This window comes from Aequorivita antarctica (assembly GCF_007997155.1).
In the GTDB taxonomy this organism is placed as follows: Bacteria; Bacteroidota; Bacteroidia; order Flavobacteriales; family Flavobacteriaceae; genus Aequorivita; species Aequorivita antarctica.
In genome coordinates this window covers 1-56,437 of sequence record NZ_VORT01000015.1, presented here as the reverse complement: position 1 = coordinate 56,437, position 56,437 = coordinate 1, and the positions used below count along the sequence as shown (strand labels likewise).

The window sequence follows — 56,437 nt, the reverse complement described above, 5'->3', positions numbered from 1 at the left end:
CATTTGGTTTGGCATTCGGTTCAGCGTGTTAATTCCGCATTTTTAATTCCGTTCACAATTTCATTTTTCCGTCGTGTCCTTTGGGTTTTTCAATGTTTGCGGGATTTTTCTCAAATGGGTGGCAACGGTTGGGCTATGAGCAGTGCGCCAAAAATGAACTGATTTTCGAAGCTCGCACTAAGCCAAAACTTTATTTTTTACTTATTATTCTATTCGCCAAAATGAAGTTTTGGTGACTTTGTAAATATACAACTGCTTTTGAATTAAACACATACCCAGCATTGCTTATAGCCCGTGTTGTGGGGCGGTTTTCCCTTTTTCCGGAAACTTTGCTGATATGAACTGGCCTTCGAGGCTTGCCGAAAACACGGTTTTTGATTGTTAGTAAATATACACCTACTTCGATTGAGCGTACTGATTGGCTCAACTATCGCCCGCAAAAAGGAAATGGCCTCCATCGGAACCGCAAAATCCCAAGCTTTGATTTCGAAAATATACGACTGCCAAAAAAATCTTCATCCAAAGAATCATTCTACTATCCTCTGCAAATAAACGATTGCCTTTGTGGGGATTTTGCGGTTTCCCGCCCAAAAACCGTGTTTTCGTCCTGGCGGAAAAGTCCGAACCCTTTTTATGGATCCTTATGCGTTCTGCTTTTTTTTAGATCAACTGCCCCACAACGTTTATGTATATGAGCTGTGGCGTGATTTAGCACGAACCTCTCCAAATAAAAACTGGCTTTGGAAAATCCGCAGGATTTTCCAAGTGAGGACTGACCAAGCCATAGCTTATATACTGTGTTGTGCTTTCGTGCTTTATTTTGTCTTATAAACTTTTATATTTTCAGCTAAACCCTCCTTACTAAAATTTACTTCAAGATATATTAATTCATCGGGGTCAACATTCCATTTATACTTTTCCATTACAGGATAAAATTTTGTATCGGATTCTGAATAGGTGTTGACTGGTTCAGGATTCCCTAATAATTCGTAAATTTCTGTTTGATTCTTTCCAATGAGAATTTTACTATTAATTAAGTCTTCGGTCATATTCAATCTTATTTCCGTCAACAAATTTTCCCCTCCGCCTTGTTTCCATTTTCCGCTCTCAAATTTCTCTTGTTTTCCACAAGAAAAAGACAAGCAAACAATACTTAATATTAATATTCTTTTAATCCAAAATCTCATTTTTCGGTTTTTCTTGCATGAAGCACAACATGTATATATACAACATAGGAGTGACGTATATATCGCACATGTACCCCATGTCATTTTTGTTTGTCTTTTTCAAATATAGCCGTTTCATACAAGCTATCCAATGGGCTCTTCAATGTTTTGTTGCTAATCCCTATTACTCTGGTGTAAATTTCCGTGGTCTTGGTGCTTGCATGGCCAAGGGCACTCTGTATATAACGTATGTTTACCCCGTGTTCCATCAGGTGGGTAGCAAAACTGTGCCGCAAGGTATGAGGCGTACTCCATGGATTGCTGTTGGTTCCCTTAACGGCCTGGCGGTATATGCGCTGCACGCTCTGGGCAGTATACTGTCCGCCATCTTGGCCCTCGAAAAGCCAATAGCTCGGTTTGTATTCCTTAAAATAAGATCGCAATAGTTCTAATAGAAAGGGGCTCAAAACAGTATGGCGGTCCTTCTTGCCTTTGGCATCTTTTATAAAAATATAACCGTCGGCACTGCGTATATCTTTTACCCTCAGCCTTATTAACTCACCTACCCGCAAGCCTGCCCCGTATATGGTATGGAGTATGGCACGGTGCTTTGTATTCGTTGGAAAATTGATGATTGCCCTAACCTCACCCTCACTCAGTATGTTGGGCAGGTCTTTGCTCTTGGTGGGGCGCGTTATATTATAATATTCCCGTGGCATACCCAAGCTATGCTCATAATAGCACTTAATGGCATTTATGAGCTGGTTCTGCTTTTGCTCACTAATCTTGTATTTACTGATTAAATAATACACAAACCCCTCAATTTGCTCCTTAGTGATTTCCCGATACTCCGCGCCCTCAAAATATTTAAAGAACTGCGTTAGGTTACTCTGGTAATTGCGTATGGTAGCTTCACTAAATCCCTTTAAGTGCATCTTTTGGTGGTTGCGATCCAATTCCTCCTGCATTTTTTCAGAAACCTTAAATTGTGGTATTACGGAAGGAAGTACGGTTTCCTCTACAATCATTTTTTTTCCAAAAAGCGCATCTGCCTGTGCCATATTAGCAGGGGTATTGGGTAGGCTCCATAATCTCTGATTGTAGTGGTAAAAGGCCCCACCCAACTTTTTGAACGCCTCCCGTTCCGCTTTCATTTGGTAGGGAATACGAAATTTAATACGGCCCGCATTGGCAACGGGACGAAATAGTATTATAACAAGGTTTTCCGGCATGACGCTTATGGTTTACCCAAAATTAATCAAAGAAAAACCCATTATCCGTTGACAAACGACAATAAGCAGGTATAACCGTTAAGAACGGATAACCTATCTTTACAGTTACAAAAGCATAAATCATGGAACGAAAGTGCAAAATATGTTCCAGCCCCCTTAAAGGAAGGGCCGATAAAATATTCTGTTCCACAGACTGTAAAAACCATTACCACAAACACCTTCGCTATGAGGCGAAAAAGGCAGCAATTGAAATTAACAGCTATCTAAAACGCAACTATTCCATCCTTTCAGAATTGCTAGGTGAAAATAAAGCCCAGGTTAAGGTGTACAGAAATGTACTCGAAAAGAAAAGGTTTAGGTTTAAATACCATACCCATTTTCATATCAATTCACATAATAAGATGTTCCATTACCTCTACGACATTGCCTGGATGGAATTTTCGGATGATGAAATTTTGATTGTAAGGAAAAGATAAAATACTAAAAACCTAAATTATAAAATTCTCTATTTGCAAATATGGCTCTTATACTGGTGCAATTTTTTCGTTCGCGCGTATTGTAGGTGTAACCCTTTTTTCAAAGTAATTTGAGATAGTTTGGATTATTGCCGCAACATTATTTATAACCTTTTGATATTTGTGATTTAGACTGCAATGGGGCCGTTGCAGCTGGCAAATATTTTCTATATTGCAGTTCAAATAAGTATTAATCGAGTGAACACGAAACTGAACACGTTTTTGAACACAACCCATAATATATAGGTTCCGAAGCCCTCGTAAATTCATAAAAAGTGAATTGATTGAGAGCTCATAACCGCCTTGGCGGACATTGGTTCGAGTCCAATTCCCGCTACTAGATTTTCTCCAAAAAGGTCGACTTAAAAAGTCGACCTTTTTTATTAAGGCTAAATTATTCTTTAAACACAAGGTCTTAATTTTTTCTTGTGCAATAGCCTTCAAGATAATTTAAAAAGTGTCCTTTTTTGGGTTGATTTTTTTAGAATTTGCTTGGCAATGGGAGTGTTTTTTTTAAAAAAACATGAAAATTCTTACAGAGGTTTAAAAAAAAAAGAAAAAAAAGTGTATTTAACCGATAAACTCTAACCGTTTGGCTAATAGTGCATTTATTTTATTTTTAAAGAAACCACTTTTCTGTCTTTTTTCTATCTTTGGGGTGTCAATTAGTTGTTATTATTGTTTAATAATGGCGAAAGATAGCTTCTCCTCAAGATAGTTCATTTTTTATTTATCCCCTAAAATAAAAACATTGCTTGCCCCTAGCAATGAAAGATTTTAATTGTATCCCTACAGATTAAATTTAAAAACAACAAACCCACTAGTAATTCAATTTATCTTCTAATTCATAATGGTTTTAAAAACTTAATCTTATGGATTATTTATCTTATTTGTTTTCCGACATTTATTTATTGGGGATTTTCGCAGTGATAATTTCATTCATTTTAGCTATTAAAATGTTTCCTGCAATTATTTGCTTGGCAAATGAAAAGGATCTTATGGCAGTTCCTGAGACCCGGAGTATGCATACCAAAAAAACCCCTAACCTTGGAGGCGTGGGAATCTTTATTGCATTTTCCCTATCAATAATGATATTGGGAGGTTTAAAAAGTTTTGAGCAATTTCATATAGAACAGCTCTTGCTGCTATTGGCTGCTATTACTATAATGTTTTTTTTAGGTGTAAAAGATGACTTAATAGGAATTTCACCTAGGAAAAAATTTATAGGACAGGCTATGGCCTCAGCGCTTGTTATTTTACTTACTGATGTGAGAATACATAACTTGGATGGACTGTTTGGAATTTGGGAGCTTCCCTATATAATCTCAGTAGTGATTTCATTACTCGTTTTTGTTTTTATAATTAATGCCTTCAATCTTATAGATGGGATAGACGGTTTGGCTGGTACTATCGCAATTATAGCAAGCACCGTATTTGGTTTTTTCTTTATGTTTCAAGGAGACCACATTTTAATGTTGATATCTTTTATATTGGTAGGCGCCTTATTGGCATTTCTGAGGTTTAATTTTTCTGAAGAGAATAAATTATTTATGGGAGATTCTGGCTCTTTGTTCATAGGGTTTTTATTAACCTATCAAAGTATTAGCTTTTTGGGGATGAACACATCCGAATCTATTTGGTTCACTATACCAAACAAACCTGTTTTAATATTGGCAATTTTATCATTTCCAATTTTGGATACCCTTCGTGTTTTTATAATTAGAATTAGACAGAAACGCAGTCCGTTTAGTGCAGACAGAAACCATATACATCACCGTTTAATGGATTTGGGGCTATCCCACAAACAAGGCACTCTAATGGTAGGCTTAGCAAATTTATTTGTTATTGTGGTTGCTTTCTTAATTAGAAATTTTAACATTAACATACAATTTTTAATAATTGCTGTATTAATACCCGCATTGGGTCTGCTGCCATGCTTATTGGCGCGCGAACAAGGCAGGATAAAATTGCACGTACCTAAGCTAAGCAAAGCATAATATTTAAAACAATTATGGGCCAAACTTCTTTTTGGACCACACAATTCACTCCCTAAATTTAATTGTAAGATTACATTGGGCTATTTTTATAAGTAAAATTTAGTCTCTACATTTATGCATTAATTCTTAAGAAAACATTTTGAAAGATAAAGTAGCATTTATTACTGGAGTAACAGGACAGGATGGGGCTTATTTAAGTGAACTTCTATTGAAAAAGGGATATATTGTTCACGGCTTAAAACGACGATCATCATTGTTGAATACAGATAGGGTGGATCATTTATACCAAGATCCACATATAAAGCACCGTAATTTCATTTTGCATTATGGCGATATGACGGACAGTACAAACCTAATACGCCTTATTCAATCAATTCAACCAGACGAAATATACAATCTGGCTGCCATGAGCCACGTTCAGGTTTCTTTTGAGGTACCTGAATATACAGCAAATGCAGATGGCATTGGTACCTTACGAATTTTGGACGCAGTAAGATTGCTTGGGCTGGAGAAGAAAACACGTATCTATCAGGCCTCCACTTCCGAATTATATGGAAAGGTACAAGAGGTGCCACAGTCTGAAACCACTCCTTTCTATCCTCGTAGTCCATATGCCGTTGCAAAAATGTATGCATATTGGATTACGGTTAACTATCGTGAAGCCTATGGAATGTTTGCCTGCAACGGAATATTATTCAATCATGAGTCTCCAATTCGCGGAGAAACGTTTGTAACCCGTAAAATTACCAGGGCTGTCTCCAGAATTGCCTTAGGATTACAGGATATACTCTACTTAGGAAATCTTGACGCACAGCGGGATTGGGGCCATGCCAAGGATTACGTAAAAATGATGTGGATGATACTTCAAACAGACGAACCTGAAGATTGGGTAATCGCAACCGGAAAGACTACTGCGGTTCGGGATTTTGTACGTATGGCTTTTTCCGAAATTGAAATTGAATTGGAATTTAAAGGAGAAGGCGAAAATGAAAAAGCCTTTATTAAAGAATGTAAGCATCCAGATTATCAATTGCCTATAGGAAAACAAGTGCTTCAAGTGGATCCTAAATACTTTAGGCCCACAGAAGTGGATTTGCTAATTGGCGATCCCACAAAAGCCAAAACAAAATTAGGATGGGAAGCCACTTATGATCTACCTATGCTAATTAAAGAAATGATGGAAAGCGATTTAATGTTGATGAAAAAAGATCAATTCTTAAAGCAAGGAGGCTTTACCACTCTTAATTATTTCGAATAGCATGCAGAAGGATTTAAAAATATATGTAGCTGGACATCGTGGCATGGTAGGTGCTGCCGTATGGCGTGCGCTATTGGCGGAGGGCTTTAGTAATCTTATTGGAAAAAGCAGTAAAGAGCTCGATCTAAAAAATCAGGAATCGGTAAACTCATTTTTTCAAAACGAACAGCCCCAAGTGGTTATTGATGCGGCTGCCAGGGTTGGTGGTATTTTGGCTAACAACAACTTTCCGTATCCATTTTTGATGGAGAACCTTCAAATACAAAATAATCTTATAGACGCAGCACACCGCAACGAAGTACAAAAATTTATATTTCTGGGCAGTTCTTGTATATATCCAAAACTAGCTCCCCAACCTTTAAAGGAAGAATATTTATTAACGGGGCCATTGGAGCCCACCAACGAATGGTATGCGATTGCCAAAATTGCCGGCGTAAAAGCCTGTGAAGCTATTCGGAAACAATTCGGGAAGGACTTTGTGAGTTTAATGCCAACCAATCTTTATGGACCTTTCGATAATTTCGATTTGGAAACTTCGCATGTGCTTCCGGCAATGATCCGTAAGTTTCACGAAGCCAAAAAGAATAATCACACAGATGTGCTATTATGGGGTAGTGGTAAGCCCATGCGCGAGTTTTTGCATGTAGACGATCTTGCAAAAGCGGTTATTTTTTCAGTCAAAAATACATTGCCTGAACATTTGTACAATGTAGGTACAGGAACTGATGTTACCATAAAACAGTTGGCAGAAATTATACAAAAAACAGTTGGCCATAAAGGTGAAATAGTTTGGGATAGTTCAAAACCTGATGGTACACCGCGTAAATTAATGGACAGCGGTAAGTTGAATGCGCTTGGCTGGAAAGATTCCATAGAATTGTCCCATGGCATTGAAACTACGTATAAATGGTTTTTAAATAATCAAGAAAACTTTAAGCAAGTAAAGCTATAAATTGGAAAAAGGAATCTGTGGATTACAATCAAATTTATATGAAATAATTGAGAGAATTAATAAGTAAAATACAAGCTAATCTTGGTATTCAAAGCAATCGATCAAAAAACATATCAAAACATGTTTTTTGGTCTTTTGTTTACAAAGGAGGAAGTATTATTGCAAATTTTTTATTAGTGCCCTTGACGATAAAATTTTTGGATAACGAAAACTATGGAATTTGGCTTACTTTAAGTTCTTTCATTGCTTGGTTTACTTTTTTTGATATAGGATTAGGGCATGGCTTGCGAAATAAATTTGCGGAAGCAAAAGCCAATGAAGATACCGAATTGGCAAAAGGGTATGTAAGCACTGCTTATTATACAATAGGTGCGATCTGTCTGGTTTTTTTGGCGCTTTCCTTAATCGCAAGTTATAATATTGATTGGACCAAAGTTTTTAATACTTCAAATGCATTAAAAGATCAGCTGGAATTATTAATGCCCATTGTTTTTGGCTGTTTCGGCCTGCGACTCATCTTTACGCTTATCACATCTGTTTATACTGCAGATCAGCACCATTCCATGCAAGGGAAGGTAAGTTTTATAATTGCAGTGGGTTCGTTATTTTTAATTTGGCTTTTAACTAAAACTGCCGAAAGTTCGCTGTTGTTTTTTGGGGCAATATTTTCCTTGTTTCCAGTCTTGATTCTGCTTGGATTAAATCTGTATGCGTTTTCAACCAAATACAAGCAGTTTAAACCGCAATGGGCTTACGTTAAAAAAGAATATTTCAAAGATATATTTGGATTGGGTATAAACTTTTTTATAATCCAGATTTCGGTTATAATAATGTTTTCCACAGATAACTTAATTATAACTCAGCTATTCAGTCCAGAAGAAGTGGTGCCTTACAACATTGCTTATAAGTACATGGGTATTTCCTCGATGGTCTTTACTATGGTTTTGGTACCGTATTGGTCTAGCATTACCGTGGCGTATGTAAAAAAAGAATTTGATTGGATTAAAAATGCAATGAAAAATCTTATAAAATTTGCAATCATAGCAGTAATTTTAATTGTAATTATGGTTTTGATAGCTCCTTATGTATATAAAGTGTGGATTGGAAATTTGGTAATTATACCCACTGCCTTAACCATCTGCATGGCCGTATATTTTATCGTGACAGTACTCTATGCACCGTTTAATTATTTTATTAATGGTATTGGAAAAATAAAACTGCATATGTATTCCTTTGCTATTGGAGCCATAATAAACATTCCGCTTTCAATAGTTTTGGTTAAATACACTGCTTTAGGAGTTGAAGGAGTTATAATAGCAACAATTATTTGCATCTTGCCTAACCTAATACTCTTTCCTGTGCAATACATAAAGTTAATCAACAATACTGCCACGGGAATCTGGGATAAATAGAAAATATTGGAATTATGAAAGACTAGTATGACGCTACCCAAAAAAAAAATAACGGTTTATCTCTACACTTTTTTGTTTGTGGCAATGAGTGGAAATGCTTTATTCAGTTTATCCGGCGATTCTTCAAAGTATATTTTTATTGCTTTCGTTCTTCTCCTTGTAGCGAAACATCACACCTATTTCAATATCAATAAAGGAATTATTTATTATAGATTTTTTGCTTTTTACGCACTTATATTCCTATTTCAGAAATTGGTTTTGGGTTATGTTTCGTTCCCAAGTACCATTGCTTTTATGGCAAGAATTACGTTGGGTTACATTATAATTAGGTATGTAGGGCACAACTTTAAATACGCTTTCTTCCAAATAATATTTATTGTTAGCTTAGTAAGCCTCTTTGGATTTGCATGGAATTCGTTGGGCCAAAATATTCCCCCGTTATACTATACCCCACCCACTGATCCATATTTCGATAACTCCGGAAGAAATATAATTTTATATCATCAAAATGGACCTGGACACAGAAATTCAGGTATGTTTTGGGAGCCGGGCGCCTTTGCCTGCTATATTTGCTTAGCGTTCCTATTCTACATAGGGAATATAAGAACGCTGCTAAAACATCACAAATGGAAGGTTATTATCATTCTGATTGCTTTGATAACAACATATAGTACAACCGGATATATTGTGCTTTTTATAATTGGAATAGCAACAATCTATATAGAATATAAAAAAAAATATGGGGCCTTTGTATTGCCCATTTTAATAACCTTCGGGCTCATTGCTTATATAACTTATGAGAACACTGACTTTATGAAGGAAAAGATGAACGACCAAGTAGCTGCTGCATCTAAAAGGGATGAAGGGGAATTTGCCCCAGACCGTATGAGTGCGCTTCTGTTTGATCTCCATTATATCGGAAAACACCCTTTGGTAGGAAACGGTTATGATGTTTCAACTAGGTTTGCAGATCATCCTGCGCTCCAAAAAGAGGTGTTGGGGCATGGCAACGGTTTCAGTGATTTTCTTGCATCTATGGGAATTTTAAGCTTTTTGTTTTATCTGTTTTATATTGTTCGGTACAATAAAAACCACCCTGCTATATTTGTTATTTGTATCATTTTTTTACTACAGGGAGAGCCCTTGTTGAATTATCCTTTATTTCTATGTTTACCCTTTGTATTTATTTATGATGAAAACAATCGCCGTACTGATAACCTGCCACAATAGGAAAGAAAAAACTTTGCAGTGTCTTCAAACGCTGTTTAAGGCTAATTTACCGGAAAACCTGAAAATGGAATTCTTTCTGGTCGATGACGGCTGCACAGATGGCACGAGCAAAGCTGTAACCGATATTTATCCAGAAATAAATATTGTTTTAGGGAATGGCAATTTATTTTGGGCGGGCGGAATGCGGCTCGCTTTCAATGAAGCAAGAAAACATAGTGATTATGATGGGTATTTACTTCTTAATGATGATGTGGAATTAACCAGAGACTTTCTCTCAAAAATTATTGAGACCCAAGAATATTGTCTAAAAAAACACAAAAAAGGAGGTTTGTACTCTGGCTCCACCAAGGAAAAAAGATCCGGTAAAATTTCATACGGCGGCAATGTACTTACCAAAGGAATTGATTTTCCCGCGTATGCATTAGTGCAGCCTTCAGAAATACCACAGCCGTGTCATCTTACCAATGCAAACATACTATATGTGGAAAAAGAAGTGATAGACGAAATTGGTTTTTTCGATGAAAATTTCAGCCACGCATTCGCAGATTACGATTTTTCACTGCGGGCTTTTAAAGCCGGTTTTCCTATTTATATCACTGCGGGTATATGTGGCTATTGTAAAGATGACCATGGAAATAATTGGAGCAATTCAAAAAAACTCAAAAACAGAATCAAATACCTAAAAAGTCCGACAGGTTTGGCTTACAAAGAATATATGTATTACGGAAGAAGCCATTTTCCAAAGCAGGTTCCAAAAATGTTTTTGAAACTTTGGGCAAAAACGCTGTTTCCAAGTTTGTGGGATTTAAAAAACAAATAACGTTTTATGAAACTTATAGTCAATGCAGACGATTTTGGTTTTTCGGAAGAGGTGAACGAAAATATTGTAAAATGCCACCAAAAAGGGATTGTTACCAGCGCGACCATTCTTTCGGGCGGACAAAAATTTGAGGCTGCTATACAACTGGCGAAAGAAAACCCAAAGCTCGGGATCGGAGTGCATTTGGCTATTGACGGGCCCAATAATATTGGAAAGAAGTATGCTACTTTGCTAGACCCCCAAACTGGCGAATTTTATGAAGATGTAGTCGCAGTAAAGAAAATAAGGAATGGTGATTTTAATTTTGAAGAGTTAGTTTCAGAATATTCCCTACAGATTGAAAAGGTTAAAAACGAAGGAATAACTATCACACATTTGGACCATCACCATCACCTTCACCTTTATTTTCCTATTTTGAAAGCGGTGATTGAAGTGGGCAAAAAATATAAAATACCATACATCCGCCCACAGAAAATACTTTACGCGGCAAACAATCCATTTCCAAAAAATATTTATAGGCTTTACCATCAATTTTATTTATTGAACAAGTATGATACCGTGGATGGATACTCCAGCCTTATTGGATGTGATGAAAATGAGATGCAGACTAAGTTTCAATCTATTCTAAATTCCAATAAAAAAACAATCGAATTAGTGGTTCATCCCCTAAAGGAAAATGGGGAAATCGACTTTTTAACGAGTCCTGAAATTGTTGAAAAAGCCCAAAACCATTTAATCAATTACGCAGATTTGATATAAAAATGAAACCGAAGCAAACCATTTTAATGTTTCATCCCGCCTTGGCGCCTTATCGGGTTGACTTTTTTAATGAATTGCACCGAGCTTTCGACGCTCATTTTTATTTTAACTTGATGAATGTAAGCGATCAAAAATTTGATCAGGACGATTTAAAAAGCAATAGTGAATTTTCATCCAATTATCTACAGAAAGGATTTGAGTTTAGAGGAAAATCATTTCGCACAGGTGCTATTTCAGCAATAAAAAAACACAAGCCAGACATTATTTTGTGCAGTGAATACAGTCCGCTTACCTGTTTGGTTTTTGCATATGTAAAACTGTTTAAAAAAAACATTCGACTTTACACCATAAGTGACGACAGTATTGACAATTCCATAGAACGAAAAGGTGCGCGGAAATTGCTGCGAAATATAATTTCAAAAAATAGCAACGGCGTTCTTTTTACAAGTGAAGCAGTTTGCAGTTGGTACAAGGAAAACGTTTCGGAAAAAACAAAAACCCTTGAATTACCTATTATTCATGAAGATTCCGTTTTACGCGGAAGATATTTGGACAGTTTAAAGGAAGCCAAAGCAAACATTGAAAAATATAATTTGAAAGGAAAAAAAATCATCCTTTTTGTTGGGCGTTTGGTAGAGGTTAAAAACCTTCCTTTTCTTTTGAATTGTTTTTCAAAAGTCGAAAATAATGATTGCAAATTGGTACTTGTTGGGGACGGAGATCTTCGGGAAGAATTGGAAACACTTTCGGAAGAACTGAATATTTCAGACAAAGTTATTTTCACTGGAAGAAAGGAAGGGAAAGCGCTTAACAATTGGTATACTTTCTCTCAAACATTTGTCTTTCCCAGTACCTATGAGCGGTACGGAGCAGTGGTAAACGAAGCTTTACTCGGTGGTTGTTACACCTTATGTTCCACTGCGGCTGGAGCTTCGAGTTTAATCAATAGCAAAAACGGCCAACTCTTCGACCCAAAAAATGAAACGGATTTTATAGAAAAACTTCAAGCTGCGATTGATATTTCGAAACCGTTGGATTCTGATATAAAAACCCTTCGCGCCAACAAAATGCCTTTCTCTTTTGATGAAAAAATAGGCGCATTAATAAAACAGCTATGAAGAAAAAAGTCCTGTTTATTCTTCATCTTCCGCCACCGGTCCACGGCTCTTCCATGGTTGGTAAATACATAATGGATAGTTCGATTATTAACACCAGCATCACTTCCGAATATATCAATTTGGGAACATCAAAATCCTTGGATGAAATAGGTAAAAACCCTTTACAGAAAATTGGGCTGTATTTGAAAATTGTTTTTCAAACATTAAAGCAATTGATGGTTTTTAAACCTGATTTAGTTTACATAGCGTTAACTGCAAAAGGAAAGGCTTTTTATAAAGACGCCTTTATTGCAGTGTTAGCGAAACTTTTTGGGCGAAAAATTGTGTACCACCTTCATAACAGAAGTATGGTGGAAAGGCAGGAAAAATGGCTGGATGTGATGCTGTGCAAAATGCTTTTTAAAAATACTGACGTTATTTTGCTGTCAAAATATTTATATCCCGAAATACAAAAATACGTTCCTCAATCGCGCGTGCATTTCTGCCCGAACGGAATTCCAGAATTTTCAAGCACAATTATAGCTAGAGAAAAAGAAGATTCACAGGAAGTCCAGATTCTCTTTTTGTCAAATTTAATGAAAGCCAAAGGTGTATTTGTGTTGTTGGAAGCCTGTAAAATTTTAAAGGAAAAGCAACTTCCTTTTCATTGCACTTTTATTGGTGGCGAAAGTGATATTACTTCTGAAATGTTTCAGAAAAAAGTAACGGAACTTGGCTTATCTGAAAAAATCCATTACGCTGGAAAAAAGTACGGAGCGGAAAAAGAGTGGGCCTTTTCCGAGGCGGATATTTTCGCATTTCCCACTTTAAATGAAACGTTTGGACTGGTAAACCTTGAAGCTATGCAATTTTCATTACCCGTAGTTTCTACTTTAGAAGGCGGAATTCCGGATATAATTTTGGAAGGAAAAACAGGTTTTTTGGTGGAGAAAGACGACGCCCAAGCCTTCGCCGAAAAATTGGAAATGCTCATTGTTGATCCAGTATTACGTTTAAAAATGGGGCGGGAGGGAAGAAAAAGATATGAGGAAAATTTCACCTTGGAAGCTTTTGAAAATTGCTTTACAACAATATTAAATGAATTAATAAAATAGAGTAGATGCAACGTTATTACATTGACAAAATAGGAATTTCAAAAGTAAACCTGACCACGGCTTTTGATTTTTTAATTAATGCGATTACCAATAAAAAGTATGGATATGTGTGTGTAACCAATTCACGCACAGTTTATATTTCAAACCATGAAGAGGAATACTGTGCAATTCAAAATGGTTCGTTGCTTACTGTTCCTGATGGAATGCCTTTGGTTTGGATAGCGCACAACCAAGGGGTTGATGAGGTAGGGAAAACTTCAGGCAAGGATTTAATGGATGCAATATTCAGCGTTTCCAAAGAAAAAGGATATTCACATTATTTCTATGGAAGTTCACAAAACTCCTTAGACTCCCTTAAAAAAAACCTATTGGCAAAATACCCAGGTCTGGATATAAAAGCTTTGGTTTCGCCTCCATTTCAACCTTTGGAGGAGTTTGACATTGAAGGTTTAGCAAAGGGAGTCAATGCCTTGGCACCCACTTTTTTTTGGTGTGGACTTGGAGCTCCCAAACAGGAACGCATTATGGCACTGTTACAACCGCATCTTGAAAATACGATTTCAGTTGGTGTTGGCTTGGCCTTTGAATATTTTGCGGGAACCGTAAAAAGGGCTCCTGCTTGGATGCACAAAAATGGTTTTGAATGGGTTTATAGACTTTCTAAACAACCGGAACGCATTACCTATAAATCCATGAAAACCTTGTTCAGTATTTTAATTCCTCTGGCCAAATCTTATTTTCAACCTAAAAAGCACTAACTTTCTAAACCCTAATCCCTGAAATTACATTGAATAAAAATATTTTTCTTTGCGTCCATATGGTGGTCATTTTTCAATAAGGCTGTCACCACGTAAAATTTTGGAAACATATTAAAACAAGAAAAAATGATAAAAGTAGGATTGTTGGATGGGCAGACAATACAGGCAGTAATCTTTGCCAAACAACTTAAAAAGGCGGGATATGAAGTAGTGCTGTTTTGTGATACAAAATTGTCCTACGGCTACCATACACGCTATGCACATACCAAAATTATTTGTCCGTCTACCCAAAAGGAAACGGCGAAATTCCATGACTTTTTTTTGGATTACCTAGAGAAGGAAGGTTTGGATGTGGTCGTGCCTATGAACGATTATTCTGCAAAATATTTAAGCGAACATAAAACGGTACTACAGGAAAAAGTGAAATTTTCAATTCCGGACTATCCTATTTTTATGAAGGGATATGATAAAAACCAATTGATGCAGATCTGCGCCGAAAATAATTTACCACATCCAAAAAGCTTGGACATTTCAACTTTAAAAAAGGGGTTTGAACCGTCAGGTTTTAATTTTCCAGCACTTATAAAACCCAATGAAACAACAGGGGCGAGGGGTTTCAAAAAAGTAAACAGTTTTGAGGAACTTTGGGAACATTACGGAGCTATCTACGATGAGTTTGGGAACTGCCACCTTCAGGAATTTATTCCCCAAGGTGGGATTCAGTATAAGGTCCAGATTTTAATGAATGATAAAAAAGTGATTAATAGTACCGTAATCGAAAAACATAGATATTACCCAATAAATGGGGGCAGCAGTTGCTTTAATCGTACCATTGAAAAAGAGGAACTGGTAGAAATTTGTGCAAAGGTATTGCAGATAATAGGGTGGGAAGGCTTTGCAGATTTCGATTTGATTGAAGACCCACGAAACGGGAATATCCAAATTATGGAAATAAACCCGCGAGTGCCTGCTTGCATTAAAGCTTCTGTAATTTCAGGGGTGGATTTTCCGCGATCTATTGTGGCACTTTCGCTTAATAATCCCCTTGAAATCTATACTTATAAACCCGGTAAGTATTTACGCTATTTTAGCATGGATTTGCTCTGGCTTCTTTCTAACAAAGGTAAGTTCTCAGCGTTTAAGCAATGGACAAAACGGTTCTTTTCAGCAGAACATTTTTTGCAGGATGGTGAATTTACGGATCCCATGCCTTTTATAATGGGAACCTATTCAGGCTTGGCAAAACAGTTTAATCCAAAATTTAGAGAACAAAAAAAAGGGATGAATCAATGAATATTTTAACGTTCGACATAGAGGAGTGGTTTCATATTCTGGACAATGCTTCCACTAAAACGGAAAAGGAATGGTCCAATTATGAATCAAGGATTCATGAAAATATGGAAACCATTTTTGAAATATTGGATAAAACGGATGTGAAAGCCTCTTTTTTTGTTGTGGGGTGGATAGCGGAGCAATATCCTGAGGTGGTCAAGGAAATTGTGAACCGAGGTTACGAAATAGGCAGTCATACACATTTACACCAATTGGTTTTTGAACAAAAAAGAGAAGAATTCAAAGAAGATGTGGGCCGTTCCATAAAAACCTTGGAAGATATTTCAGGAAAAAAAGTGCGCATATTCCGTGCTCCCGGTTTTTCCATTACCGAAAAAAACAAATGGGCCTTTGAGGTTCTTTTTGAATTGGGAATTGAAACCGATTCTTCCGTATTTCCCACGGGAAGAGCACATGGCGGCATGCCTACTTATGGTATTGCGGAACCATCCATCTTGCGGTACAACGGGATTCAATTGCGGGAATTCCCCATAAACACACATACCGTATTAGGCCAGACATTTATTTATTCAGGAGGTGGCTATTTTCGTTTGGCACCCTATCCATTATTAAAGAAATGGACCGCCAAGCATCCCTATGTCATGAGCTATATCCATCCCCGGGACCTAGATCCTGGCCAACCCGTAATAAAGGAACTGTCTATTCCGCGAAAATTAAAAAGTTATGTAGGCTTAAAATCTTCAAAAAAGAAACTTGAGCAATGGCTTACAGATTTTGAGTTTATAGATATTGAAACCGCTGAAAAAAAAATAGACTGGAACTCAGTAAAAAAGATAGAATTATAGAAAAAAATGGATTAATTAAATATAATTTTGAAAACACATTCCTAATTTCTATTTCAAATATATTAAGTAAATTCGTTGTATTACTAATGTAGTAAACAGCAAACTAACCGTTGTAAATTTCATAGAGATAAAATGAAAAATAAAATCAAAATAATACTAATACTATTAACATTGGTATTACAATCGTGTGTTAGCAAAAAGGAAATTTTGTACCTACAGGACGCAGACCTCTATGCTTATCAAAACATAGAATATGAATCGTCAAAAATTCAACCCAACGATATTTTAAGCATTACTGTAAGTGCTTTAGTGCCAGAGACAACCATTCCATATAACGTTCAGACTGTCTCTTCCACATCAAGTCCCAGTTTGGATATTATCAAACTTCAAGGCTATTTGGTTTCAAAGGAAGGGACTATTGTTTTCCCCGTTTTGGGTAAAATTACAGTTAGTGGAAATACAACGGCAGAAGTAGAAAAGGGCATAGAAAAGCTTTTGAAGGATGGCGGACACCTTAAGGAACCCACAGTGAGCGTTCGACTGTTGAATGCCAAAGTTACCATCTTGGGAGAAGTAAAAACCCCAGGGACCTATACCTTTACTGAGCAAAACATTACCCTTCCCCAAGCGTTGGGATATGCAGGAGACTTAACCATAAATGGACAGAGAGACGACATTCTTTTAATAACCGAGGAAAACGGTATTCGTAAAGTGGTGCATATTGATTTAACTAGTGCAGAGTGGTTCAACACCCCCCATTATTATATAAAACCCAATGATTTTATTGTGGTAAACCCTAACAATGCCAAAGTAAAAAGTGCTGGTATTATTGGTGATGCAGGTATAGTATTAACCATTGTGTCTATTGCGCTTACGGCAGTTGTATTAATAGTAAAATAAAAAATGAAAGGATCACCTCCATATTCACTGGATATTCGAGAAGAAGAAGAACAATTTGATATCAAGAAAGCCTTGTCCAAATATTTGCGGTATTGGCCATGGTTCCTGGTAGCTATTTTAATCAGCCTCGTGATAGGGTTTTTTTACCTTCGCTATGCGCCCGTAATTTTTGAATCGGTGGCCAAAATAAAAGTATTGGACGATTCCAAACAACTGAACATTTCCATGGACCCCATGTCAATCTTGAACGGAAACTCCAAGATTAATATGGATAATGAAATAGAAGTTTTGGAGTCTTACCGAATCTTGAGCCATGTTGTCAACGAAATGGATTTAGATGTTACTTATGCAGTAGTGGGGAAACTTAAAACCACCGAAATTTGGGACGCGCCATTTATTGTCACCAAAGAATTTCCGAAAGATAGTTTGATTGATCCCCTTTCCTATACCGTATCTGTAAATGCTTCTGGGCTTTCGTTTGTCGATAAGCAAGATCATAAACTAACCGTTTTACCAAGTCAGGCGAGTATTCCCACAAAATATTTCCCCCTAAGTGTAACGCTTTTGAACAACATCAATCTGGAAGATTATAGTGATGCCACCTATGAAGTAGTTATAAGCCCTGTTAAAGAAGTGGTAATGTACCTAATTGAAGAGATGAAGGTGGAAGCTACCAACAAAACAAGTGAAATCCTCACCCTCTCGCTCCAAGGGGAAAACCCTGATAGGAATGAACGCATTTTAAACAAAATAATAGAAACTTTTAATGAGGATGGTGTTTTGGATAGGCAATTGGTTTCAAAACGCACGGTTGATTTTACGGATGAAAGAATTGTAAACCTTTCTGGCGAACTGAGCACAATAGAAGGTAAAAAGGAATCTTTTCAGAGAAATAACAACCTTTCCTATATCGAGGCGGATGCTGGAATGAGCATACAGAAAAAGTCTATTGCCGAAGATGAAGTAAACAAACTGGAAACGCAAATTGAACTTTCAAAATTATTGAGTGAGTCACTTTCAGATCAGGGCGACAATGGATTATTGCCAGCAGATATAGGCTTGGAGAGCAACGGAATCAATTCTTTGGTGTCTAGTTATAACAAAATAGCACTAGAACGTCAAAAATTGGCAGCCAGCGCAGGTGAGAACAATCCAACATTACAGGAATTGTCTAGCCAGTTGAGTCGCACAAAGCAGAATATTATAAATACTGTAAACGTTTACCAACAGCAACAAAACGTTTCACTTGCGCAACTTAGCCAACAAAAAAATCGGGCGGGTGCCCAATTTTCCAGAATTCCAGAAAAACAAAATATATTGCGTTCCATAGAAAGGCAACAAAGTATAAAAGAAAGCCTATATCTTCTACTTCTACAAAAAAGAGAGGAGGCCGCAATTAACTATGCGGTAACGGCCCCTTCGGTTAAAGTTGTTGATTACGGATTGAGCGATAGCAAACCAGTATCTCCAAAGAAAAAAGTAGTTTATGCTATTTCGCTGCTTATGGGGCTTTTGGTTCCTGTTGGAGTTCTTTATATGAAATTTACCATGGACACCAAGATCCATGAACGGGCGGATGTTGAGAAATTACATGCAGATATTCCCATAGCGGCAGAAATTCCATATTTTGAAAATATCAAAAGTTTTACGCAAGCCAACGATCGTTCTATTCTTGCTGAATCTTTTAGGATTCTGAGCACCAATGTTAATTATCTTTTAGGCAAAAAAGTAAAAGATGGCAAGGTTATTTATGTAACCTCTTCCGTAAAGGAAGAAGGAAAAACCATGATTGCCCTAAATCTGTCATTGGCCTATGCGAGTATAAAAAAGAAAGTTCTATTGGTTGGCGCCGATTTAAGAAACCCACAATTACACACCTATTTTAATATTGACAAAAATAATGTGGGTCTTTCAAATTATTTGCACGATCCAAAAATAGACTGGAAAGACTGCATTCATAAAGGTTTTGGCTTAAATGATTTCCATAAGGTGTGTTTTGCTGGTGCCATTCCTCCAAATGCTCCAGAACTTTTATCGAGTCCAGCTTTTGAAGATTTTATAAATGCCGTAAAAAAAGAGTTTGATTATATCATTGTGGATTGCGCTCCTACATTATTGGTAACCGATACTCTTTTAATATCCGAATATGCAGATTCCACTTTATTTGTTGTAAGAGCAGAGTTTACCGATAAACGCTTATTCGAATTTATTAAAGGGTTAAATAAAAACCATAGGCTAAAAAATATGGCATTCGTAATAAACGATGTAAAGATTGACAAGCTGAACGGTTATAATTATGGTTACGGTTATGGTTATAGCGAAAGTGTTATCTCAAGATCTTGGTACAAACGTTTTTTTGAAAAAAAGACCGATAAGCCTAAAAGCTAATTATGGAATCCTAAAAAAATGAAATAGATTTTTCAATCACTTCCCTTAACGTAAAGCAAACCTAAGCTTTTTAACAAGATTTTTACATCTGAATTATTACCTTCGCATTCTCTTCTTAATTATTAAATAAAATGACATATTCTAAAAGCAGCTTACTTTTCTCAATGCTCCTTTTTACTTTCTCCGCCCTAATTAACGCACAGGAAGTAATCCCAGACAACCAACATCTTTTCGATAATTTTACTTACAGACAGGGAGATGTTTACCGTACAGCATCGGGAAAACCCGGCCCGGAATATTGGCAGAATTCCGCCGATTACAATTTGGAAGCAACCTTGGACGATAAAAACCACACCGTTTCTGGAAATGTAACCATTCACTACACAAATAACAGTCCCGAAACTCTGGATTTTATATGGCTGTATTTGGAACAAGATCGTTTTACTGAAAACTCTCGTGGAACTTTAACAACGCCTGTGCAAGGTAACCGTTATAATGGTGATACAGAAGGTGGTTTTGAATTGGCAGATGTTTCAGCAAAAACAAAGACCGGTACTTCTACAAAATATTTAATCACAGATACCCGGATGCAGCTTTGGCTGGATAAGCCTTTGGCTGCGAAAGGTGGGGAGGTTGATATAAAAATGAATTTTAAATTTAAAGTTCCGGTTGAAGGTATGGACCGCATGGGTAGACTGGATGTAAAAGATGGAACCATTTACGCCATTGCGCAATGGTATCCACGTGTAGCAGTTTTTGATGATGTGGTAGGCTGGAACACCGATCCTTATTTAGGAGCAGGAGAGTTCTATTGCGAATATGGAAACTACGATGTGAAAATAACTGCTTCAGCAGACCAAACCGTGATTTGTTCCGGAAAACTAGTAAACCCCAACGAAGTATTGACCAAAACACAGCTGGAACGTTGGGCGCAAGCCGAAAAGAGTGATGAAACGGTATATATCATAAAACCCGATGAGGTTGGTAAACCTACCGCTCACGTCAAAACCAGTGGAATGGTTACTTGGCATTTTAAAATGGAAAACACTCGCGATGTAGCTTGGGCTGCTTCAAAAGCGTTTATCTGGGATGCCGCGAAAATTAACCTTCCGGAAGGAAAAATGGCATTGGCTCAATCGGTTTATCCGAAAGAAAGTGATGGAAAAACCGCTTGGTCCCGTTCCACGGAATTTACAAAAGCTTCGATAGAATTTTATTCAAAAACCTATTTTTCATTTCCTTATCCAAATGCTATAAATGTAGCTGCTAGCGTTGGCGGTATGGAATATCCAGGCGTTAGTTTTTGCGAATATAAAAATAGAGGAGCAGCGGATCTTTGGGACGTTACCGACCACGAATTTGGACACAACTGGTTCCCGATGATCGTTGGCAGCAACGAACGCCGCTACCCTTGGATGGACGAAGGTTTCAACACCTTTATAAATCATTACAGTACAAAAGATTTCAATAATGGCGAATTTACTTCCAACCAAGATTCTCCACGGAATTTAATACAATATCTTACCAATGAAAATAGAGAAGGTATTGATACATATCCCGATGTTGCTAATTCCAGAAATTTGGCTTACACTGCATATTATAAGCCCGCAGCGGGACTTTATTTGCTCCGCGAATACATTCTTGGAGCTGAACGTTTTGACAACGCCTTTAAAAGTTACATCCACACTTGGGCCTACAAACATCCGCAACCGAACGACTTTTTCAATCATATTGAAAATGTAGCTGGGGAAGATCTCGCTTGGTTTTGGAAAGGTTGGTTTTATGGCAACGGAAACATAGATTTGGGTATTACTGAAGTGAAACCATACCAAGGTAATTATCTGATTACGGTTGAAAACGATGGTCAAATCCCAATGCCGGTGCACCTTCAAATTATTTATACAGACAATACAAACGAAAACATTTCGCTTCCCGTTGAAATTTGGCAGCGTGGCAATAGCTGGGAACATCTTTTAAAAACCACAAAACAAGTGCAGCGTGTAGTTTTGGATCCCAACAAAATGTTGCCAGACGTAAATGTTTTAAACGATACCTGGAATAAGCTTTAAAAAATTCTAACAAAGAAAAAATGCTTCTAAACTTTAAAGTTTGGAAGCATTTTTTCTTTGTCCGTTTGAGCGTGGCACACTGAGCGCAGTCGAAGTGCAGTCGAGAACTAAGCACTTAAAGTTAACAACCACCCAAATGTACATCTGGGTATTTGCTTACATCAATGGTAGCTTCTTTACTTTTCCGCACCAATTCAATCGCCTCATCTGTACTGTATTTATGGGGGCCTATATAAAAAGTGGCTCCACGTTTCCCTAATTCCTTTATATATTCTACCGGGTCTGGATTTGGTGGTGGCGGAGCTTGAGCTGGCGTATATAAATTTCCATTTTCTGCTGAAGGTGCTTTAGGAGCTGGCGGCGGCGGAATGTCGCTTTTCTCGCCTTTCTTCACTTTTGGAGCTGACGGTGGCGGTGGAATGCACTCTGGAAAAGGTTCGGCATTTGCCTTTTGCTCATCGGTCATTTTTTTATAAATGATTTCCAGCCGTTCCAAATCATCCTTTTTAATGATTCGTTTTTCAATGTCCACTGCGTTGTATTTTTTTGCCAGTTTATTGTATTCGGCAATTTCGGCTTTGGTGGCTTTTTGTTGAACAATCTCTGATTGAATTTCCTTTTTTACAATTTCTTTCGTGCTAAACCCATAAATCAACAGGGATAATAATGGTAGTAACAAAAGACTTCGAAGCCAGATGGCTCTTTTTGAGGTGTGTTTTTTCATAACTGTGAATCGTTTTTTGATGGATGAATAATTGAGTGAATGTGCCAGTGAAGGCGTAACAGCATTTGATGAGAATGCCAATAATATTTTTTGATAGGCTGAAGTTTCTGCACCAGCGTTCAAAACAGCGCGGTCTGCTAGAAATTCATGGTTTAGTTTAACACTTCTTTTTAGAAAATAAACAAAGGGGTTGAACCAAAACAAGATCTGTAAAATTTCAATAAAAATTACATCCAAACTGTGCCTCTGGAGTGCATGAGCCTCTTCGTGAAGCATAACTTCCGCAGGAATTTCTTGGTTTTCAAATTGTGTCTTATTCAGAAATATATAATTGAAAAAAGTATGTGGAATTACAGTTTCCAATAAAAGAACATTTATAAAACTGCTGTTTCGGTATTTTTGGTTCTTTTGTATTTGTTGAATTAAACCGAAAAGATTCCTGAAAAATTTCAAACTGAAAAACAAAACTCCCAAACCGTAAACCGTCCATAAAACATAGGGCCAGTAATTGATGGTTTCTTCTGCTTCACTAAAAATCAGTTGTGGCGTTCCTTCTGTATAAGATGCAATAAATACCGAAGTTTCTACGTAAGTGGTAAACGTTATTAACGGAATTAAGAAGGATGCCAATAAGCTCCCAAATAAATAAAAACGCTTAAAAGTGTGTATGGAAGTGTTTTCCAAAAACAGTTTGTAAAATGCGAAGAACAGAGCGAGACAGGCAGCGGATTTTAAAATGTACATTTCCATAATCACTTCTTTTTAATTTCTAAATCTATTAATGTTTTCAGTGTTTCCAATTCTTTTTTGGAAAGATTGGTTTCTTCGGTAAAAAATGAAGCAAACTGCGAAGGACTGTTATTGAAGAAATTTTTAATCAACCCATTTACGTGTTTTGAAAAGTAATCTTTCTTTTTTACCAATGGAAAATATTCACGCGAACGCCCAAGTTGTTTGTAATCTATAAAATTCTTGTCCTGCATTCTTTTTAAAAGCGTTGCTACGGTAGTAGTTGCAGGCCTTGGCTCTGGATATGCTTCTATCAAATCTTTCATAAAGGCGCGTTCCTGTTTCCAGAGAAGTTGCATTAATTGTTCTTCGGAGTTTGAAAGGGTCATTGGCGTGAAATTAGAATTAACTCTACAAACGTAGAGTAAATATTTTAATTCTACAAATGTAGAGGGCTAAAAAAGCTAAAGGGATAAAATTTCTAATTCCAAAGGACCTTTTTAATTGAATCGGTTATCTTTGCGTCCTCATTCTCCAAAACCTTGGCGACAGAGTAAAAATTTTAAAAATGAATTCAGAAAAAAGTCTACAAGAACGGAGTGGTAATACATGTGAACTTTGCGGTTCTGAAGAAAATCTTAGTGTTTACGAACTGCCAGACTCTCCAAGAGATGTTGCTGAGATAAGCATTTTAATTTGCAATACCTGTAATGAACAAATTGAAGATCCTGAAAAAGTTATCCCTAACCATTGGCGATGCCTTAATGATAGTATGTGGAGTACAATACCCGCAGTTCAGGTTATGGCATGGCGCATGTTGAACCGTTTGAAAGCCGAAGGCTGGCCACAGGACTTACTGGATATGATGTATCTGGAAGATGAAACTAAAGAATGGGCAAAGGCTGGTGTTGCAGAAAGTCAAGCAGAAGCTGTTATTCATCGCGATAGTAACGGTGTTATTTTGGAAGCAGGAGATTCCGTAGTTCTTATAAAGGATTTAAAAGTGAAAGGCAGCAGTATGGTTGCCAAACAGGGAACAGCCGTGCGCAGAATTTCCCTCGATCACGAAAACGAAAAATATATTGAAGGCAAAGTTGATGGCCAACAGATTGTACTAATTACTGATTTTGTAAAGAAAATATAATGTCAGTTCGAGAGTGCCAAACTGAGGGCAGTCGAGAACTACTTGAAATTTATAAAACCCAAGGAAGCAGCGCTTTAGTTTTTTCCTTGTAATTTCTGTAGGTTTCTCCAAAATGTAATGTAAGCCACTGCTCTTCCAATTTCAATTTTCGCCAAAGGGAAAGAAATACAATGATTATGGCCAATATGCCGCGATAATCGCCCACAATAATTACATTACCCAAAAACAACAGTAAAATTGCAGTGTATATTGGATGTCGAATAATTTTATAAGGCCCTTTTTTTATGAGTTCATGGTCCTTTTTCAACTGTACGGAAACACTCCAGTTTTTTCCGAGTAGATAACGCGACCAACACGCGAGCAACGTTCCCAGCCAAGCTATACTTGCGCCAATAATCCCTACTAAGTCGGTATGCTCCACAAAATTTTCTCGGATCCACATACCCATAAACCATTCGGTAGGGCCTAAAAGTAAACCTGCAACAATTAGTGGAAGCCAATACCATAATAAGCGTTTTAAAAGCGGTTCTTGTTGGCTTGCTTTTTTAGTTTGAAATGCTCCTATTGTCCAAACAATAAGAAAAACTGCCCAGGCAAGGTGCAATGCTATTTTAGCTTGTTCCATAAAATTCAGTTTAATTTTCAGCAAACTTAGGGCTGAAAGTTGAGATTATAGAAGGCTTGGGATGAATAGCAAGCTTTAGGGACAAGCATCAAGAATGAGGGTTCAAAACCTTCATTTTTTCTTCAAAAAAAGAAATTTTATTGCGCGAAACCGGAATAACGCTTTCAAAATTTTTTAGTTTTAATTGATATCCTTGGGCATTTCCGGAGATGTTTTCAATCTTTTTTAAATTCAATAAATACGAACGGTGGGTTTTAGCCACAAAATAAACTGCTTTCAATTGGTTTTCCAGTTCAGACATGGTGATTCGTTTTACCAATTTCTGAATTTTATTTTCGCGTTCTAGATAGATTTCTACATAATTTTTTTCAGATTTGGCAAAGAGGAAGTGATTAATTTCCAATTCAAAATCATCAACTTTCAATTGCGTAATTATAGGAATTGTATTTTCATTTTCCGAAGATTTAAATAAAGGATGAAGAGGAATTAATCGTACTGACTTTTCTTGGTAACGATCGTGAAGACGTTTAAAATTGAAAGGAATAAAAATAAACATGAACAAAATGCCAGCTAGGAGCGTGTTTTTCAACTCCACCCAAAAATGGTGCACAGACCAATTATCTGGATTGTTATAAATTAAGTCGCGCACAAGGAAATTGAAAATCCCCACGAGAATTAAGTAGCCTAGAATTACTAAAACTTCTTCTTTTACTTGCCATTTTTCATCAATAGAATTGATTCGTTGGATCAATGAGAAGAGAAATAAAAATAAAAGGGAAGGGATTAAGGCGTGAACCACACAAATCCATTCATAGCCCATACGGTGCTCCGAAAGTGTTACCTGAAAAGGTTGAAAAAGATAATTGAAGAGAAAGGTAACGGCAAAAATAAGGAAGGAGATAACAGCTAAAGTCTTTCCCCGATAATAAAAAGGATAAGGCTGAGAAAGAAAGTGGGCCAGTTTTGTGGAGCTCATATTTCTCAGCCTTAAAATATACTATTTACTCATTTCTGTAAAGAAATGATAAAACTGCGGAATGGTTTCAATTCCTTTTAAATAGTTCCATATTCCAAAATGTTCATTGGGGGAGTGGATGGCATCGCTGTCCAATCCGAAACCCATCAAAATAGTTTTGCTTTTTAATTCTTTTTCAAATAGCGCTACAATCGGAATACTTCCACCACTTCGCTGTGGGATTGGTGTTTTTCCGAAGGTTTCTTCGTATGCTTTTTCAGCGGCTTTGTAGCCCAAGCTGTCAATTGGAGTTACATAGGCTTGTCCACCATGATGAGGTGTTACTTTTACAGTAACGCCTTTTGGAGCAATACTTTCGAAGTGATTTTTGAAAAGCTCCGTAATCTTTTTCCAATCTTGGTTTGGCACCAAACGCATACTTATTTTTGCAAAAGCGCTACTGGCAATCACAGTTTTGGCACCTTCGCCAATGTATCCGCCCCAAATTCCGTTTACGTCCAAAGTTGGTCTAATGGAATTACGTTCATTGGTTGAGTAGCCTTTTTCGCCGTAAACGGAATTAATACCTATTGACTTTTCATAATTTTCAAGGTTGAAAGGTGCCTCCGCCATTTTTGCGCGTTCTTCTTTTGAAAGGTTTTCTACATCGTCATAAAATCCTGGAATAGTAATATGATTATCTTCATCGTGAAGAGACGCAATCATCTTAGTTAAAACGTTTATCGGGTTTGCCACGGCACCTCCGTACAATCCACTGTGCAGATCGCGGTTAGGGCCAGTAACCTCTACTTCCACATAACTTAAACCACGTAAGCCCGTAGTTATTGAGGGTGTGTCGGGGGCTATCATTCCAGTGTCACTGATTAAAATAACATCGTTGGCTAGTTTTTCGCGGTTTTTGGATACAAACCATTCTAGACTACTACTTCCCACTTCTTCTTCGCCTTCAATCATAAATTTTACGTTGCAAGGTAGTTGGTCGGTTTCGGTCATATATTCCAAAGCCTTTACGTGCATATACATTTGGCCTTTATCATCACAACTTCCACGAGCAAAAATGGCACCTTCGGGATGTGTTTTTGTTTTTTTGATCGTAGGCTCAAAAGGTGGATTTACCCACAAATTTAACGGATCTGGCGGTTGCACGTCGTAATGACCATAAACCAAAATAGTTGGTAAATTTTTATCAATCAACTTTTCGCCATAAACGATAGGATAACCTGGTGTTTCGCAGATTTCTACTTTATCGCAGCCCGCTTTTTTAAGTTGGTCTTTCACAGCATCAGCAGTTTTTAGAACATCTTTTTTATAGGCTGAATCGGCGCTAATGGAAGGTATTTTTAGCAGTTCGATCAATTCATCTATAAATCGATCTTTGTTTTTTTCAATATAAGGTTTTGCGCTTTTCATATTATAAATCAATTTTTTCTAAAAGTACTAAAAATGGTGTAATTTGGGAGGCAAACCAATGCTTTCATTTTATGAAAACCGCCTTTTTGAAATTACCTTTTCACTTTTCGGAAGAAAAACTTTTGAACGATTTGGGAATTTGTAAAAATTACAATTTTACTTCCCACTTCAATAAAAATGATTATTCAGGAGAATGGACTTCGATTGCATTGCGTTCGCAAAACGGTGAAATGGATAATATTTTTGCGCTTCCGCAAGGTGAAAAAAAATATAAAGACACAGAACTGCTTGAAAAATGCGTTTATTTTAGAGAGATTGTTGACTCTTTTGAATGTGAAAAAGAATCAATCCGACTTTTAAACTTAAAACCAGGTAGTGTTATTAAAGAACACACCGATTATAATTTAGGTTATGAAGATGGTATTTTCAGAATTCATATTCCAATTACAACAAATGAAAACGTTCATTTTTTTATCAATTCCGAAGAAGTGAAAATGTTGCCTAGTGAATGTTGGTACGGGAATTTCAACTTGCCGCATAGCGTTAGAAATGCAGGACAAACCGATCGAATTCATTTGGTGATGGATTGTCTGCGCAATGATTGGTCCGATAATTTGTTTGCTGAATGTGGATATAACTTTGAAGCTGAAAACAAGCCCCCCGAATTTTCACGGGAAACCAAATTGCAAATGATTGAACATTTGAAATTGATGGATACAGAAACATCAAGAGAGATGATTTCTCGGTTAGAAAAAGACTTATAAAAAATTTCAATATTAATTGACAATCATTTAGAAGTATTATTTATATTTGCACTCCTTTTACAATATGTCCTAAGTGTTGTAAAGGATTTTGATGCAGGCGTGGTGGAATTGGTAGACACGCTAGACTTAGGATCTAGTGCCGTGAGGTGTGAGAGTTCGAGTCTCTCCGCCTGTACAAAAGTAGAAAGCCGACTTTAACGAGTCGGCTTTTTTATTTTATAAGAGTGAGTCTCGGAGTTTACCCTGAGCGCAGCCGAAGGGCCTGTACAAGTTAAAAGCTTCCCATAATAGGGAAGCTTTTTTGTTTTCACAAATTTGAGTCTCGGAGTTTACCCTGAGCGCAGCCGAAGGGCCTGTACAAGTTAAAAGCTTCAGTGAAAACTGAAACTTTTTTTGTTTTTTATAATTCAAGTGTGGGGGTTCGTCCCGCGATGCCTTGGTGTGAAAACTCATGCAGGCTGCGACGTCGTTCTTTTATAAACAAACCCTGCAACGAGGCCCATAATACCATAGAATACAATTGTTATCACTGCATTTGCCAAAGTTCCAGTAATGTCTATCACATTAGATGTTGCAAAATTTACAAGTCCTTCGCCCAAACCTATTAGGATGGCAATCCAAAATCCAAAGGCGAATCCGCTTCCGGTGCCATAGGCTGGCGTAGCCCATTTTCCATAAATAGTTGAAAAAGCAAAAGCAACAATAATACATCCTATAATAAGATGCACCATATCCGGAGGATTCCTCATCACCCCAGTTGCAGAACCTAAGTGTTCATTAAAAAAATCTACGGTTAGCAATCCCCATAGGAGATAACCACCAAAATAGGCCCACACTGCTGCGGCCAACGTACTTAAAAGATTGGTTTTTGAAAACATAAATTGGGTTTATTGATTAGTAATCAGAAAGTTAATAAAATAATCAATATATTTTTGTAATTTAAAACTTACAAGAAATTTTTAAACCTAGCCTTCACCTTTTTCAATTAAATTCTCAATCTCTTCTTTATCATCCCCGTTTAATTTTGGGTTGCGGGGAGTTGAGACTTGTTTTTTGTGATGGATTTCATAGTACATCGCAAAATGGTCACTGCCAAAATTCTTGGAACGAACCATTTTTTCTACATATAAATCCCGGGTGTGGAAAAGATGATCCAATGGAAACCGAAGGAAAAAGTATTTGGCATTATAGGTGGAAAAGAACCCACGACCCACACGCGGATCAATCATTCCCGTCATTTTTTTGAAGAGTCGCGTGGTTCTGCTCCATACCACATCGTTCATATCACCACAAACTACCGTGGGTTTGTCTAGCTTCCGGATTCTTTTTCCAGTCAGCATCAACTCTGCATCGCGTTCTTTGGAAGTTTCATTCTCAGTGGGACTGGGCGGTGCGGGATGAAGGCAACAGAAAAAGATAGGAGGGGCTCCTTCAATGGGAAAATCGAAAAAGATGGAGGGCTTATCGTCTTCAATTTGATACTTAACTTCTACGTTTAGCAATTCTATTTTAGAATAAACATGCATCCCATAAAAGTTTTCCAAAGGAATTTTTACTGTGTATGGATAGGTTTCTTCAATTTCTGAAAGACAGTTTTCCCAGTCTTTGTTTGATTCCATCGCAAGCACCAAATCTGGGTCGAAACGTTTTATTTCATTCAAAAAATCTGGAAAGCAGGAATTGGTCTGCAAAACGTTTCCTGCCAAAATGGAAACTTGCCCATCACTAACAGCATGCGATCTTCTTCGCGGAAAAAGGGAACTATATGGGAACACTTTATAAATCTGATACAAAATCGATGCAACCAAAGCTATGAGGAGTATCCAGCTAAAAACAGTGTAGTTTTCTTCGAAATATAGAAAAATCCCCAATAAAATTAATTGTATTAACAATGACTGAATCCTTACAAAATCTGCAGTTCTGAAAAACCAGTGCGGATTTCCAGTGGCTGGGAAAAAGGGGCTGATGATAAAGAAGATTATCAGGATGTATAGAACCATATTTCAAAGTTACTTCTTTTGGAAAAAATTTAAAACAACTAAAATAGCTTTTTTGACTAAACACATATTCCTATTTTTACGGCTTCAAAAAAAAACATACAAATGAAAAAAATTATCCTTACTACTTTTTTAACTCTTTTAACTTGCGCACTTGCTATTGCGCAGGATTACACCACCCCAAACACAGGTGTAACTTGGACGCTGGCCGATATTGCAGCGGCAAGCCCAACAACCATTACTATATCTGGAAGTGATTATACGCTTTTGGGTAATTTAACCATTGCGGAAAATGATGCGGTTGTTATTGATTCAGATATAACACTTTCCATTGATGCTGCTAAATTGATTACTGTTTTTGGAGCATTTACGGTAGATTCCAACGCGGTAACAATTACGGCATTAGATGTGAACACACCATATGAAGGCTTCCGTTTTGAAGAGTTTTCAGAAATTGACATCAATAATGCAACCATTGAATACGGTGGCGGACTTCGGGTGTTGACCGAAACTTTTTCAATTGATAATTGTACTATAACTAATAATGTTTCTGGTGCTACTACTAGTGCGGTTATTCAACTTTCGCGTGGTTTACCTCAAATTACGAATAATACAATTACGTTAAACGAAAATCCTGCCATTGGCTCTGCTGCAAATTCTGCAGTGTCGGCATATATTTTTAATAATACAATTGAGGGGAATAACCAATCCAATAGCAACCGTCCCCAAATAAATTTGGGCACAACCTTGGCTAATGAGCCATTACAAATTATTCAAAATACCATTATAGGGGATCCTTCTTTGGATCAGGCCGGTGGTATTGCCATTGCCAATTTTGTGGGCGGTAATGTGAATGTGATAATAGATAATAATACCATTCGCGGCAACCGCTACGGAATTACAATGCTTGGTATAAACGATTCGGCAGAAATTACGAATAATATCATTGAAGATAATAATATTCAGGGTGATCCTAACCTTGGTGGAAGTGGTATCAACCTAAACAGTTCAACGGCAAGTAATGCTGTTGTTGTTTCCGGAAACGAAATACGCAGAAACCTTTGGGGAATTACGATGCAAGGTTCGGCCTCAGTAAATCTTGGTGATGATACAAGCAATCCTGGCGGAAATGTATTTTCAGAAAACGGAAACGGTGGACAAGTTTATGCACTTTACAATAATACGGCCAATACAATTTCAGCTAAAAATAACTGCTGGATTGAGGGGCAACAGAGTACCCAGCAGCAAGTTGAAGACGTTATTTTTCATAGTGTGGACGATCCAACTTTGGGCGAAGTGACTTTTGATCCATTTCTATGTAGCATCTTAGGCATTTCAGATAATACAGTTGAAAACTTCAGTTTTTACCCAAACCCTGTGAAAAATGAAATCAATTTCAACAACATATTTTCATTTGAAAAAGTTGAAATTTATGGAATTCAGGGCAGTTTAATTTCTTCAGAAATCATTTCGGAAGGACAAAACACATTGCCAATAAAACTTACTTCGGGTTTGTATTTTGTGAATTTCAGTAAAGATGCGCAAACTGTTACAAAGAAAATGATCGTTGAATAATAACACTGTCCGTTCAATCAAACAACTTTTTAAAAATGCCTTGAAAATGTTCAAGGCATTTTTAATTGAAGGAAAGACAGCAAGTCCTTTGTTAAAACCGTAATTTTGCACTTTCAAAAAATTCAAAAAACAAACACGTGAAAATTCAGAATAAGGCAACATTGGAGTTGAGCAAAGAGGAAATGAAAACCTACGGATACGAAGTGGTTGACGCTATTGTTGAGCACTTTGCCACGCAGAATGAAAAACTACCGGTAGTTTCCGGATCGCGGGAAGAAATGGAAGATTCGTTTCTTGAAGATGCTCCCGAAAAACCAAGTGACCCTCGAAAAGTTTTGAATTTTGTTTTGGATGAAGTGATGACCAAAAGCAACATTGTTTCCCATCCAAAATCGTATTCTTTTGTACCCGGCCCCAGCAATTATATTAGTGCAATGGCAGATAGTTTGGCCTCTGGGTTCAATATATTTTCTGGTGGTTGGGCGGCTTCTCCGGCTGCTGCTGAAATAGAAATAGTTACTATGAATTGGCTATTGAAAATGTTCGGTTTTCCACAGAAAAAAGGCGGTGGAATTTTTACAAGTGGCGGTTCTATGGCGAATCTAACTGCTTTGGTAACTGCACGTGCAGTAAAATGTGGAGAGGACTTCAGCAAAGCTGTGATCTATCTTTCAGACCAAGCGCATTCTTCAAATATAAAAGCTATTCACGTTCTCGGTTTCAGAAAAGAACAGATTCGAATTATTCCAACCGATGGCGAGTTTAAATTTTCACTCAATAAATTAAAGAACGCTATTGCAAAAGACCGGTTGGAAGGTTTACAGCCGTTTTGTTTGATTGCAACTGCCGGAACAACAAATACGGGAACGGTTGATCCCCTTTCCGATATCGCGAAAATCTGTAAAAAGGAAGAAATTTGGTTTCACATTGACGGTGCTTACGGCGGATTTGCAATTCTTTCCGAAGACGGAAAACAACTTTTAAAAGGAATTGAAAAAGCAGATTCACTAACTATTGATCCGCACAAATGGTTTTTTCAGCCTTATGAAATCGGTTGTCTTTTAATAAAAAACCACAAATGGTTGAAAGGAACTTTCACTGAAAAACCTGAATATCTGCGCGATATTGAAGGCAATACTTCTGAAATAAACTTTTACGATCACGGTATTGAACTTACGCGACGTTTCCGTGCTTTGAAGTTTTATATGTCTGTAAAAACATTTGGAATGGGCGAATTCCGAAAAGCTATTTCATATAACGTGAAATTGGCCGAAGCCACAGAAAGTTTTCTTCGGAAAAGCTCCAATTGGGAAATCATTTCCCCGGCTACTTTGGCGGTAATCAATTTTCGATATAACCCCATTGGAAACAAACTTTCCGAAAAAGAACTGGATGCCTTGAACCAAAGAATTTCACGAAATGTCGTCGATTCCAAACAAGCTTTGCTTGTAACCACCGTGCTTAACAAACAAGTGGTTTTAAGAATGTGTTTGATAAATCCACGAACCACGCTTGATGACGTTAAAGAAACAATAGCCCTCTGCAAAAGTTTTGCGGAAGAAAAAGTATTGGCTTGAAACAAGCCGATGTCATAATAATTGGTGGCGGCGCTGCGGGATTTTTTACGGCAATCAACGCTGCGGAAAAGAATCCGGACCTTAAAATAATTATACTCGAACGCGGAAAGGAAGTACTCACCAAAGTAAAAGTTTCCGGTGGCGGACGTTGCAATGTGACCCACGCCGAATTTCTTCCAAAAGAATTGACCCAAAACTATCCGCGAGGCGAAAAAGAACTTTTAGGGCCTTTCCACACTTTTATGACGGGCGATACCATTGAATGGTTTGAAAAAAGAGGTGTAGCGATGAAAATTGAGGAAGATGGAAGAATGTTTCCGGTTTCGGATTCTTCGCAAACAATTATTAATTGCTTTCTCTCCGAAGTTAAACGATTTGGGGTAGAAGTTCTTCTCAATCAGTCTGTAAAGACAATTCAAAAAGATGCGGATCACTTCATAATAAATACAACCACTGATACTTTCTCCACTGCAAAAATTGTGGTTGCTACGGGTAGCAACCCAAAAATTTGGCAATTGCTGGAAGGTTTGGGACATACTGTCGTGCCAGCCGTACCTTCGCTTTTCACATTTAATATCAAGGACGGGCGGATTTTAGATTTACCTGGGTTAAGCACTGACGCTTCCGTAAAAGTTTTAGATGCAAAAGGGAAAGCAATGCTTGAAAGCAACGGACCGTTATTGATTACCCATTGGGGAATGAGCGGCCCCGCTATTTTAAAACTTTCTGCTTGGGGTGCACGGGTTTTGGAGCCTTTAAAATACCATTTCAACATTGAAGTGAATTGGCTGAATACGCTTTCTGAAGAAGATGCTTTGGACACTTTAAAAGATTTGAAAGCATTGCAGGGGAAGCAGACCATTTTTAAGTATGCTCAGTTTGAATTGCCGAAACGACTTTGGCAGAGTATTGTAAAAGCTTCGGGAATTGATGAGCGGCTCACTTGGGCCGATGCAACACGAGAAAATCTTCAAAATATAGCCAATCAATTGACGGCGGGTATTTTTGAAGTGACCGGAAAAAGTACTTTTAAGGAAGAATTTGTTACGGCTGGAGGCGTTGATTTAAAAGAAGTAAACTTCAAAACCTTTGAAAGCAAAATCTGCCAAAACTTATTTTTTGCTGGGGAAGTACTCAATATAGATGCCATTACTGGCGGCTTTAACTTCCAGAATGCGTGGACGGGTGGGTATATTGTTTCGCAAAATTTGTAACTGTTTTATTGATTTTTAATGGCTCATTATATATATTTGATATATACAATCTATATATAATGGGAAAGACAAAAAAATTGATCGAGCTGGATGATAAAACGATTGCTATTTTAGAAGGCCAAGCCAAGTTGAACAAACGCTCTCTTAAAAATTTTATTGAATGGTCTTTGGAAGAAACCGCTTTACGTTTGGCTGAACCAAGTGAGGAATATAAGGCTATGATAGATGTATTAAAGAAACGTGATGCAGAAGGGAAACTAAAATGGTATAGCTCTGAAGAAATAAAAAAGAGCTATGGCAGATAAAACATTCTTTTCGGAGGATGCCAAGCGTGATATTTATACGGCGAAATGCCAATATGATCTTGCTCAAAAGGGAGATTTGTTCTTAGATGATATCTTTAATACATTAGAAGTTATTAAATTGATGCCAGAAGCATTTCAGATTCGGTACGATTCTGTGCGTATTGTTGCTTTAGAACATTTCAATTTTACTTTGCATTTCGAAATAAAGAATGATGAAATAAAAATTTGGAGAGTTTTACACCAAAGCCAAAACTATTAAAATGCAAACCCACATCGCTCTACTTCGCGGCATTAACGTTGGCGGACATAAGAAACTGAAAATGGCGGATCTTAAACTTCTTTTTGAGGATTTGGGGTTTCAAGATGTGGTTACTTATATACAAAGTGGAAATGTGGTTTTTGATGCTGAGGAAGGTGAGGATCTTTCGGGTAAAATCTCAAAAGAAATTGAAAATCGGTTTGGCTGGGAGTTACCGGTGCTTGTGAAAACCGTCAACGAGATTGCTATAATTTTAACGGATTGCCCTTTCAAGGAAGAAAAGAAAGTTGAAGCATACTTTATGCTGCTTGCCTCGCCACCCAAAGAAGAATTTATGAAAGCAGTAAGCGAAATTAGTTATCCGAATGAAGAATTTGTACTAAGCCCAGAATGTGTTTATATCTATTTTGGGAATGGATATGGCAATGCGAAGTTGAATAACAACTTCTTTGAGAAAAAACTGAAGGTTGCCGCTACTACACGTAACTACCGGACGCTTGCCAAGCTGGTGGAATTGGCGGAAAAAAATATTTTAAAGTAACACCCTTCCTCTTTTTGAGAACACCTTTCTATGGGTGAAGTTATACTTTTTAATAATGACGAGAATATTGATAGAGAGCATAAAAGAAAAGAACAATCAAAATTAGTTGAAACAAATAGCCTACTAGGGCATTTTTCTTAAGTTGTTTTTGGTTGTAAAAGGTGTTGAACTTGCGTTTGCCAAAATAGAAGCCATACCTGAGTATAGCTCCAAACCATTCTGAGGTGTTTAGAGCATTGTCGGCTTCATTCGCCCAGTCCATTTCGTTTTCTGAACGGGATTTAAATACTTTAAAATTATTGTCATAGGGGTATTCTGTATATTCCTTTCCTATGTATTTTTTGTTTTCTGAATCTGTGAGTATGGAGGTGCAGCGCAAGCGGTTTTCTTCTTCAAATAATTTAATGTAAAATTTTGCGTCTTTTATAAATTCGGGAGGAACCCTTCTATTTCCAATGTTTTCTTTATCGTTTCTTTTAGTTTGGGAAGAAAAATGACAAGGGGTTTTATTTGTAATTCTTTGGGGTGGATTTTATAGTTTATAATGTCTATAGTCAATTCGTTTATACCTTTTTCTGTGGCAGCGTTCCATATCCAATCTGCCATATATCCTTTTCCATAATAAAAAAGAGTGCTGAAATATTGTTGGCTAATGGAGTTGGGGATGCCGTTTAAGTTTTTTCTTTTCACTTTAAAATAGGGTGTAATTGTGTAAAGCTAAGAAAATGGTTTTAATCTATTTTTGAATACAATCAGATTGTAGTTCTTTGCTTTTCCACTGTATCCAATATTCTTGCAAACCTTCGGGGGTTGTTTTTAATTCGCTTATCTCAAGACTTTCGCCTTCCAAAAGAAGTGTGGTAAGTTGGGCTTTTCTTGATGCCAGTGCTGGGGTGTGGTTCCAGCCGCCCACGTGGTCAAAAGAGGTATATGCTTTGCAAGGTTCCTCCACAGATTTAAAGGGAATGTAAAGCGAATATTCAACCATCCCAGAACCCATACCTTTTGTACTCATTTTGATGTTTTGGAAATCTACTTTTGAATATTTTTCTTCGTTGTAGAGTTGCTTTAATTGCTCGCCAACTTTCTCGGACATTTTGTTTGAGAATTGGTGCGCTACATCTGAACCGTTTGTGAATTCAGGGCCGGTGTAGGTTTCTTGGCAAGTGATATCTGTGCACGTTATTTGGTTGTTTTTTTGTGAAGAGATTGTTTTATTCTCGGTGGAATTTTTACAAGCGAGCCATAGGGCGATGGAGAGGATCGTGAGTGAATATTTAAATGTTGAAAGCATTGTTTTTTAATTTATAAATTCATTCTTCTCTGTCAATTTTCCTTTTACTTTTCCAGAACTGAAGGTTAAAGCCCCAAACAATAAATGAAATGGTCAATATTGAAATTATAATTTCAATGATTCCCATTCCCTCTCTTAAAATGAAGTTGATGCCAACATAAACGATTGCTATTATAAATACAGTGCTGATTGTACCATTTTTTTTAAGAAGCTTGTGAATTTATCCATACTTGTGTTTCATTGAAGTTATTAAAACTACAAAATTTCTTTCCAAACCTTGATGACCTTTTTAAGACTTCTTCGATATGTGGGTATAATCCTTTAAAAAATTTTAAACATGAAAAAAATTACTCTTCTTTTTTATTGCTTTTTTATTGCAAACACTGCCCATTCACAGGATTTCGGAAATGCCGCGACCGATGTTTATGTTATGGAGTATTTTACTAACCCAGGTCAATTTGGCACTATTCCACTTGCGGGGCCTTATTACCCCATTCCGAATGTAATCACCAATAATGCATTCACGATGTTGGGGGGCGATTTTAATGCTTCAGGAACACTTTATACCGTAGTGTATCAAAATCCAGATTATATTTTGGGAACTGTGGATCTTTCTACAGGAGCGGTAAATTATGCCGCAACCATCACGGGTGTGCATGCTCCTGAATTTTTATCGCAATTGAGCTATAATGTTACAAATGATACTTTCTATGCCTTAAGCCATGACCCGAATAATTCCACTGGAACCCAGTTCTATTCTTTAAATGTTACTACAGGTCAATTAACAGAAATTGGTACTGGTACTGGAATTGGCAACGGCGTGGCAATGGAAATTGACAATAATGGTGTTGTGTATGCAGCAGATGCTAACAATGGTAATCTGTACACTATTGATATAAATACAGGTGTAGGCACTGTGGTAGGAAATATGAACCCAAATGGTTTTTATCCTGTAGGCCAAGGTTTTTCTATAGATAAAAGCACAAATACAATGTATGCAGTTTTAACAAATAGTAATGGACTTATACGTAGTGCATTTTATACTGTAAATGTTACTACTGGAGCTTTAACATTACTTGGAGATGGGAGTTCTAGACAATATAGTTTGTTTGTAATTGCAGATCAAACTCTTGGAGTGGCAGATGTTAATTTAGATTCGTTTAAGGTTTATCCAAATCCCGCATCGAACAAAATTAATATTGAAAACCCACAAAGACTTCTACTTAAAAATGTGAAGTTATTTGATATGCTTGGACGAGATACAGGTTCTGTATTTGCAAATGACGAGATAAATATTGAAAATCTTGCCAAAGGAATGTATATACTTCAGCTAGAAACTGAAAATGGAACTACAACTAAAAAGATAGTGAAGAAATAGTTTTAGGTTTATAAATGTGAGGGAAAAAGCTTCTGGGATGTTGTGACTCGGGGGCTTTTTTTATTCAAAAAACAAATACATTCCCCGCTCATCATTATGAATTACAGGCTCTAACCGATACGCAGTTTTCATGTTTTCTGCATTAAGCACTTCTTCTTTGCTTCCTGACGCCAGAAGTTCGCCATTGTTCAGCAAGATTAAATGGTCTGCAAACATAGCCGCGAGGTTGAGGTCGTGAACCACACCAACAATCACTAGGTCTTTTTGTTTTAAAAGTTCTCGCAGCTTGTGCATAAACTGAAATTGGTAATGCACATCCAAAAAGGTGAGGGGTTCGTCCAAAACCAAATACCTGCAACCATTTTCCGAAGGATACCAAATTTGTGAAACCACGCGCGCAAAGTGAACCCGTTGTTTTTCACCGCCACTTAACGTTAAGTAATCTCGATCTGCCATTTCAGATACATCAAAGAATTCCATCGCTTCCCTTACTGCTTGGTCGTCTTTTGAGGTTGGATTTACAGAGAAATGTGGGTAGCGGCCCATCGTTACCACTTCTTTTACTTTTAATGGAAAAGCGAGTTCGGTGTTTTGTGATAGCACGGCGCGTACTTTTGCCAGTTCACCTACTGAAGTATTTCGGATATCAATCCCTTCATAAAAAACACTTCCTTTCTGTGGCTTTAATTGATTGCAAATAACCTTTACAAGTGTGGACTTTCCAGCGCCATTTGGCCCAAGGATGAGGTTTATTTTACCAGCTTCAAAGCATACGGAAATGTCTTTGAGAATGGTTTTGTTTCCAATTCGATAGGTTATGTTCTTTGTCTCTATCATTTTCAAAAGAAATAATTTTTCCGTTGCAGCAAAAAGATAAAAATAGGAACCCCAACTATCGAAGTTACAATACCGATGGGTAGTTCCGCCGGCCGCAATACCATTCTTGAAATTAAATCTGCAACACACAAAAGTATTCCACCGAGTAAGGCGCTATTCCGAATTAGAAAACGATTATCACTTCCATTAATAATGCGTAAAAGATGTGGCACAATCAATCCCACAAAACTGATCACACCTACAAATGCCGTTGCAACTGCAACCATAATCACATTAATGAGCAATATTTTCCACTTTAGTCTTTTGATATTTACGCCGAGAAATTGGGCTTCTTCTTCGCCAATCATTAGCGCGTTTAAATGTTTTGCGTAGCGAAGGGAAATTAAGATGGTGCCCACTGTTGAAATTCCAACTATTAAAACGGAAGTCCAGTTTGCACCACTTAAAGTTCCGAGATTCCAAAAAACGATTGACCGTGCCTGTGGGTCGCGGGCTATATAACTTAAAAAGCCAACACCGCTTAAAAACAAGGCGTTTATTGCAATGCCTGTAAGTAATAGTGCCACAATGGAGCTTTTACCGTTATTGCGAGATTGCGAAAGAAAGAAAACCATTCCAGTAGATAACATTGCACCTAAACAAGCTGCCAATGGAAGTGTCCATTTGCCTACACTAAATCCAAATGTTGCGCCCAAAGTGAAATACAAAGCTGCTCCAAAAGCCGCCCCGCAGGAAGTGCCGATGAGTCCGGGTTCAACAATAGGATTTCGAAAAAGTGCTTGTAATAAAGTTCCGCCAACTGCTAAACTTGCACCTACAAAAATGCAGAGGATAGCCCGCGGCAAACGTATTTCCATAAAAATACGTTCGGTGAGGTTCATTGAATCGGGGGCGGTAAAGAATTTTTTCAATGAAGAAATTATTTCTTCCATAGAAATAGAAACCGCCCCATACCTAATGGAGAAGAAAGTAATTACTACTAAAAGAAGTAGTAAAATTGGAAATGTTCCTTTATACCTATTATTCTTCATCAATTTTAAATATTCAACCTACTTAAAGTGCAGGCGAAGTGTTACAAATAGTAATTTTACTCACTACTCACTACTCACTACTCACTACTCACTACCGTGTAACAATTTTTGCAGTTCAATAATATTTTCACCCGTTCTTGGTCCTAAATAAACCATATCGTGCTCTTCCACACGGAACACTTTTCCTTCTTTAAAAGCTCTGGTGCTGGAGATTCCTGGAAGCGTTCCCACTTCTTCAGTTGAGCCTAAACGATCATATCCAAAATCGGTCAGCAGAATTACATCTGGGTCGCTCTGTGCAACAACTTCAGGAGAAAATTGTGTCATACCGCGCTCGCCATCAACGGCCATTTCGCCACCTGCCCAATCAATCAGTTTTCCAGCAGTGCTGTTTTTGGTCATTACCAAATAAATATTGTTTGCCTGCCCAAAATGAATTACCAATACCTTCGGTTTCTTTTCATACCAAAGGGCTTGTTGTTTTGCATAATTCATGTCGGCATTCAGTTTTTTGGTGAGCTCTTCGGCTTTTTCTTCTTTGTGAAAATAGCTGCCCATTTCGCGAATCAAAGAATCAGTTCCTGAAATGGTATTTTCATATTGCCCGAATTGTTTCATCGGTATTTTTAAATCTTTCAGTTGTGTAACCACGTGTTCGGGACCAATGTTATTGTCTTCCAGAATTAAGGTTGGTTTCATTGAAAGAATTGGTTCTACCGCAAGGGCGCGATGATAGCCAATTGTTGGCAAATCTTTTATTTCGGGAGGATAGGTGCTGGAAACATCTAACGCAACTATATCCTCTTCCGCGCCAAGCGCATAAATTATCTCACTGTATTGTTTTGAAATGCATACGATGCGCTCCTCGTGGTCTTTCTTTTTGTCTTCATTACCAAACCTTCCGCAAGAGGAAAGACTGAAAGCCGCCAAAAGTATTATAAATGTTCTTCGCATAATTTTTATGTTTTAAAAATATTGCCCAAGCAAGTACAGCTGAAAATATTTTCAACTGTACTCTTTTGAACAAATTCAACACTAAACAATCGTTATTAAAAGTTGTATTTCAAATTAAGTCCGCCATAAAAAACGGCATCCAAAGGCGCTGGAATGTAGGCGTCATCCAGTTGGTTCAAGAAAAGCATGATGTAATATTTCTCGCCAATGATGTTATCTGCGCCTGCATAGGCATCAAGGTCAAAGTGGCCAAAACTCATTCTATAACCTAGTTTTGCATTCAATAAACTATAGCTGTCTGCTACGTTCAAGCCATCTGATGTAAAAGGAACAGGATCGTGATATGCATAGTTAACCGTACCATAAAGGCCTAAGTTTGTATTGAAATCTATCCCTGCATTTATTACCCAAGGAGCTACCCCAGCCACGTCGTTTCCGCTGTAATCTTCTGTTACTGCATTGCCGTCAACGATTCTTTGATATTGAAAATTATCATATTTAAAGTCTGAATACGCAACATTTAAGTAAGGACTCACATTGCCAAAGAAACCAGTTGCAGATTCATAAGCCGTATATTTTACCAAAGCTTCTACGCCTTTATTGTTCAATTCGCCGCCGTTGGCTATATAGGAATAAAGGGTAGTGCCATCTCCCGCTGGCACAGCTACGGACGTGAATTTATTTTTGAATTTAGCTTGAAACAGAGCCAATTCATAATGCAATTTGTTGCTCATTAAGTTTCCTTTTGAACCAATTTCAAACAGGTTTCCTTCTTCTGGTTCAAGACCGGTATTCAATTCGCCTGTCGCTCCAATAATCACATTCCCACTCACTGGAGCTTTGTACCCTTTGCTGTAGGAAGCATATACAGAAACCATATCGTTAAAAATTTTGTTCACCGCAAAATGTGGCGAAAACAAATCTTCATAATTTGCTGAAACTACTTGCGGCTTACCACTTGTAGGGTCAAATGCCCGGTCTTTCAAATCAAGGTTCATAGAACTTTTTCCAACACCTGCAGTAAAGGAAATATCATAAGGCATTTTCAAGATCCATTCTGTAAAAATCGAATTGTTTTTCGATTTTGAATATTGATTGCTCCGCAAAGCGCCAATGATATTATAACCTTCTGGATCGTTCGGATTTTCAATCATTCCATAGCTAATGGATTGCGAGCGTTGCTCCTGAAATTCAAGTCCGGCAACTCCCGAAAGACTGAAATCTTCGCTTAAATCAAAATTAAGGTCAAAAGTAATTCGTGTTCCGTAATTTATTGGGTCTTTGTCTGTCCAACCACCAGCAGAACTTGCGTTTGTGTTTAATCCAGAACCATAGACTGTTGTTGTGTTTGATAGCCATTTGGTAAAATCGTATTTATGGCTTAAACCTGTACGAAAGCTAATCACTTCGCTGTGTGCGTTGTTTTTTATGTAACGTGCATTTCCGCTGTAATCCAAAGTGTCGTATTGGCCAATGGTAAGCTCGCCGCCGCGTTCGTCGTAACTATTGCTAAAACCGAAATAGGTACTTACGGTTTGTTTTTCACTTGGGTGGAAATCCAAAACAGCGTTTAAGAAATCTTTTCGAGAAGCATTATGGTCTAAATACCCATCAGAAATTTGATGGCCGTAGTTCAATAAAACCGATGATTTTTCAAGACCCATTTGCAATTGAGTAGTGAAACGCGCCAAACCATAGCTTCCAACGGTTACTTTTTCGCTAAGGGAAGATTGCCCTTTTTCGGGACGAATAGTGGTTAAATTCACAACTCCAGCAATGGCAAAACCATATAGTGAACCTGCTGGCCCTTTAATAACATCTACACTACTGACAGAACCAAAATCAATATCATCAAGCATCGTGATGCCTTCCGCATCGGTAAGCGGAATGTTGTTGTAGTATACTTTGTAGCCTTGCCCATCAAAGTTGTTAGTAGCGCCTCTAAAGCCCACACCATTTCCATAACCGCGTATGTTGAACTGTTGCCCTGAAGAAACCGCCCTTCGGTTCATGGTTACCCCGGGAACGTTTGCGTTTATGGCGTCCTGTAAATAAAGCCCTGTGCCACGGTTCAGTTCTTTTTTTTCAAGATGGATTACGGAAAGTGGTTTTTCAAGCACTTTTTTATTGTTGTCCAGCGTGCCGCTAAGTTGCACTTCATCTAATGCATTAACGGAGGTTCTTAATGAAATATTTAGGGGGTCTGAACAGTTTTTGACTTTAACAACAGAGGTTTCGTAACCAATATAGCTTACGGTTAGGGTTTGGTTTCCAGAACAAGGCACAGAAAAATTTCCTTCTGAATCTGTACTGGAAATCTCCGTTCCGTTCATTTCTATTTTGGCTCCAACCAAAGGAGTATTGTTTGCTGCATCATATGTTTTTCCAGAAAGTTTTTCCTGGCCAAACACAGATACAGTTATAAGCAGTCCCAAGAGGGACAGATAAAGTTTTGTCATTTTTAAAAAGTTTTATAATTGAGAAATATGCAAATCGGTACGCAATGGTTCCGAATGCATTCTTAAGGGAAGCAGCGTTGCTTCAAAATAAATTATAAAACCTGCTTGGGTGGAGGACTCGATATTTCGAGCGAAAGTGATGCGTAATTATTCTCATAAACAAAATTGGGGCAAATTGTTTTTTGAGAAAAAGCCAACCCATCTTTCTGGGGAAGTGGGTTTATTTTCTGAACATATTTTATGGTCTTTGCTGGGTTAGACCGGTGGTTTCTATCCTTGCGTTTCTTTTTAAACTCCTTGTTGTATTTTGCAATCAATTTGGTTTCTTGAGGTCTGAGATACAGTGATAAACTTTTGTGTTGTTATCCAAAACCTCAATGCGAACAATATCATACATTGTTCCTTTATAGCTGAATTCTTCGTGATCCTTCCAAATAAGTTGATTTTCGTTTTCAGAAGATACGGTAATACTTGTCAAATCCTTTTCAGAAATACCTTGCTTTATTTGATGGACTATTTCACGTCTTATTTGATGCTGTTGAATTCTCAAAATAATATAGGCACCTCCAAGATTGAAGCCAAAAACTAAGAGTAGAAAAAAGACAGTTGCATTTTTCAATGCGGTTGATTTTTTATTAATGACGGCTAATTTAATTAAAAATTGCAAACAAGTATCTATTAGCCATATTTAATTGGGAAGTTCTCTTTTCTGAATGAATTTATAATACCCTTCATTGCATTTTCTACATTTTGGAAATAGCATAATTTCCATAAAGCTGTTAACAGGCTGTTAAACCAAAGTTGTTGTGCTTCAGCACCATAATTATTGAGTAAATTTATGTTCAAATTTAAATCGTCATGCAACAAGATATTTTCAACCTCAAAAAAACACTCGAAACTTCCAAAGAAAAACTTACTTACTATAGCCTTCCCGAACTGGAAAAGCAAGGACACAACATAAAAAAGATGCCTTTTTCAATTCGAATTCTTCTCGAAAACGCACTTCGCAATTACGACGATTTTTCTGTTACAAAAGACCATTTGGAAACCATACTAAATTGGACCCCAAAACAAAGCGATGACGATATTGCTTTCAAACCTGCCCGGGTTTTGATGCAGGATTTTACGGGTGTTCCAGCGGTTGTGGACATAGCCTCCCTAAGAGCCGAAATGGCACGAAAAGGAGGGGATGCTTCCAAAATAAATCCATTGATTCCAGTAGATTTGGTGATAGACCATAGCGTACAGGTAGATTATTTTGCCGCACAGTATGCCTATCAACAAAACATGGAAGAAGAATACAAACGCAACAGAGAACGTTACACTTTTTTGAAATGGGCGCAGAAATCGTTTGATAATTTCAGCGTGGTGCCACCCGGAATGGGCATTTGTCATCAAGTTAACTTAGAATACTTTTCCAAAGGCGTAATTGCGAGGGATGGAATGGCTTTTCCAGACACGCTCGTAGGAACAGATAGCCACACGCCAATGGTAAACGGAATTGGCGTAGTAGCTTGGGGTGTTGGGGGTATAGAGGCCGAAGCCGCAATCCTGGGCCAACCCATCTATTTCATAAGTCCCGAAGTGATCGGACTAAAACTAACAGGAAAACTTCCTGTGGGTTCCACCGCAACTGACTTGGTACTTACCATCGCCAATATGCTTCGCAAATACGGTGTGGTTGGTAAATTTGTTGAGGTTTTCGGCCCAGGAGTAGATCATCTTTCGGTCCCAGACAGAGCTACTATTGGTAATATGTCGCCCGAGTTTGGCTGCACCATTACCTATTTCCCAATAGACCACAAAACTTTGGAATATATGCGTAGCAGTAACCGGAGTGAAGAGCAGATCCAACTGGTTGAAGATTACTGCAAAGCGAACTTGCTATGGCGACAAGATGAAGACGAAATAAACTACACAGATATTTTGGAACTGGATATTTCTACCGTAAAACCTAGTGTTGCAGGACCCAAACGCCCTCAGGATAAAATTCTTCTTACTGATTTGAAAGATAAATTTATTGAATTGGAACATACTTCCTTCGGTAGAAAATACATAAAACATTCCGAAAGGGAAGAGGCCATTACTCGTTGGAAAGAAGAGGGTGGAAGCCAACCTGTAAAACAGACGGTCGAACCTTCCCCAGATGTAGAAATTGAGACTAAAATTAAAGATGGTCTCAAAACCGTTTGGATTTCACACGGCAATGAAAAATATATGCTTTCCGATGGCGCGGTAGCTATTGCCGCCATAACCTCCTGTACAAATACCTCTAACCCATTCGTGATGATTGGAGCGGGACTGGTAGCCAAAAAAGCTCGGGAACACGGCATCGACGTAAAACCTTGGGTAAAAACATCCTTGGCTCCAGGTTCAAAAGTAGTTACAGATTATCTTGAAAAAGCAGATCTGCTTAAAGATCTCGAGGCACTTCAGTTCCATTTAGTGGGCTATGGATGTACTTCCTGTATTGGCAACTCTGGGCCTTTACCACCAGAGATTTCCAAAGCGGTGGACGAACACGATTTAATAGTGACTTCCGTGCTTTCGGGGAACCGTAACTTTGAGGCTCGTATCCATCCACAGGTAAAAATGAACTTTTTGATGTCGCCAATGTTGGTGGTGGCTTTTGCGATTGCCGGAAGGGTAGATATTGATCTTACCACCGAACCATTGAGTTGCGACCGCAACGGTAAGCCAGTCTATTTAAAAGATATTTGGCCTACAGATGATGAAATTCACGAGGTGATGAAAAACGTATTGACGCCAAAGGATTTCAAAAAGAATTATGACGAAATATTTGACGGTAACGAAATATGGAGAAATCTTGAAGTGCCAGATGATAAATTGTATCAATGGGAAGACGATTCCACCTATATAAAAGAAGTTCCATTTTTTCACAATCTTTCCGATGATCCGAAACCGTTGAAAAACATAGAAGGTGCGCGTGCGCTTTTGGTTTTGGGCGATAGTATAACTACAGATCATATTTCGCCAGCCGGAGCTTTTTCCGAGGATTCCGCTGCCGGAAAATATTTGATTTCACGAGGAGTGGAAAAGAAAAACTTCAACAGTTACGGTTCTCGACGCGGGAACGATGAGGTTATGGTGCGCGGTACTTTTGCCAATGTGCGAATCAAAAACCAATTGGCAAATACAGAAGGTGGTTACACCACTTATCTTCCTTCTGGGGAAGAAATGACAGTTTTTGAAGCCTCTGAAAAATACATTAAAGACAAAACCCCACTCATTGTGCTTACTGGCAAAGAATACGGAAGTGGCTCCTCCCGAGATTGGGCTGCCAAGGGAACTATTCTGCTGGGCATTAAAGCCGTTTTGGCAGAAAGCTACGAGCGTATTCACAGAAGCAACCTGATTATGATGGGCGTTCTGCCAATGCAATATTTGGAAAGTGAAAGTGCTAATTTCCACGGACTTACAGGGAAAGAGTTTTTCAGCATCACAGGAATTGAAAACGATTTAACTCCTTCAAAAAAAGTAACTGTGACTGCCAAAAAAGAAGATGGCAAGGAAATTGAATTTAAAGTTATTGCAAGACTGGATTCTCCCATAGAGGTGGCATATTACCAAAATGAAGGAATTCTTCAATATGTGTTGCGTCAATTTTTGAAACAATAAACGTTTGATTCTTCTCGTAAGCCCAAAACTTCTCCGTAAAAATTTCAACGGAATGACCTTATGGCCCTTTGTGGTTTTGAAACATCATTCTTTAAAAGAGGATGCAGTTTTTTTGAACCACGAGAAAATTCACCTTCGCCAACAAGTAGAATTGTTGGTTGCTTTTTTCTATCTCTGGTATGCTGTTGAGTTTTTGGGTCGATGGCTTCACTATGGAAATCGCCATAAAGCATACAGAAATATTTCCTTTGAGCGGGAAGCATATCAAAATGAAAACAATTTCGATTATATAAATAGAAGAAGATTTTATGGATTTTTAAAATTTGTTTAAGAGAAATACACACGGCATCGCCCCATCGGAACAAAATATCGGTAAGGTACTAACCAAAAATAATGTCCCTTAGAGGCAGCATATAATAACTATCGTATAATAAATAATAGCAATAAAAAAAATAATGAACTTACTCTTTTCCCCTCTAAAAATAAAAACCAAAACCTTCAAAAACCGAATGGTCGTTTCGCCTATGTGCATGTATAGCAGCGAAGACGGCTTTGCGAACGATTTTCATCTCGTGCACCTAGGAAGCCGTGCTGTTGGTGGTTCGGCATTGATAATTCAGGAAGCGACCGCCGTTTCTCCAGAAGGGAGAATAACTCACGGCGATATGGGACTTTGGAAAGATGAACACATCGAAAAGTCAAAACAAATCGTAGATTTTGTCCATTCCCAAAATGCTTTAATAGGAATTCAACTTGCCCACGCTGGCAGAAAAGCAAGTTATCAATTGCCAAAAGACGGAGCTCGGAAAATTGCACCCGAACTTGAAAATGGATGGCAAACTGTTTCTGCTTCGGCATTGCCTTTTCGCGAAGGTGAACCAATTCCAGTGGCTTTGGATGCTGAAGGAATTGAAAAAGTAAAAATCGATTATGCTGAAGCCACGCGTCGTGCAGAAAAGGCAGGTTATGATGTAGTTGAAATCCACGCTGCCCATGGCTATTTGTTCCATCAATTCTATTCGCCATTGGCAAATAAACGGAGTGATGAATACGGCGGAAGTTTTGAAAATAGAATTCGTTTTTTATTGGAAGTAACAAAAGTTGTCCGAAAAGAGTGGTCCGATGAAAAACCACTTTTTGTGAGAATTTCTGCTACAGATTGGACCGAAGGTGGCTGGACAATTGAAGATTCCGTAAAACTTTCAGTTAAACTGAAAGAGTTGGGTGTTGATTTAATTGATACTTCCTCTGGCGGCAATGTTCCACATGCAACCATTCCAAGCGAGCCCGGCTATCAGGTTCCATTTGCGGCACAGATTAAAAAAGAAGCGCACATTTTAACGGGAGCCGTAGGGCAAATTACAACTGCAGCACAATCTGAAGAAATCCTAAAAGAAGGGAAAGCTGACTTGATTCTCTATGCGCGCGAAAGCCTAAGACAGCCTTATTTTCCATTACACGCAGCCCACGAATTAGGCGTAGATGTCGATTGGCCCTTGCAATACGAAAGAGCTAAAATTTAATAAAAATGTCATGCTGAGTTTGTCGAAGCAAGGGCGAATAAGATTATCAAAATATTAAAATGAATAAAGAAGAAATATTAAAAAACATCCCTTTTTCAGTCTTAGATTTGGTTCCAGTAATTCAAGGAAGCACACATAAAACTGCCATGGAAAATAGCCTTGCTTTGGCGCAACATGCGGAAAAACTGGGATACAAACGCTTTTGGATTTCCGAGCATCACAATGCCGAAAGTCTTGTTAGTTCTGCTACCCCACTGCTTATTGGCTATGTGGCACAGGGAACAAAAACCATTCGCGTAGGTTCTGGCGGAGTAATGTTGCCCAATCACGCCCCCTTGGTAGTGGCCGAACAATTCGGAACACTCGCCACGCTCTATCCAAACCGAATAGATTTAGGCCTTGGTCGAGCCCCTGGAACAGACCAGCAAACGGCACGAGCTTTACGACGCGAACGTGTGGAAAGCGTAAACGATTTCCCCGAGGATATACAGGAACTTGAAAAATATTTTTCAAAAACCAATACCCACAGTCCCGTAAGGGCAATTCCAGGGGAAGGGCTCGAAGTGCCATTGTATCTTTTGGGCTCGAGTACGTATAGCGCACAACTTGCAGGTACATTGGGTTTACCCTATGCCTTTGCCAGCCATTTTGCGCCAACCCATTTGCACGATGCCCTGCGTTTGTACCATTCACATTTTGAGCCATCAAAGCAATTGGACGAGCCTTATGCCATGGCTTGTGTAAATGTAGTTATTGCAGATACGGACGAAGAAGCCGAATATTTGGCAACGAGCATGAAACTCTTTATGCTGAATGTGATTCGGAACACACGCCAGCCTCTTCAGCCACCTGTTAAAAGCATGGAGGAGCTTTGGAATCCAATGGAAGAAGCGCATATTTCGCAAATGATGCAATACACTTTTGTGGGCAGTAAAGAAACAGTACGTGAAAAGCTAACAAAATTTGTGGCCGAAACGCGGATAAACGAAATTATTGCCGTAGCTCATATTTATGACCAAGTAGCGCGTTTGCGTTCTTTTGAACTTTTATCACAGATTAATAAAGACATTAAATGATATACCCACAATTGGGAAGAAAACCATCGGGAAAACGTTTGCAGCGCATTCAAAATTCGCCCAACTTCCACAACGGTACCTTTCAAAATATAAACCACACCCCCCAAATGGCTGAAGGGTATAACTTCGGAAAAGTAATGTTCGATTTCTTTTTCAGAAAACCGAAAGACATAAAACCGCCCCGATCCATTCCCTTTGTAAAAACCAATTTAAAAGAATTGCCTTTGCAAACCGATTTAATGCTATGGTTCGGACATTCCTCTTATTACCTGCAACTGAATGGCAAACGATTTTTGATAGATCCGGTTTTTAGTGATAGCGCATCGCCCATTCCGCGGACTAATAAACCCTTCAAGGGCAGCAATGATTATGATGCTGAAGACTTGCCCGAAATTGATTATTTGCTAATTTCACACGACCATTATGATCATTTGGATTATAAAACCATTAAAGCGTTAAAACCGAAAGTGAAACAAGTAATTACAGGCTTGGGCGTGGGCGAACATTTTGAATCCTGGGGATATACCTCAGAAATTATTCAAGAGTTGGACTGGAACGAAAGTTTGAATCTAGACAATGGTATCTTGTTGAATACTACTTCAGCACGTCATTTTTCAGGAAGAGGTTTTAAAAGAAACAACACGCTATGGCTTTCCTTTATTTTAAAAACGGAGAGCCACAATCTGTTCCTTGGCGGCGATAGTGGTTACGACACCCATTTTAAGGAAATCGGCGAAAAATTTGGTCCATTCGATTTGGCTATTTTGGAAAACGGACAGTACAATTTGGCGTGGCATTACATTCACATGTTACCTGAAGAGGTTTTACAAGCTGCGCAGGATTTACAGACGAAAAGTCTCTTTCCTGTTCATTCCAGTAAGTTTGCTTTGGCATTGCACGCCTGGGATGAACCTTTAAACAAAATTACCGAATTGACTAACGAATCAAAAATTCCTTTACTCACTCCGCAAATTGGAGAAGTTATTTACCTGAAAGATGATGAACAGCTTTATTCAAAATGGTGGAAAGAAATCTAATATTCCAACAATCTAATAATCTATCCTACCTTTGCAAAAAAAATAGAGAAATGCTAAAAGCCGTACTTTTTGATATGGATGGGGTAATCGTGGACACCGAACCCTTGCACCGCAAAGCCTACTTCAAAATGTTTGAAGATGTAAGTATCAATGTGAGTGAAGCAATGTATGATTCCTTTACAGGGCAGGCAACCTTGCCTATTTGCAGAACGCTTTGCCAACATTTCAGTCTTTCAGAAAGCCCAGAACATCTAGTTTCAACCAAAAGAAAACACTTTAAATACCTTTTTGAAAACGATAACGACCTCGCGCTTTTGGATGGCGTTCACGAACTTATAAAAGATTATCACGCCAACGGACTTACCTTGATTTTGGCGTCTTCTGCATCCATGCCAAACATCAATCGTATTTTTGAGCGGTTCGATCTCGATAAATATTTTAAGGCTAAAATAAGTGGCGCCGATTTAAAGGCATCAAAACCACATCCCGAAATTTTTATAAAAGCTGCTGAACTTGCAGGAGAGCATACAGATTATTGTATGGTAATTGAAGATTCTACTAATGGAATCGCAGCAGCCAAAGCTGCAAATATTTATTGCGTAGGCTTCAAAAGCCCACATTCTGTCAATCAGGATTATAGTAAAGCGGATAGGGTAATCAGAAGTTTCGAAGAGATATTGTTTTCCAATCTAAAAGGTCTCTAACACTTATTAGATTTTACACGCTAAAATAAATTCCCTAAAAGTCTTAACGAACGCGCCCTCCCCTTCGAAGGGGAGACTGGGAAGGGGATGTGCATCCAAACTTCATCACATATTCCAATCCGAAAATATATCTTCTCGCCTTTTTTCAAGGGGAGATGCCGAGAGGCGGAGGGGTTCAAAATAAACCAAATTCCGCTCCCCGTGCTTTTTAAGATGACTGCGTATAATAGCGTGGGTGTGGTAACTGGCAGGCTGCAATTTTAAAAAAGGCTCGTAGTCCTCAATATTGCAGATGGCTTCGCTGCGGTCAAAAAAACCAAAACCTTTATATTGCCCTTCGACAACCAAGGCAAAAGCAATTTCGTCCTGCGTTCTTCCTTTTCCCTGAATAGCAAACGTAGGTTTGTTTTCCTTTAAGGCTTGAATGGCCGCTTCTACTTTTAAATTATAAGATTCAACAGTTTCAGTTTCCTCGCAGATGCCTTCACAGTTTTTAATGCGGTAGTGCGAACATTTTTCAACATTGCTCTGCAAAGTGCAAAACCGCGGACACAGTTTAAAAGCCTCGCATAGCGCTTCCAATTTTTCGATGGCTTCGGTTTTATTGTAAAAAGTGCTCACCGAATCGTGCAACGCCTTGGTTTTTCCCAAAGCGAGTTGGATAATGCCACGCTGGTTCGTATAACTGATGATTTGATAGGTTGTGGCTGGCCATTTCTGGGCGCGGTTAAATTTTGGATAATGCTTCCGTATGTGTTCTGATTCAACTAACAAGGCCAGCAATTCATTCCCGGTAAGTTCATAATCTATAAAATGTGTTTCCTGTCCCAAGTGGTATTCCTTTGTTTTTTTATCGTAGAAATGGGAGAGTACCCTTTTCTTTATATTCTTCGCCTTGCCAGCATAAATTACTTGGTGCTTTTGGTTTTTGAAAAGATAGATACCGGGTTCCTCGGGCAGTTCGTTTATCTGTTCTGCAGGAAGGTGAGGCGGAAGCGTGGCCTGTTTAGAACGTGCATTCAAAAAGGAATTGATTGTGCTGAAGTCTTCATCTAACGAAAGCAATCGTTGAAATAGAATCACGGTCGCATCCACATCCCCTTCTGCACGGTGGCGGTTGCCATGAGGAATGTTTATAGTATCACAAAGCCTTCCCAGGCTATAAGACAACAATCCAGGAATCAACTTACGTGAAAGCCTTACGGTACAAAGTTTTTTACGGTTGTAATGTTGCCCCAAAAGTCGAAACTCGCCTCGGATTACATTGTAGTCAAAGCTTACGTTATGGGCCACAAATATGGCGTCCTTTGTAAATTCTTCTATTTTTTCAGCTACTTCAAAAAAGCGGGGGGCATCGGCTACCATTTCATTGTCAATCCCGGTAAGCGCAGTAATGTATGGGGGAATCTCACGCTCTGGGTTTACGAGGGTGGTATATTTAGCTACTTCCTCGCCATCCTTTAAAAGGGCAATGCAAATTTCGGTGATGCGATTACCTGAAATACCACCCCCGGTGGTTTCTACGTCTATGATTGCGAAAAGTTGTGAATGCATTTTTTTTTGCTGGGAAAACAAATGTAGGGAAAGATATTTAATTAATTGGATTATTTCCTGTTAAATGGAAATAATCCAATTTAGTTTGTTGAAATTGTAAATTACCCATCCTCTAAATTTTGATTTTTAGTCTTATTTCGTGCGATTATGACTACAATCCATTTTTGTTTTAAGTACTTAAATCTGATGGTTAGCTATTTAAGTTTTATAAGAAAAAAATAAATAGCGCATACGTGCTACTACGTACATGTCCTTTAACATAATATTATACTTTTGCCGCCTTTAACCAAAACCCCAAATCGATGAAAAAAATTACTAAGCGTGTAATTATTATATGCGCTATTTTTGGCTTTACATTTTCGGCGATTGCACAGAACACTTCTGCTCAGTTTCCCAATAATGTAAACGGTTCCTTAGAAATACAGGCTCAAATACAAGAGGCCTTGAGCAGGCAGACGATAACTAATTCGCAGTCTTCTAATAGAGCTCCACTGGCAGCTACCTATGTTGGCTCTTTTAAAACCAGTGACGGCCCAAGTTGGGGTGGTAACCCAGCAGCAATTAGTGCGGTGGAAGCTGCTGCTCTAATCTTTGGAGGTAGTCCATCAGACTACGCTATTTCTACAAACCCAAATACCACAGACCCTTTAACAATAACCCATACCGCATGGGCAACAATTTATGCTGTTGCTGATTGCCAAGAAGTAGCTGAAGATTATTTTCTTGATCTTGGAGCACCTGGTTATAGTGATCCAGCTGTAGCTGGTAGTGGGGTATCAGCTTATGTTAATGATAACTGCACTTTTGGAAATACAAATTACGTTTGGTTGGTTGATCCGGCACCATCTATCACTTGCCCTGGAGACATTACCGTTTCTAACGACCCAGGTATCTGTGGCGCGATAGTAAATTATACGGTAACCGCTACAAGCGGCTCTTCCACAATTCCACCGCTAAATGGGTTTAGCGACTTCACAAAATTGGGTACCTATAACGGACATACCTATTACATGTCTAATAACCCTATGAATGCTACGGCAGCTTTTGCTGATGCCCTTAGTAAAGGTGGGTATGTTGCAACTATCAATGATGCAGCAGAAAATACTTATATAAATGATGTAGTTTTTGCTTCGAATCCTGCTTATAACGTTTATATAGGATTAAATGATGTTTCCATCGAAGGGAGTTACGAATGGCAAAATGGTGCCCCAGCAACTTACACCAATTGGGCGCCAGGTGAACCTAATGATTCTGGTGGAGAAGACTATGTAATTATGTATTCTGGAGGACTTTGGAATGATGTGCAAGAAGTTCACAATGATCGTTACATTTTAGAAATAGATGCAACTTTTGAGCAAACAGCAGGTCTTCCTTCTGGTTCAACTTTCCCAGTAGGTACCACAACCAATACTTTTGAAGTTACGGATAGTAATGGAACTTCTAGCTGTAGTTTTGATGTTACTGTAAATGATACCGAAGCTCCTGTATTTGCAGATATTTACGGGTATGGAACTTTAGCTAATCCTTTTACTTCCCTACTCCCAGAGATAGTTGGAAGTGTTGCATCTGGAACGTATTACTTTAGTTTTAACGGAAATACTTTTCAAGGGGTATTGGACAACGATACCGATGGTGGCGGCTGGTTAATGATCCTTAACTATGTGCATCAAGCAGGAGACAATTCAGATTTGCAGGTTAGAAATACAGATCTTCCTCTTTTAGGGGCGTCTATTTTGGGATCTAGCGAAGCGGCTTCATCTACTTGGGGCCACTTCGGAAATGCATTGGCTGCCGATTTAGATTTTGAGGAAGTGCGTTTCTTTGCGCAAACCTCAAGAGATATAAATAATATAATTGATTTCACTACAGACTTTTCTTCAGTACTAGATTATGTAAAAACCGGTAATGGTAGTTTTTCAGGAATTAATAATCCTACAAACTATACCTTAGGTGCAAATCACAACGCTTCAATCCCGCAAAATGCTCCAGATTTCTTTTCAAATGAAGGTGATTTTGCCTTGACCAATTTCCCTTTTTGGAGAGGCGGACAGGCACACTGGGGAATTAGAGGTTTAGGAAATCGTTGGGAAGTTGATGATTTTACAAACAATAGCTTTAGTACGATTCATCGTGTGTGGGTAAGAGGAGATCTTTCTCCTTCTTCCAATATTGAAAATACTACAATCACAGCACAACTTGATGCTTCAGGAAGCGTAACGATAGCAGCTGCAGATTTTGGATTAATGCCTATCGATAATTGTAGTGCTGTAACCCAAACATTGAGTATGGATACTTTCGACTGTTCAAATATTGGCAGTAATACCATTCAATTAACAGCAACAGATGCTGTGGGGAATGAAACAACAATTGATGTTTTTGTTAACGTTGAAGATACTTTAGCTCCTGTTGTTGTTTGCCAAAACATAACAGTTCAGCTTGATGCAAATGGAGACGCAACTATAACCCCAGCCAATGTGGACGGTGGCAGTATAGATAATTGTGGCATTGCAAGCCTTCAGTTTGCCGACTCAATTACAGCCTTTGCTGAGGTAGGGGAGAACCAAACACTTAACATTACCTTGCCAGCAGGCCGTGTGATAACTTCTGTAGATTTTGCAAGCTACGGTACTCCTAACGGGAGCAATGGTAATTATACTATAGGCTCTTGTCACGAACCTACTTCTATAGCTATTCTAGAAAGTTATGCCCTAGGCAATAACTCTTTCTCTATTCCCGCAACTAACGCCGTCTTTGGAGATCCCTGTGGAGGTACTCAGAAAAGGCTATATGTTACAGTGAGCTCTACATTAGACAGTGCCAGTTTATCCTTTAACTGTTCAAACGTAGGTGATAATGACGTAACTCTTTTGGTTACTGATGTAAACGGAAATACCGCTACATGTACTGCTACGGTAACTGTAGAAGATAATATTGCGCCAGTGGCCAATTGCGCCGCTCCATTCACCATCCAACTGGATGCCAATGGAGATGCAAGTATTACCGTTGCAAATATTGAAAACGGTAGCACTGATGCCTGTGGTATCGCAAGCACCTCAATAGACGTTACTTCTTTTAATTGTAGTAATGTGGGCCCCAATACTGTAACACTTACGGTAACCGATGTAAATGGCAACGGTTCAACCTGTACTACTGTAGTAACGGTTGAGGATAATGTTGCTCCAGTTGCAAACTGTGCCGCCCCATTCACCATCCAATTGGATGCCAACGGAGAGGCGAGCATCACGGTAGCCGATATCGAGAACGGAAGCACCGATGCCTGTGGTATCGCGAGTACTTCAATAGAC

Annotated in this window: 50 protein-coding genes and 1 tRNA gene; 33 read left to right on the top strand and 18 right to left on the bottom strand. The window is 38.2% G+C overall.

The features are described from left to right. Positions 1-815 precede the first annotated feature (815 nt). Together ESU54_RS16075 and ESU54_RS16070 are read right to left on the bottom strand one after the other, a co-directional pair. Complete coding sequence (locus ESU54_RS16075; protein WP_146744030.1) at positions 816-1,187, bottom strand: hypothetical protein; 372 nt, start codon at positions 1,185-1,187, stop codon at positions 816-818. A gap of 80 nt (positions 1,188-1,267) precedes the next feature. After that, positions 1,268-2,398: a tyrosine-type recombinase/integrase gene (locus ESU54_RS16070; RefSeq protein WP_111845484.1), complete on the bottom strand. Its 1,131-nt coding sequence runs from the start codon at positions 2,396-2,398 to the stop codon at positions 1,268-1,270. Positions 2,399-2,520: 122 nt separating this feature from the next. Here ESU54_RS16070 and ESU54_RS16065 point away from each other — a divergent pair, with 122 nt between their 5' ends. The 16 genes from ESU54_RS16065 (at position 2,521) to ESU54_RS15990 (ending at position 21,806) form a co-directional block, all read left to right on the top strand. Beyond that, on the top strand, positions 2,521-2,874 hold the full coding sequence (locus tag ESU54_RS16065; protein ID WP_111845485.1) for a hypothetical protein: 354 nt from the start codon (positions 2,521-2,523) through the stop codon (positions 2,872-2,874). 911 nt (positions 2,875-3,785) lie between these two features. After that, on the top strand, positions 3,786-4,910 hold the full coding sequence (locus ESU54_RS16060; protein ID WP_111845486.1) for an MraY family glycosyltransferase: 1,125 nt from the start codon (positions 3,786-3,788) through the stop codon (positions 4,908-4,910). 139 nt (positions 4,911-5,049) lie between these two features. After that, positions 5,050-6,168: a GDP-mannose 4,6-dehydratase gene (gmd, locus tag ESU54_RS16055; protein WP_200830117.1), complete on the top strand. Its 1,119-nt coding sequence runs from the start codon at positions 5,050-5,052 to the stop codon at positions 6,166-6,168. Position 6,169: 1 nt separating this feature from the next. Next, the gene (locus ESU54_RS16050) at positions 6,170-7,120 is read left to right on the top strand and encodes a GDP-L-fucose synthase family protein (protein WP_111845488.1); all 951 of its coding nucleotides are present in this window, start codon (positions 6,170-6,172) and stop codon (positions 7,118-7,120) included. Positions 7,121-7,167: 47 nt separating this feature from the next. Continuing rightward, entirely contained in the window at positions 7,168-8,532 is a 1,365-nt protein-coding gene (locus tag ESU54_RS16045; RefSeq protein ID WP_111845489.1) for a lipopolysaccharide biosynthesis protein, read from the top strand. Between the two features lie 27 nt (positions 8,533-8,559). Further along, a complete protein-coding gene (locus ESU54_RS16040; RefSeq protein WP_111845490.1) occupies positions 8,560-9,762 on the top strand; it encodes an O-antigen ligase family protein in 1,203 nt (400 codons plus the stop codon). Beyond that, positions 9,722-10,582 carry a glycosyltransferase family 2 protein gene (locus tag ESU54_RS16035; protein WP_111845491.1) on the top strand — a complete coding sequence of 287 codons (861 nt, stop codon included), beginning with the start codon at positions 9,722-9,724 and terminating at the stop codon, positions 10,580-10,582. The genes ESU54_RS16040 and ESU54_RS16035 overlap by 41 nt, the downstream gene beginning before the upstream one ends. A gap of 6 nt (positions 10,583-10,588) precedes the next feature. Next, a complete protein-coding gene (locus tag ESU54_RS16030) occupies positions 10,589-11,341 on the top strand; it encodes a ChbG/HpnK family deacetylase (protein ID WP_111845492.1) in 753 nt (250 codons plus the stop codon). Between the two features lie 2 nt (positions 11,342-11,343). Next, positions 11,344-12,459: a glycosyltransferase gene (locus ESU54_RS16025; RefSeq protein WP_111845493.1), complete on the top strand. Its 1,116-nt coding sequence runs from the start codon at positions 11,344-11,346 to the stop codon at positions 12,457-12,459. Beyond that, complete coding sequence (locus ESU54_RS16020) at positions 12,456-13,553, top strand: glycosyltransferase family 4 protein (RefSeq protein WP_111845494.1); 1,098 nt, start codon at positions 12,456-12,458, stop codon at positions 13,551-13,553. The genes ESU54_RS16025 and ESU54_RS16020 overlap by 4 nt, the downstream gene beginning before the upstream one ends. Positions 13,554-13,558: 5 nt before the next feature. After that, positions 13,559-14,311, top strand: a complete 753-nt coding sequence (locus tag ESU54_RS16015; protein ID WP_111845495.1) for a WecB/TagA/CpsF family glycosyltransferase — start codon at positions 13,559-13,561, stop codon at positions 14,309-14,311. Between the two features lie 126 nt (positions 14,312-14,437). Further along, positions 14,438-15,604, top strand: a complete 1,167-nt coding sequence (locus ESU54_RS16010) for a carboxylate--amine ligase (RefSeq protein ID WP_111845496.1) — start codon at positions 14,438-14,440, stop codon at positions 15,602-15,604. Next, a complete protein-coding gene (locus ESU54_RS16005) occupies positions 15,601-16,449 on the top strand; it encodes a polysaccharide deacetylase family protein (protein WP_111845497.1) in 849 nt (282 codons plus the stop codon). Before ESU54_RS16010 ends, ESU54_RS16005 begins: the two co-directional genes overlap by 4 nt. A 207-nt stretch (positions 16,450-16,656) precedes the next feature. Next, complete coding sequence (locus tag ESU54_RS16000) at positions 16,657-17,349, top strand: polysaccharide biosynthesis/export family protein (protein WP_235004620.1); 693 nt, start codon at positions 16,657-16,659, stop codon at positions 17,347-17,349. A 3-nt stretch (positions 17,350-17,352) separates the two neighbouring features. Next, the gene (locus ESU54_RS15995) at positions 17,353-19,737 is read left to right on the top strand and encodes a GumC family protein (protein WP_111845499.1); all 2,385 of its coding nucleotides are present in this window, start codon (positions 17,353-17,355) and stop codon (positions 19,735-19,737) included. Positions 19,738-19,868: 131 nt separating this feature from the next. Next, complete coding sequence (locus tag ESU54_RS15990) at positions 19,869-21,806, top strand: M1 family metallopeptidase (RefSeq protein ID WP_111845500.1); 1,938 nt, start codon at positions 19,869-19,871, stop codon at positions 21,804-21,806. Between the two features lie 121 nt (positions 21,807-21,927). On the opposite strand, the gene ESU54_RS15985 is transcribed toward ESU54_RS15990, so the two are convergent. Further along, a complete protein-coding gene (locus tag ESU54_RS15985) occupies positions 21,928-23,280 on the bottom strand; it encodes a M56 family metallopeptidase (protein ID WP_111845501.1) in 1,353 nt (450 codons plus the stop codon). A 2-nt stretch (positions 23,281-23,282) separates the two neighbouring features. Continuing rightward, a complete protein-coding gene (locus ESU54_RS15980; RefSeq protein WP_111845502.1) occupies positions 23,283-23,648 on the bottom strand; it encodes a BlaI/MecI/CopY family transcriptional regulator in 366 nt (121 codons plus the stop codon). Between the two features lie 179 nt (positions 23,649-23,827). Here ESU54_RS15980 and ESU54_RS15975 point away from each other — a divergent pair, with 179 nt between their 5' ends. Next, entirely contained in the window at positions 23,828-24,403 is a 576-nt protein-coding gene (locus ESU54_RS15975) for a PhnA domain-containing protein (RefSeq protein ID WP_111845503.1), read from the top strand. A gap of 49 nt (positions 24,404-24,452) precedes the next feature. Here the strand turns inward: ESU54_RS15975 and ESU54_RS15970 are convergent, their stop codons facing one another. The 3 genes from ESU54_RS15970 to ESU54_RS15960 form a co-directional block, all read right to left on the bottom strand. Continuing rightward, positions 24,453-25,028 carry a methyltransferase family protein gene (locus tag ESU54_RS15970; protein WP_111845504.1) on the bottom strand — a complete coding sequence of 192 codons (576 nt, stop codon included), beginning with the start codon at positions 25,026-25,028 and terminating at the stop codon, positions 24,453-24,455. Between the two features lie 88 nt (positions 25,029-25,116). Further along, entirely contained in the window at positions 25,117-26,004 is an 888-nt protein-coding gene (locus tag ESU54_RS15965) for a LytR/AlgR family response regulator transcription factor (protein WP_111845505.1), read from the bottom strand. A gap of 21 nt (positions 26,005-26,025) precedes the next feature. Continuing rightward, positions 26,026-27,414 carry a dipeptidase gene (locus ESU54_RS15960; protein ID WP_111845506.1) on the bottom strand — a complete coding sequence of 463 codons (1,389 nt, stop codon included), beginning with the start codon at positions 27,412-27,414 and terminating at the stop codon, positions 26,026-26,028. 71 nt (positions 27,415-27,485) lie between these two features. Here ESU54_RS15960 and ESU54_RS15955 point away from each other — a divergent pair, with 71 nt between their 5' ends. Both ESU54_RS15955 and ESU54_RS15950 read left to right on the top strand, forming a co-directional pair. After that, positions 27,486-28,178, top strand: a complete 693-nt coding sequence (locus tag ESU54_RS15955; RefSeq protein ID WP_111845532.1) for an aspartyl/asparaginyl beta-hydroxylase domain-containing protein — start codon at positions 27,486-27,488, stop codon at positions 28,176-28,178. Positions 28,179-28,271: 93 nt separating this feature from the next. Then, a tRNA-Leu gene (locus tag ESU54_RS15950) sits at positions 28,272-28,353 on the top strand. Between the two features lie 274 nt (positions 28,354-28,627). Here the strand turns inward: ESU54_RS15950 and ESU54_RS15945 are convergent. After that, a complete protein-coding gene (locus ESU54_RS15945) occupies positions 28,628-29,056 on the bottom strand; it encodes a hypothetical protein (protein ID WP_111845507.1) in 429 nt (142 codons plus the stop codon). An 87-nt stretch (positions 29,057-29,143) separates the two neighbouring features. Continuing rightward, positions 29,144-30,178 carry an endonuclease/exonuclease/phosphatase family protein gene (locus ESU54_RS15940; RefSeq protein WP_111845508.1) on the bottom strand — a complete coding sequence of 345 codons (1,035 nt, stop codon included), beginning with the start codon at positions 30,176-30,178 and terminating at the stop codon, positions 29,144-29,146. Between the two features lie 102 nt (positions 30,179-30,280). Between ESU54_RS15940 and ESU54_RS15935 the strand changes: the two genes are divergently transcribed. The 6 genes from ESU54_RS15935 to ESU54_RS15910 all read left to right on the top strand — a co-directional run bounded on the left by ESU54_RS15935 (position 30,281) and on the right by ESU54_RS15910 (position 35,646). Then, on the top strand, positions 30,281-31,750 hold the full coding sequence (locus tag ESU54_RS15935) for a T9SS type A sorting domain-containing protein (protein WP_111845509.1): 1,470 nt from the start codon (positions 30,281-30,283) through the stop codon (positions 31,748-31,750). A gap of 182 nt (positions 31,751-31,932) precedes the next feature. Then, positions 31,933-33,327 carry a pyridoxal phosphate-dependent decarboxylase family protein gene (locus tag ESU54_RS15930; RefSeq protein WP_170253299.1) on the top strand — a complete coding sequence of 465 codons (1,395 nt, stop codon included), beginning with the start codon at positions 31,933-31,935 and terminating at the stop codon, positions 33,325-33,327. Continuing rightward, the gene (locus tag ESU54_RS15925; protein ID WP_111845511.1) at positions 33,324-34,541 is read left to right on the top strand and encodes a BaiN/RdsA family NAD(P)/FAD-dependent oxidoreductase; all 1,218 of its coding nucleotides are present in this window, start codon (positions 33,324-33,326) and stop codon (positions 34,539-34,541) included. The genes ESU54_RS15930 and ESU54_RS15925 overlap by 4 nt, the downstream gene beginning before the upstream one ends. 59 nt (positions 34,542-34,600) lie before the next feature. Beyond that, the gene (locus ESU54_RS15920; RefSeq protein ID WP_111845512.1) at positions 34,601-34,846 is read left to right on the top strand and encodes a hypothetical protein; all 246 of its coding nucleotides are present in this window, start codon (positions 34,601-34,603) and stop codon (positions 34,844-34,846) included. After that, positions 34,836-35,105, top strand: a complete 270-nt coding sequence (locus tag ESU54_RS15915; RefSeq protein ID WP_111845513.1) for a type II toxin-antitoxin system RelE/ParE family toxin — start codon at positions 34,836-34,838, stop codon at positions 35,103-35,105. Before ESU54_RS15920 ends, ESU54_RS15915 begins: the two co-directional genes overlap by 11 nt. A gap of 1 nt (position 35,106) precedes the next feature. Further along, positions 35,107-35,646, top strand: coding sequence for a DUF1697 domain-containing protein (locus ESU54_RS15910; RefSeq protein WP_111845514.1), 540 nt, complete (start codon positions 35,107-35,109; stop codon positions 35,644-35,646). A gap of 49 nt (positions 35,647-35,695) precedes the next feature. On the opposite strand, the gene ESU54_RS15905 is transcribed toward ESU54_RS15910, so the two are convergent. From ESU54_RS15905 to ESU54_RS15895, 3 genes are read right to left on the bottom strand one after another with little or no spacing between them, the layout of a single operon-like run. Next, on the bottom strand, positions 35,696-36,025 hold the full coding sequence (locus ESU54_RS15905) for a hypothetical protein (RefSeq protein ID WP_111845515.1): 330 nt from the start codon (positions 36,023-36,025) through the stop codon (positions 35,696-35,698). Positions 36,026-36,069: 44 nt separating this feature from the next. Further along, positions 36,070-36,336: a hypothetical protein gene (locus tag ESU54_RS15900; protein ID WP_111845516.1), complete on the bottom strand. Its 267-nt coding sequence runs from the start codon at positions 36,334-36,336 to the stop codon at positions 36,070-36,072. Positions 36,337-36,382: 46 nt separating this feature from the next. Further along, on the bottom strand, positions 36,383-36,940 hold the full coding sequence (locus ESU54_RS15895) for a hypothetical protein (protein ID WP_111845517.1): 558 nt from the start codon (positions 36,938-36,940) through the stop codon (positions 36,383-36,385). Positions 36,941-37,277: 337 nt separating this feature from the next. Here ESU54_RS15895 and ESU54_RS15890 point away from each other — a divergent pair, with 337 nt between their 5' ends. After that, positions 37,278-38,318, top strand: coding sequence for a T9SS type A sorting domain-containing protein (locus ESU54_RS15890; RefSeq protein ID WP_146848148.1), 1,041 nt, complete (start codon positions 37,278-37,280; stop codon positions 38,316-38,318). Between the two features lie 60 nt (positions 38,319-38,378). Here the strand turns inward: ESU54_RS15890 and ESU54_RS15885 are convergent, their stop codons facing one another. The 5 genes from ESU54_RS15885 to ESU54_RS15865 form a co-directional block, all read right to left on the bottom strand. Continuing rightward, on the bottom strand, positions 38,379-39,155 hold the full coding sequence (locus ESU54_RS15885) for a heme ABC transporter ATP-binding protein (RefSeq protein WP_111845519.1): 777 nt from the start codon (positions 39,153-39,155) through the stop codon (positions 38,379-38,381). Between the two features lie 2 nt (positions 39,156-39,157). Next, the gene (locus ESU54_RS15880) at positions 39,158-40,186 is read right to left on the bottom strand and encodes a FecCD family ABC transporter permease (RefSeq protein WP_111845520.1); all 1,029 of its coding nucleotides are present in this window, start codon (positions 40,184-40,186) and stop codon (positions 39,158-39,160) included. 84 nt (positions 40,187-40,270) lie between these two features. Further along, positions 40,271-41,140, bottom strand: a complete 870-nt coding sequence (locus ESU54_RS15875; RefSeq protein WP_111845521.1) for a heme/hemin ABC transporter substrate-binding protein — start codon at positions 41,138-41,140, stop codon at positions 40,271-40,273. A gap of 95 nt (positions 41,141-41,235) precedes the next feature. Further along, positions 41,236-43,599: a TonB-dependent receptor gene (locus ESU54_RS15870; protein WP_111845522.1), complete on the bottom strand. Its 2,364-nt coding sequence runs from the start codon at positions 43,597-43,599 to the stop codon at positions 41,236-41,238. 313 nt (positions 43,600-43,912) lie between these two features. Further along, positions 43,913-44,218 (bottom strand): hypothetical protein, encoded by a 306-nt coding sequence (locus tag ESU54_RS15865; RefSeq protein ID WP_146744031.1) that lies wholly within the window; start codon positions 44,216-44,218, stop codon positions 43,913-43,915. Between the two features lie 239 nt (positions 44,219-44,457). Here ESU54_RS15865 and acnA point away from each other — a divergent pair, with 239 nt between their 5' ends. The 6 genes from acnA (at position 44,458) to ESU54_RS15835 (ending at position 51,578) form a co-directional block, all read left to right on the top strand. After that, positions 44,458-47,238: an aconitate hydratase AcnA gene (gene acnA, locus ESU54_RS15860; protein WP_111845526.1), complete on the top strand. Its 2,781-nt coding sequence runs from the start codon at positions 44,458-44,460 to the stop codon at positions 47,236-47,238. A gap of 52 nt (positions 47,239-47,290) precedes the next feature. Beyond that, positions 47,291-47,569: a hypothetical protein gene (locus ESU54_RS15855; RefSeq protein ID WP_394348879.1), complete on the top strand. Its 279-nt coding sequence runs from the start codon at positions 47,291-47,293 to the stop codon at positions 47,567-47,569. 124 nt (positions 47,570-47,693) lie between these two features. Next, positions 47,694-48,761: an NADH:flavin oxidoreductase/NADH oxidase gene (locus ESU54_RS15850; RefSeq protein ID WP_111845528.1), complete on the top strand. Its 1,068-nt coding sequence runs from the start codon at positions 47,694-47,696 to the stop codon at positions 48,759-48,761. Between the two features lie 59 nt (positions 48,762-48,820). After that, on the top strand, positions 48,821-49,837 hold the full coding sequence (locus ESU54_RS15845) for an LLM class flavin-dependent oxidoreductase (RefSeq protein ID WP_111845529.1): 1,017 nt from the start codon (positions 48,821-48,823) through the stop codon (positions 49,835-49,837). Beyond that, a complete protein-coding gene (locus ESU54_RS15840; RefSeq protein WP_111845530.1) occupies positions 49,834-50,874 on the top strand; it encodes an MBL fold metallo-hydrolase in 1,041 nt (346 codons plus the stop codon). The genes ESU54_RS15845 and ESU54_RS15840 overlap by 4 nt, the downstream gene beginning before the upstream one ends. A 50-nt stretch (positions 50,875-50,924) precedes the next feature. Then, the gene (locus ESU54_RS15835; RefSeq protein ID WP_111845533.1) at positions 50,925-51,578 is read left to right on the top strand and encodes an HAD family hydrolase; all 654 of its coding nucleotides are present in this window, start codon (positions 50,925-50,927) and stop codon (positions 51,576-51,578) included. Positions 51,579-51,683: 105 nt separating this feature from the next. Here ESU54_RS15835 and ESU54_RS15830 read toward each other — a convergent pair whose 3' ends face one another. Further along, complete coding sequence (locus ESU54_RS15830; RefSeq protein WP_111845531.1) at positions 51,684-53,132, bottom strand: exonuclease domain-containing protein; 1,449 nt, start codon at positions 53,130-53,132, stop codon at positions 51,684-51,686. Positions 53,133-53,434: 302 nt separating this feature from the next. Here ESU54_RS15830 and ESU54_RS15825 point away from each other — a divergent pair. After that, the coding region (locus ESU54_RS15825) for a lectin-like protein (protein ID WP_146848147.1) at positions 53,435-56,437 on the top strand (3,003 nt) is incomplete at its 3' end.

Bases quoted from the DNA above. Each gene is read 5' to 3' on its own strand.
- ESU54_RS15955 (WP_111845532.1), top strand. From the start codon at position 27,486: ATGAAAACCGCCTTTTTGAAATTACCTTTTCACTTTTCGGAAGAAAAA.
- ESU54_RS16025 (WP_111845493.1), top strand. From the start codon at position 11,344: ATGAAACCGAAGCAAACCATTTTAATGTTTCATCCCGCCTTGGCGCCT.
- ESU54_RS15885 (WP_111845519.1), bottom strand. From the start codon at position 39,155: ATGATAGAGACAAAGAACATAACCTATCGAATTGGAAACAAAACCATT.
- ESU54_RS15875 (WP_111845521.1), bottom strand. From the start codon at position 41,140: ATGCGAAGAACATTTATAATACTTTTGGCGGCTTTCAGTCTTTCCTCT.
- ESU54_RS15880 (WP_111845520.1), bottom strand. From the start codon at position 40,186: ATGAAGAATAATAGGTATAAAGGAACATTTCCAATTTTACTACTTCTT.
- ESU54_RS15845 (WP_111845529.1), top strand. From the start codon at position 48,821: ATGAATAAAGAAGAAATATTAAAAAACATCCCTTTTTCAGTCTTAGAT.
- ESU54_RS16010 (WP_111845496.1), top strand. From the start codon at position 14,438: ATGATAAAAGTAGGATTGTTGGATGGGCAGACAATACAGGCAGTAATC.
- ESU54_RS16035 (WP_111845491.1), top strand. From the start codon at position 9,722: ATGATGAAAACAATCGCCGTACTGATAACCTGCCACAATAGGAAAGAA.
- ESU54_RS16040 (WP_111845490.1), top strand. From the start codon at position 8,560: ATGACGCTACCCAAAAAAAAAATAACGGTTTATCTCTACACTTTTTTG.
- ESU54_RS15920 (WP_111845512.1), top strand. From the start codon at position 34,601: ATGGGAAAGACAAAAAAATTGATCGAGCTGGATGATAAAACGATTGCT.
- ESU54_RS15970 (WP_111845504.1), bottom strand. From the start codon at position 25,028: ATGGAACAAGCTAAAATAGCATTGCACCTTGCCTGGGCAGTTTTTCTT.
- ESU54_RS15895 (WP_111845517.1), bottom strand. From the start codon at position 36,940: ATGCTTTCAACATTTAAATATTCACTCACGATCCTCTCCATCGCCCTA.
- ESU54_RS15990 (WP_111845500.1), top strand. From the start codon at position 19,869: ATGACATATTCTAAAAGCAGCTTACTTTTCTCAATGCTCCTTTTTACT.
- ESU54_RS15835 (WP_111845533.1), top strand. From the start codon at position 50,925: ATGCTAAAAGCCGTACTTTTTGATATGGATGGGGTAATCGTGGACACC.
- ESU54_RS15870 (WP_111845522.1), bottom strand. From the start codon at position 43,599: ATGACAAAACTTTATCTGTCCCTCTTGGGACTGCTTATAACTGTATCT.
- ESU54_RS15840 (WP_111845530.1), top strand. From the start codon at position 49,834: ATGATATACCCACAATTGGGAAGAAAACCATCGGGAAAACGTTTGCAG.
- ESU54_RS16070 (WP_111845484.1), bottom strand. From the start codon at position 2,398: ATGCCGGAAAACCTTGTTATAATACTATTTCGTCCCGTTGCCAATGCG.
- ESU54_RS15890 (WP_146848148.1), top strand. From the start codon at position 37,278: ATGAAAAAAATTACTCTTCTTTTTTATTGCTTTTTTATTGCAAACACT.
- ESU54_RS16060 (WP_111845486.1), top strand. From the start codon at position 3,786: ATGGATTATTTATCTTATTTGTTTTCCGACATTTATTTATTGGGGATT.
- ESU54_RS16075 (WP_146744030.1), bottom strand. From the start codon at position 1,187: ATGAGATTTTGGATTAAAAGAATATTAATATTAAGTATTGTTTGCTTG.
- ESU54_RS15965 (WP_111845505.1), bottom strand. From the start codon at position 26,004: ATGAGCTCCACAAAACTGGCCCACTTTCTTTCTCAGCCTTATCCTTTT.
- ESU54_RS16030 (WP_111845492.1), top strand. From the start codon at position 10,589: ATGAAACTTATAGTCAATGCAGACGATTTTGGTTTTTCGGAAGAGGTG.
- ESU54_RS15830 (WP_111845531.1), bottom strand. From the start codon at position 53,132: ATGCATTCACAACTTTTCGCAATCATAGACGTAGAAACCACCGGGGGT.
- acnA (WP_111845526.1), top strand. From the start codon at position 44,458: ATGCAACAAGATATTTTCAACCTCAAAAAAACACTCGAAACTTCCAAA.
- ESU54_RS15855 (WP_394348879.1), top strand. From the start codon at position 47,291: ATGACCTTATGGCCCTTTGTGGTTTTGAAACATCATTCTTTAAAAGAG.
- ESU54_RS15910 (WP_111845514.1), top strand. From the start codon at position 35,107: ATGCAAACCCACATCGCTCTACTTCGCGGCATTAACGTTGGCGGACAT.
- ESU54_RS15915 (WP_111845513.1), top strand. From the start codon at position 34,836: ATGGCAGATAAAACATTCTTTTCGGAGGATGCCAAGCGTGATATTTAT.
- ESU54_RS16005 (WP_111845497.1), top strand. From the start codon at position 15,601: ATGAATATTTTAACGTTCGACATAGAGGAGTGGTTTCATATTCTGGAC.
- ESU54_RS15980 (WP_111845502.1), bottom strand. From the start codon at position 23,648: ATGACCCTTTCAAACTCCGAAGAACAATTAATGCAACTTCTCTGGAAA.
- ESU54_RS16020 (WP_111845494.1), top strand. From the start codon at position 12,456: ATGAAGAAAAAAGTCCTGTTTATTCTTCATCTTCCGCCACCGGTCCAC.
- ESU54_RS15960 (WP_111845506.1), bottom strand. From the start codon at position 27,414: ATGAAAAGCGCAAAACCTTATATTGAAAAAAACAAAGATCGATTTATA.
- ESU54_RS15940 (WP_111845508.1), bottom strand. From the start codon at position 30,178: ATGGTTCTATACATCCTGATAATCTTCTTTATCATCAGCCCCTTTTTC.
- ESU54_RS15995 (WP_111845499.1), top strand. From the start codon at position 17,353: ATGAAAGGATCACCTCCATATTCACTGGATATTCGAGAAGAAGAAGAA.
- ESU54_RS15935 (WP_111845509.1), top strand. From the start codon at position 30,281: ATGAAAAAAATTATCCTTACTACTTTTTTAACTCTTTTAACTTGCGCA.
- ESU54_RS16065 (WP_111845485.1), top strand. From the start codon at position 2,521: ATGGAACGAAAGTGCAAAATATGTTCCAGCCCCCTTAAAGGAAGGGCC.
- ESU54_RS15850 (WP_111845528.1), top strand. From the start codon at position 47,694: ATGAACTTACTCTTTTCCCCTCTAAAAATAAAAACCAAAACCTTCAAA.
- ESU54_RS15945 (WP_111845507.1), bottom strand. From the start codon at position 29,056: ATGTTTTCAAAAACCAATCTTTTAAGTACGTTGGCCGCAGCAGTGTGG.
- ESU54_RS16015 (WP_111845495.1), top strand. From the start codon at position 13,559: ATGCAACGTTATTACATTGACAAAATAGGAATTTCAAAAGTAAACCTG.
- ESU54_RS15975 (WP_111845503.1), top strand. From the start codon at position 23,828: ATGAATTCAGAAAAAAGTCTACAAGAACGGAGTGGTAATACATGTGAA.
- ESU54_RS15985 (WP_111845501.1), bottom strand. From the start codon at position 23,280: ATGGAAATGTACATTTTAAAATCCGCTGCCTGTCTCGCTCTGTTCTTC.
- ESU54_RS16050 (WP_111845488.1), top strand. From the start codon at position 6,170: ATGCAGAAGGATTTAAAAATATATGTAGCTGGACATCGTGGCATGGTA.
- ESU54_RS15930 (WP_170253299.1), top strand. From the start codon at position 31,933: ATGAAAACCTACGGATACGAAGTGGTTGACGCTATTGTTGAGCACTTT.